This is a genomic window from Mesorhizobium sp. CNPSo 4670 (assembly GCF_057784235.1).
In genome coordinates this window covers 54151-108271 of sequence record NZ_JBWJFQ010000017.1, presented here as the reverse complement: position 1 = coordinate 108271, position 54121 = coordinate 54151, and the positions used below count along the sequence as shown (strand labels likewise).

General features: G+C 62.2%; 60 protein-coding genes and 1 tRNA gene (2 of these 61 running past the window's edge). 33 read left to right on the top strand and 28 right to left on the bottom strand.

The genetic code is table 11. The features are described 5' to 3' along the window. From AC0ZT5_RS25195 to AC0ZT5_RS25160, 8 genes are all read right to left on the bottom strand, one after another. On the bottom strand, window positions 1-827 hold the 5' portion of the coding sequence (locus AC0ZT5_RS25195; RefSeq protein WP_477288563.1) for a BMP family ABC transporter substrate-binding protein. 241 nt of this gene lie to the left of the window's left edge; only the first 827 of its 1068 coding nucleotides appear in the window; its start codon is at window positions 825-827; its stop codon lies off the left edge, out of view. Window positions 828-877: 50 nt separating this feature from the next. Beyond that, window positions 878-1798, bottom strand: a complete 921-nt coding sequence (locus AC0ZT5_RS25190; RefSeq protein WP_488498642.1) for an ABC transporter permease — start codon at window positions 1796-1798, stop codon at window positions 878-880. Next, the gene (locus AC0ZT5_RS25185; RefSeq protein ID WP_488498641.1) at window positions 1798-2928 is read right to left on the bottom strand and encodes an ABC transporter permease; all 1131 of its coding nucleotides are present in this window, start codon (window positions 2926-2928) and stop codon (window positions 1798-1800) included. The genes AC0ZT5_RS25190 and AC0ZT5_RS25185 overlap by 1 nt, the downstream gene beginning before the upstream one ends. Next, a complete protein-coding gene (locus tag AC0ZT5_RS25180) occupies window positions 2925-4502 on the bottom strand; it encodes an ABC transporter ATP-binding protein (RefSeq protein WP_488498640.1) in 1578 nt (525 codons plus the stop codon). Before AC0ZT5_RS25180 ends, AC0ZT5_RS25185 begins: the two co-directional genes overlap by 4 nt. 133 nt (window positions 4503-4635) lie before the next feature. Further along, on the bottom strand, window positions 4636-5616 hold the full coding sequence (locus AC0ZT5_RS25175) for a quinone oxidoreductase family protein (RefSeq protein WP_488498639.1): 981 nt from the start codon (window positions 5614-5616) through the stop codon (window positions 4636-4638). A 22-nt stretch (window positions 5617-5638) separates the two neighbouring features. Continuing rightward, window positions 5639-6445 carry a phosphatidylcholine synthase gene (gene pcsA / locus AC0ZT5_RS25170; protein WP_488498638.1) on the bottom strand — a complete coding sequence of 269 codons (807 nt, stop codon included), beginning with the start codon at window positions 6443-6445 and terminating at the stop codon, window positions 5639-5641. Then, entirely contained in the window at window positions 6442-7056 is a 615-nt protein-coding gene (locus tag AC0ZT5_RS25165; RefSeq protein WP_488498637.1) for a DUF1326 domain-containing protein, read from the bottom strand. Before AC0ZT5_RS25165 ends, pcsA begins: the two co-directional genes overlap by 4 nt. 14 nt (window positions 7057-7070) lie before the next feature. Continuing rightward, complete coding sequence (locus AC0ZT5_RS25160; protein WP_488498636.1) at window positions 7071-7967, bottom strand: DUF2182 domain-containing protein; 897 nt, start codon at window positions 7965-7967, stop codon at window positions 7071-7073. Window positions 7968-8081: 114 nt separating this feature from the next. Here AC0ZT5_RS25160 and AC0ZT5_RS25155 point away from each other — a divergent pair, with 114 nt between their 5' ends. Together AC0ZT5_RS25155 and hspQ are read left to right on the top strand one after the other, a co-directional pair. Next, window positions 8082-9290 (top strand): UbiH/UbiF family hydroxylase, encoded by a 1209-nt coding sequence (locus AC0ZT5_RS25155; protein ID WP_488498635.1) that lies wholly within the window; start codon window positions 8082-8084, stop codon window positions 9288-9290. Between the two features lie 178 nt (window positions 9291-9468). Further along, on the top strand, window positions 9469-9792 hold the full coding sequence (gene hspQ, locus AC0ZT5_RS25150; protein WP_167392389.1) for a heat shock protein HspQ: 324 nt from the start codon (window positions 9469-9471) through the stop codon (window positions 9790-9792). A gap of 73 nt (window positions 9793-9865) precedes the next feature. Here hspQ and AC0ZT5_RS25145 read toward each other — a convergent pair whose 3' ends face one another. Continuing rightward, window positions 9866-10495 carry an invasion associated locus B family protein gene (locus AC0ZT5_RS25145; protein ID WP_095091562.1) on the bottom strand — a complete coding sequence of 210 codons (630 nt, stop codon included), beginning with the start codon at window positions 10493-10495 and terminating at the stop codon, window positions 9866-9868. A gap of 232 nt (window positions 10496-10727) precedes the next feature. Between AC0ZT5_RS25145 and AC0ZT5_RS25140 the strand changes: the two genes are divergently transcribed. Continuing rightward, entirely contained in the window at window positions 10728-12548 is a 1821-nt protein-coding gene (locus AC0ZT5_RS25140; protein ID WP_488498634.1) for an extracellular solute-binding protein, read from the top strand. Between the two features lie 18 nt (window positions 12549-12566). Continuing rightward, window positions 12567-13247: a DsbA family oxidoreductase gene (locus AC0ZT5_RS25135; protein WP_488498633.1), complete on the top strand. Its 681-nt coding sequence runs from the start codon at window positions 12567-12569 to the stop codon at window positions 13245-13247. Between the two features lie 17 nt (window positions 13248-13264). Here the strand turns inward: AC0ZT5_RS25135 and AC0ZT5_RS25130 are convergent, their stop codons facing one another. Next, the gene (locus AC0ZT5_RS25130; protein WP_488498632.1) at window positions 13265-13714 is read right to left on the bottom strand and encodes a hypothetical protein; all 450 of its coding nucleotides are present in this window, start codon (window positions 13712-13714) and stop codon (window positions 13265-13267) included. 620 nt (window positions 13715-14334) lie between these two features. On the opposite strand from AC0ZT5_RS25130, the gene AC0ZT5_RS25125 reads away from it, so the two are divergent. Both AC0ZT5_RS25125 and mgtE read left to right on the top strand, forming a co-directional pair. Then, window positions 14335-16227 (top strand): ABC transporter ATP-binding protein/permease, encoded by a 1893-nt coding sequence (locus AC0ZT5_RS25125; RefSeq protein ID WP_488498631.1) that lies wholly within the window; start codon window positions 14335-14337, stop codon window positions 16225-16227. A gap of 270 nt (window positions 16228-16497) precedes the next feature. After that, complete coding sequence (gene mgtE, locus AC0ZT5_RS25120; RefSeq protein ID WP_477288587.1) at window positions 16498-17862, top strand: magnesium transporter; 1365 nt, start codon at window positions 16498-16500, stop codon at window positions 17860-17862. Between the two features lie 67 nt (window positions 17863-17929). Here the strand turns inward: mgtE and gor are convergent, their stop codons facing one another. From gor to rpiA, 3 genes are all read right to left on the bottom strand, one after another. Beyond that, window positions 17930-19321, bottom strand: a complete 1392-nt coding sequence (gene gor, locus AC0ZT5_RS25115; RefSeq protein ID WP_488498630.1) for a glutathione-disulfide reductase — start codon at window positions 19319-19321, stop codon at window positions 17930-17932. Window positions 19322-19437: 116 nt separating this feature from the next. Further along, window positions 19438-20046, bottom strand: a complete 609-nt coding sequence (locus tag AC0ZT5_RS25110; RefSeq protein ID WP_488498629.1) for a DUF2059 domain-containing protein — start codon at window positions 20044-20046, stop codon at window positions 19438-19440. Beyond that, window positions 20033-20764: a ribose-5-phosphate isomerase RpiA gene (gene rpiA / locus AC0ZT5_RS25105; protein WP_488498628.1), complete on the bottom strand. Its 732-nt coding sequence runs from the start codon at window positions 20762-20764 to the stop codon at window positions 20033-20035. Before rpiA ends, AC0ZT5_RS25110 begins: the two co-directional genes overlap by 14 nt. Before the next feature lie 391 nt (window positions 20765-21155). Here rpiA and AC0ZT5_RS25100 point away from each other — a divergent pair, with 391 nt between their 5' ends. The 3 genes from AC0ZT5_RS25100 to AC0ZT5_RS25090 all read left to right on the top strand — a co-directional run bounded on the left by AC0ZT5_RS25100 (window position 21156) and on the right by AC0ZT5_RS25090 (window position 23144). Beyond that, a complete protein-coding gene (locus tag AC0ZT5_RS25100) occupies window positions 21156-21839 on the top strand; it encodes a phosphoglycolate phosphatase (protein WP_478350690.1) in 684 nt (227 codons plus the stop codon). Window positions 21840-21977: 138 nt separating this feature from the next. Then, a tRNA-Val gene (locus tag AC0ZT5_RS25095) sits at window positions 21978-22052 on the top strand. A 414-nt stretch (window positions 22053-22466) separates the two neighbouring features. Next, window positions 22467-23144, top strand: a complete 678-nt coding sequence (locus AC0ZT5_RS25090; protein WP_477288606.1) for a peroxiredoxin-like family protein — start codon at window positions 22467-22469, stop codon at window positions 23142-23144. Window positions 23145-23320: 176 nt separating this feature from the next. Here the strand turns inward: AC0ZT5_RS25090 and AC0ZT5_RS25085 are convergent, their stop codons facing one another. Further along, the gene (locus AC0ZT5_RS25085) at window positions 23321-23674 is read right to left on the bottom strand and encodes a hypothetical protein (RefSeq protein WP_488498627.1); all 354 of its coding nucleotides are present in this window, start codon (window positions 23672-23674) and stop codon (window positions 23321-23323) included. Window positions 23675-24123: 449 nt separating this feature from the next. Between AC0ZT5_RS25085 and AC0ZT5_RS25080 the strand changes: the two genes are divergently transcribed. Beyond that, the gene (locus AC0ZT5_RS25080; protein ID WP_488498626.1) at window positions 24124-24357 is read left to right on the top strand and encodes a hypothetical protein; all 234 of its coding nucleotides are present in this window, start codon (window positions 24124-24126) and stop codon (window positions 24355-24357) included. Between the two features lie 87 nt (window positions 24358-24444). On the opposite strand, the gene AC0ZT5_RS25075 is transcribed toward AC0ZT5_RS25080, so the two are convergent. Beyond that, window positions 24445-24741: a hypothetical protein gene (locus AC0ZT5_RS25075; RefSeq protein WP_488498625.1), complete on the bottom strand. Its 297-nt coding sequence runs from the start codon at window positions 24739-24741 to the stop codon at window positions 24445-24447. Between AC0ZT5_RS25075 and AC0ZT5_RS25070 the strand changes: the two genes are divergently transcribed. Continuing rightward, window positions 24741-26261, top strand: a complete 1521-nt coding sequence (locus tag AC0ZT5_RS25070) for a winged helix-turn-helix domain-containing tetratricopeptide repeat protein (RefSeq protein ID WP_488498624.1) — start codon at window positions 24741-24743, stop codon at window positions 26259-26261. The genes AC0ZT5_RS25075 and AC0ZT5_RS25070 overlap by 1 nt on opposite strands. Before the next feature lie 115 nt (window positions 26262-26376). On the opposite strand, the gene AC0ZT5_RS25065 is transcribed toward AC0ZT5_RS25070, so the two are convergent. Continuing rightward, window positions 26377-26589: a hypothetical protein gene (locus tag AC0ZT5_RS25065; RefSeq protein WP_488498623.1), complete on the bottom strand. Its 213-nt coding sequence runs from the start codon at window positions 26587-26589 to the stop codon at window positions 26377-26379. A 248-nt stretch (window positions 26590-26837) separates the two neighbouring features. Here AC0ZT5_RS25065 and AC0ZT5_RS25060 point away from each other — a divergent pair, with 248 nt between their 5' ends. The 3 genes from AC0ZT5_RS25060 (at window position 26838) to AC0ZT5_RS25050 (ending at window position 28945) form a co-directional block, all read left to right on the top strand. Further along, complete coding sequence (locus AC0ZT5_RS25060; protein ID WP_488498622.1) at window positions 26838-27095, top strand: PepSY domain-containing protein; 258 nt, start codon at window positions 26838-26840, stop codon at window positions 27093-27095. Window positions 27096-27477: 382 nt separating this feature from the next. Then, the gene (locus AC0ZT5_RS25055) at window positions 27478-28218 is read left to right on the top strand and encodes a lysozyme inhibitor LprI family protein (RefSeq protein ID WP_488498621.1); all 741 of its coding nucleotides are present in this window, start codon (window positions 27478-27480) and stop codon (window positions 28216-28218) included. Between the two features lie 244 nt (window positions 28219-28462). Further along, window positions 28463-28945 (top strand): hypothetical protein, encoded by a 483-nt coding sequence (locus tag AC0ZT5_RS25050; protein WP_488498620.1) that lies wholly within the window; start codon window positions 28463-28465, stop codon window positions 28943-28945. Window positions 28946-29068: 123 nt separating this feature from the next. On the opposite strand, the gene AC0ZT5_RS25045 is transcribed toward AC0ZT5_RS25050, so the two are convergent. Then, the gene (locus AC0ZT5_RS25045) at window positions 29069-30946 is read right to left on the bottom strand and encodes a L,D-transpeptidase family protein (protein ID WP_488498619.1); all 1878 of its coding nucleotides are present in this window, start codon (window positions 30944-30946) and stop codon (window positions 29069-29071) included. Between the two features lie 212 nt (window positions 30947-31158). Beyond that, complete coding sequence (locus AC0ZT5_RS25040) at window positions 31159-31905, bottom strand: 3-oxoacyl-ACP reductase family protein (protein WP_488498618.1); 747 nt, start codon at window positions 31903-31905, stop codon at window positions 31159-31161. Between the two features lie 99 nt (window positions 31906-32004). On the opposite strand from AC0ZT5_RS25040, the gene AC0ZT5_RS25035 reads away from it, so the two are divergent. Next, a complete protein-coding gene (locus AC0ZT5_RS25035; RefSeq protein WP_488498617.1) occupies window positions 32005-32619 on the top strand; it encodes a TetR/AcrR family transcriptional regulator in 615 nt (204 codons plus the stop codon). Between the two features lie 58 nt (window positions 32620-32677). After that, window positions 32678-33073, top strand: coding sequence for a rhodanese-like domain-containing protein (locus AC0ZT5_RS25030; RefSeq protein ID WP_184874214.1), 396 nt, complete (start codon window positions 32678-32680; stop codon window positions 33071-33073). A gap of 13 nt (window positions 33074-33086) precedes the next feature. Here AC0ZT5_RS25030 and AC0ZT5_RS25025 read toward each other — a convergent pair whose 3' ends face one another. Further along, entirely contained in the window at window positions 33087-33998 is a 912-nt protein-coding gene (locus AC0ZT5_RS25025) for an alpha/beta hydrolase (RefSeq protein ID WP_488498616.1), read from the bottom strand. Window positions 33999-34045: 47 nt separating this feature from the next. On the opposite strand from AC0ZT5_RS25025, the gene AC0ZT5_RS25020 reads away from it, so the two are divergent. Further along, window positions 34046-34498 (top strand): MarR family winged helix-turn-helix transcriptional regulator, encoded by a 453-nt coding sequence (locus AC0ZT5_RS25020; RefSeq protein ID WP_488498615.1) that lies wholly within the window; start codon window positions 34046-34048, stop codon window positions 34496-34498. Between the two features lie 18 nt (window positions 34499-34516). Here AC0ZT5_RS25020 and AC0ZT5_RS25015 read toward each other — a convergent pair whose 3' ends face one another. Next, the gene (locus AC0ZT5_RS25015) at window positions 34517-35128 is read right to left on the bottom strand and encodes a pyridoxamine 5'-phosphate oxidase family protein (RefSeq protein WP_488498614.1); all 612 of its coding nucleotides are present in this window, start codon (window positions 35126-35128) and stop codon (window positions 34517-34519) included. A gap of 66 nt (window positions 35129-35194) precedes the next feature. After that, window positions 35195-35548, bottom strand: coding sequence for a gamma-butyrobetaine hydroxylase family protein (locus AC0ZT5_RS25010; protein ID WP_095091538.1), 354 nt, complete (start codon window positions 35546-35548; stop codon window positions 35195-35197). 199 nt (window positions 35549-35747) lie between these two features. Between AC0ZT5_RS25010 and moaA the strand changes: the two genes are divergently transcribed. The 13 genes from moaA to AC0ZT5_RS24945 all read left to right on the top strand — a co-directional run bounded on the left by moaA (window position 35748) and on the right by AC0ZT5_RS24945 (window position 45532). Continuing rightward, a complete protein-coding gene (gene moaA, locus AC0ZT5_RS25005; RefSeq protein ID WP_488498613.1) occupies window positions 35748-36743 on the top strand; it encodes a GTP 3',8-cyclase MoaA in 996 nt (331 codons plus the stop codon). A gap of 56 nt (window positions 36744-36799) precedes the next feature. Then, a complete protein-coding gene (locus AC0ZT5_RS25000) occupies window positions 36800-37273 on the top strand; it encodes a hypothetical protein (protein ID WP_488498612.1) in 474 nt (157 codons plus the stop codon). A 118-nt stretch (window positions 37274-37391) separates the two neighbouring features. Continuing rightward, on the top strand, window positions 37392-37751 hold the full coding sequence (locus AC0ZT5_RS24995) for a hypothetical protein (protein WP_488498611.1): 360 nt from the start codon (window positions 37392-37394) through the stop codon (window positions 37749-37751). A gap of 124 nt (window positions 37752-37875) precedes the next feature. After that, complete coding sequence (locus AC0ZT5_RS24990; RefSeq protein WP_457152140.1) at window positions 37876-38796, top strand: DMT family transporter; 921 nt, start codon at window positions 37876-37878, stop codon at window positions 38794-38796. A gap of 44 nt (window positions 38797-38840) precedes the next feature. Next, a complete protein-coding gene (gene mobA, locus AC0ZT5_RS24985; protein WP_488498610.1) occupies window positions 38841-39473 on the top strand; it encodes a molybdenum cofactor guanylyltransferase MobA in 633 nt (210 codons plus the stop codon). After that, window positions 39470-39985: a molybdopterin-guanine dinucleotide biosynthesis protein B gene (gene mobB, locus AC0ZT5_RS24980; RefSeq protein WP_488498609.1), complete on the top strand. Its 516-nt coding sequence runs from the start codon at window positions 39470-39472 to the stop codon at window positions 39983-39985. The genes mobA and mobB overlap by 4 nt, the downstream gene beginning before the upstream one ends. 150 nt (window positions 39986-40135) lie before the next feature. Then, entirely contained in the window at window positions 40136-40921 is a 786-nt protein-coding gene (locus AC0ZT5_RS24975) for an ABC transporter substrate-binding protein (RefSeq protein ID WP_184874204.1), read from the top strand. Between the two features lie 76 nt (window positions 40922-40997). Then, window positions 40998-41717 carry an ABC transporter permease gene (locus AC0ZT5_RS24970; protein ID WP_095091530.1) on the top strand — a complete coding sequence of 240 codons (720 nt, stop codon included), beginning with the start codon at window positions 40998-41000 and terminating at the stop codon, window positions 41715-41717. After that, complete coding sequence (locus AC0ZT5_RS24965; protein ID WP_477288642.1) at window positions 41714-42583, top strand: ABC transporter permease; 870 nt, start codon at window positions 41714-41716, stop codon at window positions 42581-42583. The genes AC0ZT5_RS24970 and AC0ZT5_RS24965 overlap by 4 nt, the downstream gene beginning before the upstream one ends. Before the next feature lie 212 nt (window positions 42584-42795). Beyond that, a complete protein-coding gene (locus tag AC0ZT5_RS24960) occupies window positions 42796-43665 on the top strand; it encodes an NAD(P)-dependent oxidoreductase (protein ID WP_488498608.1) in 870 nt (289 codons plus the stop codon). 5 nt (window positions 43666-43670) lie between these two features. Beyond that, the gene (locus AC0ZT5_RS24955) at window positions 43671-44375 is read left to right on the top strand and encodes a DNA alkylation repair protein (protein ID WP_488498607.1); all 705 of its coding nucleotides are present in this window, start codon (window positions 43671-43673) and stop codon (window positions 44373-44375) included. Next, window positions 44335-44916: a GNAT family N-acetyltransferase gene (locus tag AC0ZT5_RS24950; RefSeq protein WP_488498606.1), complete on the top strand. Its 582-nt coding sequence runs from the start codon at window positions 44335-44337 to the stop codon at window positions 44914-44916. The genes AC0ZT5_RS24955 and AC0ZT5_RS24950 overlap by 41 nt, the downstream gene beginning before the upstream one ends. 46 nt (window positions 44917-44962) lie before the next feature. Next, window positions 44963-45532 carry a DUF3299 domain-containing protein gene (locus tag AC0ZT5_RS24945; RefSeq protein WP_488498605.1) on the top strand — a complete coding sequence of 190 codons (570 nt, stop codon included), beginning with the start codon at window positions 44963-44965 and terminating at the stop codon, window positions 45530-45532. A gap of 14 nt (window positions 45533-45546) precedes the next feature. Here the strand turns inward: AC0ZT5_RS24945 and AC0ZT5_RS24940 are convergent, their stop codons facing one another. The 4 genes from AC0ZT5_RS24940 to AC0ZT5_RS24925 all read right to left on the bottom strand — a co-directional run bounded on the left by AC0ZT5_RS24940 (window position 45547) and on the right by AC0ZT5_RS24925 (window position 48096). After that, window positions 45547-46038: an Lrp/AsnC family transcriptional regulator gene (locus tag AC0ZT5_RS24940; protein ID WP_006205209.1), complete on the bottom strand. Its 492-nt coding sequence runs from the start codon at window positions 46036-46038 to the stop codon at window positions 45547-45549. A gap of 109 nt (window positions 46039-46147) precedes the next feature. Continuing rightward, window positions 46148-46771, bottom strand: a complete 624-nt coding sequence (locus tag AC0ZT5_RS24935; RefSeq protein ID WP_488498673.1) for a uracil-DNA glycosylase family protein — start codon at window positions 46769-46771, stop codon at window positions 46148-46150. A gap of 41 nt (window positions 46772-46812) precedes the next feature. Continuing rightward, window positions 46813-47424, bottom strand: a complete 612-nt coding sequence (locus AC0ZT5_RS24930; protein ID WP_488498604.1) for a glutathione S-transferase — start codon at window positions 47422-47424, stop codon at window positions 46813-46815. Between the two features lie 51 nt (window positions 47425-47475). Further along, window positions 47476-48096: a thermonuclease family protein gene (locus tag AC0ZT5_RS24925; RefSeq protein WP_488498603.1), complete on the bottom strand. Its 621-nt coding sequence runs from the start codon at window positions 48094-48096 to the stop codon at window positions 47476-47478. 74 nt (window positions 48097-48170) lie between these two features. Between AC0ZT5_RS24925 and AC0ZT5_RS24920 the strand changes: the two genes are divergently transcribed. Then, window positions 48171-49691, top strand: a complete 1521-nt coding sequence (locus AC0ZT5_RS24920; RefSeq protein ID WP_488498602.1) for a sensor histidine kinase — start codon at window positions 48171-48173, stop codon at window positions 49689-49691. 25 nt (window positions 49692-49716) lie between these two features. On the opposite strand, the gene AC0ZT5_RS24915 is transcribed toward AC0ZT5_RS24920, so the two are convergent. Next, on the bottom strand, window positions 49717-50715 hold the full coding sequence (locus tag AC0ZT5_RS24915; protein WP_488498672.1) for a nicotinate-nucleotide--dimethylbenzimidazole phosphoribosyltransferase: 999 nt from the start codon (window positions 50713-50715) through the stop codon (window positions 49717-49719). A 198-nt stretch (window positions 50716-50913) separates the two neighbouring features. Here AC0ZT5_RS24915 and AC0ZT5_RS24910 point away from each other — a divergent pair, with 198 nt between their 5' ends. Further along, window positions 50914-51147 carry a DUF1289 domain-containing protein gene (locus tag AC0ZT5_RS24910; RefSeq protein ID WP_477288660.1) on the top strand — a complete coding sequence of 78 codons (234 nt, stop codon included), beginning with the start codon at window positions 50914-50916 and terminating at the stop codon, window positions 51145-51147. Between the two features lie 13 nt (window positions 51148-51160). Then, the gene (locus tag AC0ZT5_RS24905; RefSeq protein ID WP_488498601.1) at window positions 51161-51865 is read left to right on the top strand and encodes a TIGR02281 family clan AA aspartic protease; all 705 of its coding nucleotides are present in this window, start codon (window positions 51161-51163) and stop codon (window positions 51863-51865) included. Between the two features lie 16 nt (window positions 51866-51881). Here AC0ZT5_RS24905 and dusA read toward each other — a convergent pair whose 3' ends face one another. Then, window positions 51882-52877, bottom strand: a complete 996-nt coding sequence (dusA, locus tag AC0ZT5_RS24900; protein ID WP_488498600.1) for a tRNA dihydrouridine(20/20a) synthase DusA — start codon at window positions 52875-52877, stop codon at window positions 51882-51884. Window positions 52878-53190: 313 nt separating this feature from the next. Then, window positions 53191-54121 carry the 3' portion of an aldehyde dehydrogenase family protein gene (locus tag AC0ZT5_RS24895; RefSeq protein ID WP_488498599.1) on the bottom strand. The gene runs 590 nt beyond the window's last position, so the window shows 931 of its 1521 coding nt (coding positions 591-1521); its start codon lies off the right edge, out of view — the gene reads right to left on this strand; the stop codon is at window positions 53191-53193.

The following is a 54121-nucleotide window of genomic DNA, read 5'->3' as shown; positions in this document are numbered from 1 at the left end:
ACATTGTCCGGCTTCCAGGTGCCGTCGAGGGCCGCCTGGACCCGGCTGATGTAGTATGGACCCCATTCGTCGGTGAGCGAGGTCAACTGCGCGTTCGGTGCGAACTTGATCATGTCCGAGGACTGGCCGAAGCCGTGCAGCTTGCGTTCCTCGGCCACCTGCAGGGCAGCCGTCGAATCGGTATGCTGGACGATGATGTCGGCGCCCTGGTCGAACAGCGCCTTGGCGGCGTCGGCTTCCTTGCCCGGGTCGAACCACGAATTCACCCAGACGATCTTGGCCTTGAAATTCGGGTTGATCGACTGTGCGCCGAGCATGAAGGAATTGATGCCCATCACCACTTCGGGGATCGGGAAGGAAACGATGTAGCCGGCGACGCCGGCCTTGGATTCCTTGGCGGCGATCTGGCCGAGCACATAGCGGCCTTCATAGAAACGCGCATTGTAGATGCCGAGATTGTCACCGGTCTTGTAGCCGGTTGCGTGCTCGAACATCACCTTCGGGAATTTCTTGGCGACCTTCACTTCCGGGTCCATGAAGCCGAAGGAGGTGCCGAAGATGATCTTGCAGCCTTCGCGCGCCAGACGCTCGAAAGCACGGTCGGCATCGGGGCCTTCGGAGACGTTTTCGAGATAGGCGGTTTCGACCTTGTCGCCGAGCGCCTTCTCCACCTCGAGACGGCCCTGGTCGTGCTGGTAGGAATAGCCGAAATCACCGATCGGGCCGGTGTAGACCCAGCAAGCCTTCAATTTGTCGGCTGCCTCTGCGGACGCCGCCAGCGAAACTGCCGCTGTCGTGGTCATCAGGGCAATAAGCAGTTTTTTCATTGTGTTACCTCTCTGTGTTAAGCCTTGGAGCTTCCCGTTTGTTTTTATTGTCAACGATCCGGAACGAATGGCTGCCCCAAGGAAGCCGGTGTGTTCATCATCGTCAGACGCTTGTTGCGCGAGATTAGAACGAGAACCACGACGGTTGCCAGATAGGGTAGCGAAGAAAGAAACTGTGACGGCACTGGAATGCCAAAAGCCTGTGCATGAAGCTGGCCGATCCACACCGCGCCGAAGATGTAGGCGCCGGCCAGCACCCGCCATGGCCGCCACGACGCGAACACCACCAGCGCCAGCGCGATCCAGCCGCGGCCGGCTGTCATGTTCTCGACCCATTGCGGCGTGTAGACAAGCGAGAGGTGGCCGCCGGCCAGACCGGCACAGGCGCCGCCGAAGATCACCGCGAGATAACGATAGCGGATGACCTGGATGCCCAGCGCATGGGCCGACGTATGGCTGTCGCCGATCGAGCGCAGCGTCAGTCCGGTCCGGGTCTTGAACAGGAACCACATGACGGCTGCTGTCAGCGCGATCGAGATGTAAAAGATCGGATCCTGTCCGAACAGCAATCTGCCAACGACAGGGATCGAGGTCAGGCCGGGGATGTCGAGGTTGGGCAGCCGTTCGCCGGGCTGGCCGACAAAGCTCGTCCCCATCATGCCGGAAAGGCCGAGGCCGAGCAGCGTCAGCGACAGGCCCGTCGCCACCTGGTTGGTGGCCAGCGACAGCGTCATGACGGCAAACAGCAGCGAGAACACCGCCCCCATGACGATCGCCGCCAGGAGGCCGATCCAGGGTGATCCGGTGAGATAGCTGGCGCCGAAGCCGCCAACGGCACCCATGATCATCATGCCTTCGACGCCGAGATTGAGCACGCCGGAGCGCTCGACCACCAGTTCGCCGATCGCGGCGATCAACAGCGGCGTTGCCGCCGTGGCGATGGTCAGAAGGATGTTTATGGTGATGTCCATCAACGGGCTTCCTTCAACTTTGGCGCGGCTTCAAGCTTCGCAGCACTTTCCGATTTGGTCAGCGCCAGGCCGATCAGGCGAATGCGGTAGTGAATGAGCGTGTCGCAGCCGAGCACGAAGAACAGCAGCATGCCCTGGAACACCCGCGCCACCTTGTCGGAGATGCCGAGCGCGCTTTGCACCGCTTCACCGCCGAGATAGGTCAGCGCCAGCACCAGGCCGGCGGCGACGATGCCAAGTGGATTGAGGCGGCCAAGGAACGCCACGATGATGGCGGTGAAGCCGTAACCGGGCGAAATGACAGGCTGCAGCTGGCCGATGGCGCCCGAGACTTCCGAGATGCCGGCAAGGCCCGCCAGGGCACCCGACAGTAGGAAGGCGAAGAACACCATGCGGTTGAGGCCGAAGCCGGCGAAGCGCCCTGCCCGCGGGCTTGAGCCCAGCACGCGGACTTCAAAACCCTTCAGCATGCGGCTCATCAGGATCCAGACCAGCACCGCGGCGACCAGCGCGAAGACAAATCCCCAGTTTGCCCGTCCGGCATCCGGCATCAGCTCCGGCAGTACGGCGGAGTCGTTGAACTGAATGGTCTGCGGGAAACCATGGCCCTGGGGGTCGCGCCATGGTCCGCGCACCAGCCAGTCGAGGAAGAGCTGGGCGACATAGACCAGCATCAGGCTGGTCAGGATCTCGTTGGTGCCGAAGCGCGTCTTGAGCAGAGCCGGGATCGCCGCATAGGCTGCACCGCCGATCATGCCGAGCAGGAGTATCAGCGGCAGCACCAGCGGGCCTTCGAACTGCGGAAACAGCACCGGAATGATCGAGCCGACAATACCGCCCAGGATGAACTGGCCTTCGGCGCCGATGTTCCAGATGTTGGCCTTGTAGCAGACCGACAGGCCGACGGCGATCAGGATGAGCGGCGCCGCCTTGATCGCCAGTTCATGCAGCTGCCAGACCTGGCTGACCGGCTCGATGAAGTAGATCCGGAAAGCGGTCAACGGGTTGACGCCCAGCAGCGCGAACATGATGGCGCCGGCGATGATCGTCAGGGCGAAAGCGAGGAAGGGCGACAGGGCCGAGAACAGCACGGAGCGCTGCGGGCGTTTGACGAGTTCGAGGCGCATCATGCCGTCTCCAGCGTATGTTCGGCGTGGCCGGGCTCGGCGCCGCCCATCAGCAAGCCGACCTTCTCGAAGGTCGCTTCGGCGATCGGCAACGGCTTGGACAGCTCGCCATTGTGCATGACCGCGATCGCATCCGATATCTCGAACAGCTCGTCGAGATCCTGGCTGATCACCAGTACCGCCGATCCGCTGCGCGACAGTTCGATCAACGCCTGGCGGATGTGAGCGGCGGCACCGGCGTCGACACCCCAGGTCGGCTGGTTGACCACCATGACGCTTGGCCGGCGGTCGAGTTCACGGCCGACGATGAATTTCTGCAAATTGCCGCCCGAAAGTGCCGCGGCCTCCGGATCCGGCGCGCTCTTGCGCACGTCCATCGCCACGATGATGCGTTGGGCGGCGGTGTAGATGGCAGCGCTCTTGACCATCCCGCCGGCGCCGACAAACGCCTTGCCGTCGGTGGCGTGTCGTGACAGCAGCAGGTTCTCGGAAAGCTTCATGCGCGGCGCGGCACCGTGGCCGAGGCGCTCTTCCGGCACGAAGGCAGCGCCCAGCAACCGACGTCCGGTGATGGTGAGGCCACCCGCGTCCTTGCCACGGATGCGCACGGAAGCGGCATCCTGCTGCAACACCTCGCCCGAGACGGATTCGAAGAATTCGCCCTGGCCGTTGCCGGCGACACCGGCAATACCGATCACCTCGCCGGCGCGGACGTTAAGGCTGATGCCCTTGAGCGGTATGGAGAACGGCGTTGCCGGCTTGCGGGTGAGGTTGCGTATCTCGAGAAGCGGCTGCGCCTTGTCGATCCCCTCGACCGGCGCACGCACCACGGCCTGCACTTCGTTGCCGACCATCATGCGGGCCAGCGACGAGGCTGTTTCCTCGCGCGGATTGCAGTGGCCGACCACCTTGCCATGCCGCAACACGGTGGCGCGGTCGCAGATGCGTTTGACCTCTTCAAGCCGGTGCGAAATGTAGAGGATGGATTTGCCTTCCGAGCGCAGGCGCTCCAGCGTCTCGAACAGCTTGTCGGCCTCCTGCGGCGTCAGCACCGAGGTCGGCTCGTCCAGGATGATGAGCTGTGGCGTTTGCAGAAGGCAGCGGATGATCTCGATGCGTTGCCGTTCGCCGACCGACAGGTCGCCAACCAGCGATTCCGGATCGAGCGGCAGGCCGTAGCTGTAGGAAAGCGCCCTCGCCTTCGCCGCGATGCTGCTGATCGGCGAACCGTCATCCAGCGACAGCGCGATGTTCTCGGCCGCGGTCAGCGCCTCGAACAGCGAGAAGTGCTGGAACACCATGCCGATGCCGAACTTTTTCGCCGCGCCAGGGCTGGAAATCCTGACCGCCTGGCCGTTCCAGAAAATCTCGCCGGAATTGGGCTCCAGCGAACCGAACAGCATCTTGACCAGCGTCGACTTGCCGGCGCCGTTTTCGCCGAGCAAAGCGTGGATTTCACCCCTAGCGATGTCGAGATCGATATGATCGCACGCCGTCAGGGTGCCGAATATCTTGGTAAGACCACGGACCTCGAGCAGGTTCGTGCCGTCCTGATTTGCACTCACAGTGCCTCCCATCTGGTTAGCCAGATATGTTCTGTGTTCCCGCAAGCATGGTAGGCGCGGCCTGCTCTCATCGGAAAGCGGCACGCGTCTTGAAAGAGCTTCAAGAATTTCAGCGGAAATTCAACGGATAGCAAGGCAGAAGGGACTAAGGGATGAGAATGGTGGTCCCTGTTGTCCTGCGGCCCTCGAGGTCGGAATGCGCCTTGCCGGCGTCCTTGAGTGCGTAACGCTGGTTGATCTTGATCTCGACGGCGCCACTGAGCACGACCTCGAACAGGGCCGCGGCGGAGGCCTCGAGGTCCTCGCGTTTCGCATTGTAGACGAACAAGGTCGGCCTTGTGGCGAACAGCGAGCCCTTCTGGGCCAGCAATGACATGCTGAACGGCGGGATCGATCCCGAGGACTGGCCGAAGCTGACGAACATGCCGAGCGGCTTGAGGCAATCGAGCGACGCTGGAAACGTGTCGTTGCCGACCGAATCGTAGACGACGTCGCATTTCCCGCCGCCGGTGATGGCCGCCACGCCGGCAACGAAATCCTGCTCCTTGTAGTTGATGACGTGATCGAAGCCGTGCGCCTTGGCGAGCTCGATCTTGTCGGCTGAGCTGGCCGTGCCGATGACGGTCGCGCCGAGATAGCTAGCCCATTGCCCGAGGATCAGCCCAACGCCGCCGGCGGCGGCATGAAACAGAATCGTGTCGCTTGCCTTCACCTTGAAGGTGCGCCGCAGCAGATACTCGGCGGTCATGCCTTTCAGCATCATCGCGGCCGCCTGTTCGTCGCTGATGCCGTCCGGCACCTTGACCACGTGGCCGGCCGCAATGACGCGTTGCTCGGCGTAGGCGCCGCCGACATTCGTCGCATACGCAATGCGGTCGCCCGGCTTCAGCCAGTCGACGTCCTGGCCGACTTCCAGCACCACGCCTGCAGCCTCGCTGCCCGGAACCAGGGGGAATCCGCCAGGCGGCGGATAAAGGCCCGTGCGGTGATAGACATCGATGAAATTGAGGCCGATCGCCGTATGCCGGATCAGGATCTGCCCTGAACCCGGACGGCCGGGATCGGTGTCCTCATAGGCCAGGACTTCCGGGCCACCATTGGCGTGGATTCGGATCGCTTTGGACATGGGCTAAACTTCCTTGGGCTGATCAGGTTTTTTTGGCACCGAGATTTGGAAAGAACTGCATGACGCCACCGATGCAGGCAAGGTAGAGCCCGGTAATTGAGATGCCGATCTTGGTGAAGGTGCTGACCTGTTCGCCCAGCACGCCGATCTGATCGTAGAAGGCAGCGAGTGCCGCCTGCGCCAGCGCCAGCGCGCCGAAAGCGCACCACAAAAGCGTCATCGCGAGATTGATGCGCCGCAGCCGCACCACCCGCACCGGGTGGATGAAATTGATCGGCACGAAAGTCAGAATGCCGGCCACCACCACCACCGCGAACGAAACCCATTGTCCCGGCTCGATGACGAACAGCGTGAACACCACCATGTTCCAGACCACGGGGAATCCCTTGAAGAAATTCTCCTTCGTCTTCATGCCGGTGTCGGCGTAGTAGATGGCACTGGAGACGACGATGATCGCCGCCGACAGGAACGACAGTCCCTCGCCCATGAAGCCGCGCTGATAAAGCGCGAAGGCCGGGATCAGGACATAGGTCACGTAGTCGATGATGTTGTCGAGCATTTCGCCCGACCAGGTCGGCAAGATCTCCTTGACCTCGAGCTTTCTGGCGATCGGCCCGTCGATGCCGTCGACAAACAAGGCCAGTCCGAGCCACCAGAACATCGCGGTCCAGCGCTCTTCGCTCGCGGCCACCAGCGACAGGAAGGCCAGGAACGAGCCCGAGGCGGTCAGCAGATGGACGGAGAACGCCCTCGCCTGCGGCCAGGTGACTTTCTTCTTCGGTCGCGGAATCCGGTCCCTGATCTTCTTGGCCGTTGTGTTCTTGCTCACGGGCCCCGCCAATCCAGCTTGCAGATTTCGGCCGACCGGCCGGCGAAATTCCAGTTTCGGCCGAAAGCCCGCATCTTGCTCTTGTCGGACCTGGCAACGATGATCTCAGGTGCGATCCAGTATTCCGAATTGCTGATCACCGTATCCTTGTCTCGGTCCTTGCCGGGGATCGGCGTTACCGCCCCGTCGATGATCTTCGGTATCTGGAAGATGCGTGTCCTGTCACGCGTCTCATAGGTGATCGGCACTTGTTCGACACCGAGGAATTTGCCGACAAGGATGGAAAGCAACGAGGTGGTCCCGCCCGCCTTGCCGGTGAAAATCTTGGCCAGCGCCTTGACCGCATAGACCGATGCGCGCTTGTCGATGAACAGGCCGGCGGTCCAGTTGCCGCGGCTCATATAGCCGGGGATTTCCATGATCAGTCCGAGATTGAGCCCCGACAGGTCGACCTCGCCGAAATGGCCGGCGTCGATGCGGAAGCCGGCCCAGGTCTGGCAATAGCCTTCGGTCGGCGGATGACTGCCGAGCGACAGCACGCAAGGGCAAAAAACCGTGCAATTGCAGGAGAGTACGAGCTCTCCTTTCATCGCCCAGCTCTGGTCTGACATCGATTTTCCCCCACTCATCGCGAGACTACTAGCAGCGCTGCTGCCCAGACAAGCAGTATCGCACCGGCCAGCCGGGTTGGAACCCTGCTCGCCGTCTGTTTTTCGATCAGGGTGAACAGCCCGATCAACGCCATCCAGAAGACGTTCATCACCCCGACGGCGAACATCACCAGCATCAACGCCCAGCAGCAGCCGAAGCACCACAGGCCTTGCGCGACGCCAAGCCGGAAGACGCGGACGGGCCTCGCGCTCCAGTTCGCAAACAGGATCGAGAAAGGGTTCCTGCATTTCTTCAGGCAGGCTTCCTTCAGGCCGGTGAATTGGTAGAGGCCCGCAATCAGCAGAGCGAGCGCGCCGGCAATACCGACGACGGGGTCGAGCATCCCGCTGGGCGAGCCGGATGCATGAATGGCCAAGGTCAGCACCGCGAACATCATCGAGGCAGCGAGCCAGACATTGAGGTAGCCGGCAACCAGCACCAGTGGATGGACGACCGGCTCGCCCTTGATGCGAGCCGTATCGGCGATCTCGCAATAGGTGCGGACCATCGGTGCGGCCGAAGGCAGCATGGTGGCGATCGCCATCAGGAACCACATCAGGATGAGTGCGCCGGCTTTGAGGCCGAGGCTTCCGTCGAGCGGCGCCGGCGACAGGCAGAGCGCGAAGAACCGCTCCAGGAAATCCGGCAGCGGCAGCCGCGGCAGGTTGCGCAGAAGCGCGTCGCCAGGGGCGCTGACGCCGGCAATCCGCCCTTCGGCGCTGCGGATTGCCATCGCGGCAAGCAACAGCCAGGCAAGCAGGATACAGGCGCCGACAACGACGTTCACCGTCACGCGGGGACTGCGGGCGATGTTCGCCATGGCGCGGCCGGCGCGGTCGAGATGGCTGAAGTCGTCTTGCTGGCCGGTCATGACATCCGAATGAGCCGAATCGCCGCGTTGATCAAGCGGCATGAATTGACCTATATGCTGGACCGATTGGCAGGGTCGTGTGGCCTGCCTCGCATTGCTAGCCGGAAGCCGATCTTGGAGCATCGAGAAACTGCGCGGATACTGGTTGCTGGCACGGGGCCGGCAGGGCTGATCGCGGCGCTCGCTTTCGCCGATGCGGGTTTCCCGGTGACACTTGTCGGGCCCGAAGCTTCTGCCCCCGATGGCCGCACGACAGCCCTGATGAACCCCGCTCTGCAGGTGCTTGCGCGGCTGGGCGTGCTCGAAGACATCAAGCCCAAGGCGGCGCCCTTGAAGGTCATGCGTATCGTCGACGCGACCCGCCGGCTGATCCGTAGCCCCGTCGTCACCTTCCGCGCCAGCGAGATCGGCGAGGACCAGTTCGGGTTGAACCTGCCCAACAGCGTTCTCAATCCGGCACTCGCCCGCACGATTGCCACGCGTGCCAGCATCGACTGGCGAAGGTCGATGGTGGCGAGCTGGCATCTCGAGGCCGAATTTGCCCGTGCCGTCCTGACCGACGGCAGCGCAGTGGACGCTTCCCTGGCGGTCGCCGCCGACGGACGGCTGTCGCCGGCGCGCCAGGCGGCCGGCATCTCGACCTCGGCTCGCTCCTACCCGCAGGCAGCTTTTGTCCTCAATTTCCGTCATAGCGGCGATCATGCCTTCACCTCGACCGAATTCCACACCGAGACCGGTCCGTTCACGCAGGTGCCGCTGCCCGGCAATCGCTCGAGCCTGGTCTGGGTGGTGAAGCCCGAGACCGCGACGGAACTCGCCGCATTGGACGATGCAACGCTTTCCCTGCGGGTCGAACGGCAGATGCAGTCGATGCTGGGCCGGGTGACGGTCGAGCCGGGCCGGCAGATCTATCCGCTTTCGGCGGTGACGCCGCTGCGTTTCGCGCGGGAGCGGGTGGCGCTTGTCGGCGAAGCCGCCCACGTGTTTCCGCCGATCGGCGCGCAAGGCCTCAATCTCGGTATCAGGGATATTGACGATCTTGTTGGTATTGCTGGTGAAAATCGCACCGACCCCGGCGCTGCCAAGGCCCTTGCAGCCTACGATTTCAAACGCCGCCCGGATATTCTGGCGCGCAGCAGTGCGGTCAATCTGCTCAACATGTCGCTGCTTTCCGACATGCTGCCGGCGCAGATGGCCCGTGTTGCCGGGCTCGGCGTGCTCGTTGGTTTCGCGCCGCTTCGCGCCTTTTTCATGCGCGAGGGGCTTCGTCCCGGCAGCGGCTTTGCGGCGCTGGCCGGCGGCCTGCGAAAGCCGGCGCGCTGATAGCGATCTTCCCAACATTCCGCCAATCCGCGTCCTCGGAAAATGTCGACATTGGCGGCATGCGGCAAAACCTTTTCGCCGCGTCCTGCGTAGCTTCAAGGCGCGACCAAAACGCGTCGGGATTGAATTGATGCCCAGTCTGCGCCAAATAAGTCTAAGGAATTCAGTGGTGAGTACGATGAAAACAGCCAAATTCGCAATCGGACAGGTGGTTCGCCACCGGCTGTTTCCCTTCAGGGGCATCATTTTCGACGTCGATCCGCAGTTCGCCAACACCGACGAATGGTACGAAGCCATCCCGGCCGACGTGCGGCCGCGCAAGGATCAACCCTTCTATCACCTGCTCGCCGAGAATTCGGAAACCGAATACATCGCCTATGTGTCCGAGCAGAACCTGCTCGAGGATCAGTCGGGCGAGCCGGTCCGGCATCCGCAGATCAAGGAGATGTTCGATAAGAGGCCGGACGGGCGCTACGAGCCGAAACGGCAGTCGAGGCATTAACCGACTAAACGACAGGCGCAAAAAAAGCGGGGCATGACCCCGCTTTTTTGTTAGGCCGACAAAAACCGGCTGATCAGTTGGCGGTCTTCGCCTTGTCCTGCTCTTCCTTGAGCTTCTTGGCGAAATCCTGGTTGTTCTTGGCGACGAAGTCCTGGAGCTTCTTCTGCCGGTCTTCGATATCGGACTGCTGCAGCGGCGGGCCGTCATAGGCGCCGCTGAAACCCTGCAGGGCGATCTTGATCGGGTTCTGCTGGTTCTGGAAATTGACCGAGGTCAGCGTGATCGCCTGACCCTTCTTGAAGGCACCGACGAGCTGGTCGGTGAGCGGAACTTCGGCCACGCAACGATCCGGGAAGCAAATGACGTAATCAAGCTTCACGGCCTTGCCGGTATCGATCTGCAGGCCAATGCCGGGAGGCACCAGACGGCCGGTCGGCACCGTCACCTGGAACACCTTGCGGTTCACCTTGCCCTTCAGCTCGATCAGGCTGACGCCGGTGATAAGCTGGCCGTTGCCGGCCGTGGTGATGTTCTGGACGTTGCAGATGTCGACGTCTTCCTGCTTGGTGCAAGCCTTGAACCAGCCTTGCGGAATCTGCTGTTGCTGCTGTGCGGAAGCAGCGGGAAGCCCTGCGCCCAGAAAGCCGACCACGCCAGCGGCCATGACCGACAGGCGGTACGCGTTGCTGTTCAGGCTCGTCATGTCGTGCACTTCCTCTCAAATGATCCCGGGACCGGCTTCTTCGTGCCGTGTGGTCCAGCTACCTGTTGCCAAAATGAGGCAACAGAATGACTTCGGGGGGCGTGTTACACTGCAAGCGATGTCGAATCCAGCCCGCCACTTGTAATTCTTGATGACGCCATTGGCCGGCACGCAGGTGCCTCATGCTAGGGTGCGCACCGAATCATCAAGCCGACCCAGTAAGGAGACGGTCATGGGCCGCGTTCTTGTTTGGCTGATCACCGCGATATCGCTTCTCGCCCTTTCGCATCAGCCGGCCGCGTCGGAGCCGAAGCACGCCATCGCCATGCAGGGCGAACCGGCCCTGCCGCCCGACTACACGCATTTCGACTACGTCAATCCGGACGCGCCGAAGGGTGGCTCGATCACCTATTGCGTCGTCGGCAGCTTCGACAATCTCAATCCCTTCATCCTCAAGAGCCTGCGCACGACGGCGCGCGGCATGATGGACCAGACCTACGGCAATCTCGTCTTCGAGCCGCTGATGCAGCGCAACTACGACGAGCCCTTCAGCCTGTACGGCTTGCTGGCCGACACCGCCGACATGGATCCCGAACGCAAGAGCATCGAGTTCCATCTCAACCCGAAGGCCAAATGGTCCGACGGCCAGCCGGTGACGCCGGAGGATGTGCTGTTCACCTACGATGTCTATACCGACAAGGGCCGTCCACCCTACAGCGCCCGCATGAGCTTGATCGCCAAGCTCGAAAAGACCGGTGACCACAGCGTACGCTTCACCTTCAACGACAAAGCCAATCGTGAGACGCCCCTGATCATCGCGCTGACGCCGATCATACCCAAGCATGCCTTCGACAAGGACACGTTCGACAAGACGACGCTGAAGCCACTGATCGGCAGTGGCCCCTATACCGTTGCGCAGGTACAGCCTGGCCAACGCATCGTTTTCAAGCGCAACCTGGACTATTGGGGCAAGGACGTCCCGGCCAAGCGCGGTTTCGACAATTACGACCAGATCACCATCGAGTATTTTCTCAACGCCAACGCCAAGCTCGAAGCGTTCAAGAAGGGCCTTTGCGCCATCGACGACGACGGCGATCCGGTCAAGCGCGAGCGCGACCTCGATTTTCCGGCTTTCCACAAGGGCGACGTGGTCGCCGAAACCTTCGACACCGGCATTCCGCCCGTGGTGACCGGTTTCCTGTTCAACATGCGGCTGCAGAAGTTCGCCAACCCGGTCGTGCGGCGAGCGCTCGGCATGCTCTACGACTTCGAATGGGCGAACAAGAACCTGTTCGGCGGCAAGTACGCGCGCGCGATGAGCTATTGGCAGAATTCGGAGCTTTCCGCGCTTGGCCATCCGGCTGACGACAGGGAAAAGGCGCTTCTGGCGCCCTACCCCGGCCGCGTGCCGGCCGATGTCATGGATGGCACGTACCGGCCACCGGTTACCGATGGTTCAGGGCAGGATCGCAAGGTGCTGAAAGCGGCCTTCGGTCTCCTGAAAAGCATCGGCTATCACGTGCAGGACGGGACAATGCTCGATCCCGATGGCAAACCCTTTGGCTTCGAGATTCTGGTTGCTTCGCAGGACGAGGAGCGCCTTGCCGGTATCTATCAGCGCACGCTGGAAAAGATCGGCATCGACGTCACCATTCGTAGCCTCGACGGCGACCAGATCCAGTCGCGCAAGCAGCGCTTCGATTTCGAGGCCCTGATCGGATCGAGCGGCTTCAACAATTCGTTGTCGCCCGGCATCGAACAGCTTGGCCGCTGGGGATCCGAAGCGGCCAAGGCCGAAGGCTCGTTCAACCTGGCCGGTGTCGCCGATCCGGCGGTCGATGCGGCGATCGACGCGATGCTGCGCGCGCGTTCAAAGGAAGACTATGTCGCGGCCGTCAGGGTTCTCGACCGGCTGCTGATCTCCGGCAACTACATGGTGCCGACGCAGTACAACACGCAGCAATGGATTGCCTACTGGAACTACCTGGAACATCCGCAAAAGACGCCCATATTTGGGTATCAACTGCCAAGCTGGTGGCGCAAGCCAAACTGAGGATTTCAGGAGATCGAGATGAGTGAGCTGAACGCCATCACCGTCGACGTGGTGTCCGACGTCGTCTGCCCATGGTGCTTCATCGGCCAGAAGCGGCTCGATAAGGCGATATCAGCTGTCGGCGACACCGAAGTGCATGTCCGCTGGCGGCCGTTCCAGCTCGATCCGACCATTCCGCCGCAAGGCAAGGATCGCCGCGACTATATGTTGGCCAAGTTCGGCAGCGACGAGCGCATTCGCGAAATTCATGCCCGCATCGAGCCGCTGGGCGAAGCCGAAGGCATTTCCTTCGCCTTCGACGCCATCAAGGTGGCGCCAAACACGCTCGATGCGCACCGCCTGATCCGCTGGGCCGGTGCCGCCGGCGAAGCCGTGCAGAACCGGCTGGTGCGCCGCCTGTTCCAGCTGAATTTCGAGGAAGGCGTCAATATCGGCGACCATGCCGTTCTGGTCGAAGCGGCGCGCGAGGCCGGCATGGACGCATCCGTGGTCGCCACGCTGTTGCCGACCGAGGCCGACGTCGAGGCGGTTCGCACCGAGATCGCCACCGCCTCGCGCATGGGCATAACAGGCGTGCCGTGCTTCCTGATCGAGGGCAAATACGCGGTCATGGGCGCACAGGACGCCGACACCCTGGCCGATGCCATCCGTCAGGTGGCTGCCGCCAAGGCGCGCGGCGAATTGGAAAAGGTCGGCTGAGACCGGCTACCCTGCCCCTATGCGACGCGAGCCGGCGTCACTTCACGGTCACCTTGGCCTTGCTGATGAAAAATCCATGGCCTTTCGTGGCCGTGCAGGTCAGTCCCTTGGTCGACGATTCGCACGAGAACGGCCCCCGCGCTCCAGCTTTTGCCGTAAGCGAGCTTGGTGACATCGCTGCAGCATGACTGCTCGCCGGGGTTCTTGATCAAAGTCGCCGGCCCCTTGGGTCCCAGGATGATGGTGACATAGCTCGGCGCGACGCGGGAGCAACTGAGTTCCGGGCCGCCGTCCTGTGGCTCATAGGTGCTGGTGCCGCCCTTCGGGGTGTAGATGCAGCTAATGTTGCCGGACGGCGTGTTGAACTCGATCTGGCCCTCGGCGCTCGCCGGAATGCTCTGCTCGGCGGCCTGCGCCAGGGGGTGCCATGCAAGGAGGAACAGGGTTGCGGCTGCGCGTACAAGCATTGGAAGCTTCCTCGTTGGAGAACCGGACATGCATGGGTGCCGACAGTGCCCGGCAAGGTTCATTCCCGAACGAAGCAATTGTCAAATTAGGTTTCTGACCTGACCCTACAGGGCCGGATGCGCAGCGCGGCGCGGCTGCCACAATGACCGTTTCCAGTCACTTTTCAGCCTCCGACAGGGTTAGACGGCAAGCCCGGCGAGGTCACGAACGGCACATTTTCCGAAGATTCGGTCAGTCCGCAGTCGGGAAATTTACCAGTCAATTAGATTTTCGAGTTCACAAACCCGTGTGAAAACCTTCCCTAAGGGAAACTTCACCGATGACCCTCCCGCATCCATCAACAATTTGAAATCAATAGCGATATTCTGTTTTTTCCGATCAATTTGACGGCGTTTCGGTCCTGCAATCTGTTGCCTCGCGGCAACGGTCCGCCGGGGTAATCCCTTTGGCCAGCTTTAAAAATTAATAGAAAATGATCAATTGGTGTTACCATCCGTAACAAAACAAAAAAGGTTTGGGCGGGATCGTGATTCGGGTCGGTAGACCAACGCAAGAGTCAGTACCGGAAAAAACACTTCGCGATGCCGCAAGGCCATCGCATCTGACGCCGGTATCGTCGATGCGTACCTTCTGGGGGCTGATGAAGGCCTACTGGTTCTCCGAGCGCTGGAAGGAAGCCTGGACGCTCACTATTGTCATCGCTCTGCTGACGGCGCTTTCCAGCAAGGCCGGCGTCTGGTTTGCCCTGGCATTGGGCGAGTTGGGCAACTCGATTGCCTTCTTCCACGATGCAGCCAACACCAGCCCGCTGCAGGCAATTCTGACCAATGCCGGCATATTGGTTCTGTTGGTCGTGCTCAAGGATGCCGGCTTCACCGGCGTGCGTGGTCTTGTCTCGGCAACCCTGCACCGAAAGTGGCGTGGCTGGCTGAATAGCCAGTTCAACAAGGCTCTGCTCGACGGCAATCATACCCACTTCCATGCTCAGCATGGTTCGGCGGCCGGCAGTATCGTCGCGCCCGACAACATCGACCAGCGCATCCAGGAATCGATCAAGGACATGACGGGCGGGGCGATCGGTCTCGCCATGGGCGTTCTGGGTGTCGCGACCTCGCTCTACTTTATCGGCGAAAATCTGATCGGATCCTCGGTTGAGGTCAAAGGACTAGAGTTCCTCGGCGGTTATGGCAGCGCAGTGCTGGCCTTCCTCGCCGTCGCCATTTACGTGCCGCTGAACACTTGGATTGCGGTCAAGCTTGGCCGATTGCTTGAGCGGCTCAATATCCGCATGCAGCAGGCCGAGGGCAGCTACCGCAGTGAACTGACAACGTTCCTGCGCCGCAGCTTCCATGTCGCGGCCTCGCATGGCGAAGATGTGCAGAAGTCGATGCACGACAAGCTCTACGTCGATATCGACAAGACTTGGGGCAAGCTCAATGTCGTCAACAGTAGCTACACGTCGTTCGAGCTGATCTACAACTTCCTCGGCGCCCGGATCGTTGCCTATGGTCCCGGTCTGGTGTCGTTCATACACAATCGCTTGGACTACAAGGGCTACATAACCGGCTCTGAAATGGTCGCCCAGCTGATCAGCCAGTGTTCGTGGTTCATCCACGTCATGCCTGCCATCGCCACGCTGCGTGCCAACAGCCAGCGCGTTACCGAACTGGCGAACGCGATCGAGAACGTCCAGCATCCGCAGGCGTTCTACAGCCAGACCGGCCGCTCCGACTTCCATTACGCCAGCCAGAACCCGGTTTTCGGCCTGACCATCCAGAAGCTCGAACTGGCGCATCAGGGCGAGGACGCCACGCCGTTCCTCAGTGCCGCCAATTTGCGCTTCCGGCGCGGCGAATGGACATTCCTGAAAGGTGAATCCGGTTCCGGCAAGACCTCGCTGATCAAGGCGATCAACGGCCTGTGGCCCTATGGTCATGGCACCATCGTCTTCCCCGAAGGGGTGAAGAGCTTCTATGCCGCCCAGGAGGTCAAGCTGCAGCAGGTGACGCTGAAACAGCTGGTCTGCCTGCCGGGCTCCGAGCACAATCATAGCGACGCGGATGTCGCGGCGGCGCTGTACAAGGCCGGCCTTGGCGACTTCATCTCGCATCTGGCCGACGCAAGCCGCGAAGGCAAAAGCTGGGACCAGGTTCTGTCGGGTGGCCAGAAGCAGAAGCTGGTGGTGGCGCGCATCGTGCTGCAGCAGCCGGGGCTGCTGTTCCTCGACGAGGCGACGGGCGCGCTCGACCCCGAGGGCAAGATTGCCTTCCACCAGGCCATCAAGGACAACTGCCCCGATGTCACCGTCATCAGCGTCATGCACGAGGCGGTGGCGCCGAGATCGCTGACCGGCGCAGAATTCTACCACAGCATCGTGGCGATCGCCGACGGCGTCGCCACCAAGAAGCCCCTGGTTCCGACCCTGCCTGTCGAACTCACCACGATTCTTGTCCAGCCAAGGCCGGTCGAGGACAAGTGGCTGCGCTTCTCGCGCCGGCTGAAGCAGAAATAGCGGCAGTTGGATCTCGTGCGGCCGCGCAATGCGGCGGCCGCCGATCACAGTCTCGCGATTGGTGCCATTCGGCGCCGTTTTTCGTCCCACCGCGATTGACTCGGCAAGGCGCGCACCTATCTTGCGCCGGCTTGCCGATAGTCAAACGCGAACCCGCAAGCAGAAAGGTCACAGCGCCATGCCTGGCGACAGTCACAGTCGAACGCAACAGCCGTCCGTCTAGACGTGACCTGAATGGTTCATGTCCTGCCGGACGGCAAGGAGTGAGCCATGAACGAATTTACCCCCGTAGCGAGCGACGAGGCCGTCGCGATCGCCCGTATCCTAGCCAACGATCACGTCGCCGACATTGTCGAGGCCCTGAACAGGGAGCCGCGAGAAAGCGCGACGGAACTGCTTTGTGAAGTGACGTTCGAGCGGCTGGTCGAGATATTCGACCAGCCTGAGCTCGACCGCGCGCCCGAACTCATGGAGGCGCTGCCGCGCGCCAAGGCGGGCAAGCTGCTCACCGCCATGTCGGAAGACCGCGCCGCCGACATCCTGCGCGAGCTGGACGAGCCGGCTCGTTCCGAGCTGCTCGGCGGGCTTGCCCCGCCGCTGCGCGCCACGCTGCTTGCCATTCTGGGTTATCCCGAAGGCAGCGCCGCATCGATCATGACGACGGAGTTCGTCAGCGTGCCGTCGGACTGGACCGTGGGCCGTACACTCGACTACATCCGCAAGGTCGAGCGGACGCGCGAAACCGTCTACGCGATCTACATCGTCGATCCGCAAACGCACCTCCTGATACGGTCGACCGGCCTGCGCCGGCTGATCACCGGGGAGCCGGAGGACTCGATCATGACGGTGGCGCCGGATCGCGCGCCGGTGACTGTCACCCCGCTGACCGATCGCGAAACCCTGGCGCAGACGATCTCGAAATACGATCTGCTCGCCGTCCCGGTCGTCGACCACGGCAAGATCCTCGGCATCGTCACCATCGACGACATCATCGACACGATGATCGAGGAGACGACCGAGGACGTGCACCGTTTCGGCGGCATGGAGGCGCTCGACGAGCCGTACATGAAGATGAGCTTCCTCGCCATGATCAAGAAGCGGGGCGGCTGGCTGTGCGCGCTGTTCATCTCAGAGATGCTGACGGCCAACGCCATGCAGAGCTACGAGGGCGAGCTGGAAAAGGCGATCGTGCTGACGTTGTTCATCCCGCTGATCATGAGTTCGGGTGGCAATTCCGGCTCGCAGGCGACCTCGCTGGTCATCCGGGCGCTGGCGCTGCGCGAGATCGGGCTGCGCGACTGGTGGCGGGTGGCGCTGCGTGAACTGCCCACCGGCCTCGTGCTCGGCGCCATGCTCGGCGTGGTCGGCATCGGCCGCATCGCGCTCTGGCAATATATGGGCTTCTACGACTATGGGCCGCATTGGCCGCTGATCGCCACGACGGTCGGCGCCGCGCTGGTCGGCATCGTCACCTTCGGCTCGCTGTCGGGGTCGATGCTGCCGTTCGCCCTGAAACGCATCGGCTTCGATCCGGCCAGCGCATCGGCCCCGTTCGTCGCCACGCTGGTCGATGTCACCGGGCTGGTGATCTATTTCTCGGTGGCGCTGGTGATCCTGCGCGGCACGCTGCTGTAGCCGTTCCCTAATCTCCAACGTGGCAAGACCCTTGCCACGGTGGAAAATTACATCCCGGCATGGGCGGTCAATGCACCCGCGCGCCGTCCTTCACGCGATAGGTCGGCTTGTACATGGTGACGAGTTCTTCCGCCGCGGTCGGATGCACCGCCATCGTGCGGTCGAAATCATCCTTGGTCAGCCCGGCCTTCAGCGGAATGCCGAGAAGCTGCGCCATCTCGCCGGCATCCGGTCCCAGGATGTGCGCGCCGAGCACTCGCTTCGAAGCGCCGTCGACCACCAGCTTCATCAGCATCTTCTCGTCGCGGCCGGACAGCGTATGCCGCATCGGCCGGAACGTGGCGCGGTAGATCTCGATGTCGGGGAAGCGTTTGACGGCATCATCCTCCGACAGGCCGACCGTGCCGATTTCGGGCTGTGAAAAGACGGCTGTGGCAATGGTGTCGTGGTCGGGCGCCGTCGGATTTCCCTTGTAAGCGGTTTCGATGAAACACATCGCCTCGTGGATCGCCACCGGCGTCAGCTGCACGCGGTTGGTGACGTCGCCGATCGCCCAGATGTTGTCGATGTTGGTGCGCGAGTATTTGTCGACGGCGATCGCACCGGTCTTGGTCATCTCCAGGCCGATGCCTTCCAGGCCCATGTTCTCGGTGTTGGGGATGCGGCCGATGGCCAGCATTACCTGATCGACCGTCAGCACTTTGCCGCCGGTGACGATTGCGTCGAGCCGGCCGTCCGGCCGCTTGCGGATCCATTCCGACACGGAATGGCAGAGGATCTCTATCCCCTTCTTTTCCATTGTCTCGTGCAGCATGCGCCGCAGGTCCATATCGAAGCGGCTGAGGATCTCCTTGCCGCGATAAACCAGCGTGGTGTCGACGCCGAGGCCGTGGAAGATGTTGGCGAACTCGACGGCGATGTATCCGCCGCCCTCGATCATGATCGCCTTGGGCAGCTGCTTGAGATCGAAAGCCTCGTTGGAGAAGATGCAGTGCTCATGGCCGGGCAGCGCCGGATGCGGCGCCGGGCGGCCGCCGGTGGCGATCAGGATCTGGTCGGCGGTGACCGTGCGATCCTCCCCCAGGAGATGCACGACATGCGGATCGACGATCATGGCGCGCGAGTGAAAGGCCTCGCCGCCGGCGCCCTCGACATTCCTCTGGTAGATCGCCTCGAGCCGGCTGATTTCGCGATCCTTGTTGGCGACCAGCGTCTGCCAGTCGAAACTCGCCTCCGGCACCGTCCAGCCATAGCCGGCGGCGTCGGCGAAATGCTCGGGAAATTGCGAGGCATAGACATAGAGCTTTTTCGGCACGCAGCCCCTGATGACGCAGGTGCCGCCATAGCGGTATTCCTCGGCGATGCCGACGCGCTTGCCGAGCGCCGCCGCCACGCGCGCTGCCCTCACCCCGCCCGAGCCGCCGCCGATGACGAAAAGATCGTAGTCGTAACCGGCCATCTGGCGGCTCCTCAAGCTTCAGAAATCCAGTGACAGGTAGGCCGCCAGGCAGCAAAAGAAAAGCCCGGACAAGCCGGGCTTCATCGATGGCCGCAAGGCCATTTGGAAACGCAAGATCAGTTCTGCGTGTCGTCTGCCGGAGCCGAACCATCGGCGGGTGCGGCGCCATCCGCAGGCGCGGCTGCGTCCGCGGGTGCTGCGGCAGGGGCTGCCGGCGCCTTGGCCTTGGCGGCCGCGGCCAGCGTCTCGCCGACCTGCTGGGCGAGATCGCGCGCGAGGCCGTTCTGCCAGATGTCGGCTGCCTTGACCAGTTCGCGGGTCACGGTTGGGCCGCTATCCAGCAGTTTCTTGCCCGAATCGGAACTGTAGAACGCGGCGATATCGGTCAGTTCTTTTTCGGAGAATACTTTTGCGTAGGCGAGTGCGGCTTCCTTCTCGAGGTCGGCGCGGCGCGAGGCCAGCGCCAGCGCCTTCTCGTTGATGGTCTTGCCGATCAGCTCCTGCATGTCCGGGTTCTTCTGGATGAGCTGCGATTCGAGCGCGGCTGCCGCCTGCGGCAGGATGTTGTCGAACGGGTCGGTCGCGTGGATCGCCGCGACCGCCGCGCGGGCGGCCTTCAGGTGCGAGTCCGTGACTTCTTGCGAAAACGCCGGCGAAGAGAGGGCGAAAACGGCCATAGCCGCCAGAACGGCGCAAAGGCTGCGAACCCGGTTATGCAACATCATGATCGGTAGAACTCCCTGGTTTTCGGGCGGCATGGACAGTTTGGATACCGTCGCCGCCGGCGATGATGGCCGCTGACGCCAGCCCGATGAAAAGACCATGCTCGACCACGCCCGGAATGGCGTGGAGAGCATTCGAAAGCGCTCTTGTATCCGGAATGCGGCCAAAAGATGCATCGAGGATAAAATGGCCGCCGTCTGTAACAAAAGCCTGGTCCCCCGTCATCCTCAATATGACCGGACCGGAAAGACCGAGCTTTTCAGCCGCCGCGCCGATCGCGATTTCGGTCGCGCGCAGGCCAAACTTATTGACTTCGATTGGCAGTGGAAAACGGCCGAGCGTGTCGACCATCTTCGACTGGTCGGCAATGACGATCATACGCTGCGAAGCGGCTGCGACGATCTTCTCGCGCAACAGCGCGCCGCCGCCGCCCTTGATCAGTGTCAGTGCCGGATCGACCTCGTCGGCGCCATCGATTGTGAGATCGAGCTGCGGCGTTTCCTCCAGCGTCGACAACGGCACGCCAAGCTCGCGGCAGAGCGACGCGGTGCGCTCCGAAGTCGGCACGCCGATGATCGTCATGCCGGTGGCGACCTTCTCGGCAAGCAGCCGCACGAACTCTTCGGCGGTGGTGCCGGTGCCGATGCCGAGCCGCATGCCGTCGCTCACATAGGCGAGCGCTGCCCGCGCGGCTTCGACCTTCAACTGTCTTGCATCCATGCCGCTTGCTGCCCCGGAAATTCGCTGCTGGGCTCCTAGCATTTTTGCCGGGCGGGTCAAAGCCTTTGGCAGCGGCGTACGCCCTGGTGACGAGCAGCACGGCTGTTCTGCGCAACGCGCGGTCAGGGGCAATGCGTCCGGCAATTGAGATAGGAATTTTTTCTTGACCTGGTGAAGGCAGCTGTGCTACATTTCTATCCATGGTGCTGATTTGCGCCAACGACCCGCCGCCATGGCGGGTTTTTTCATGTCCGGCGGCAAGCCGCGAAATACCCGGTCCGGCGGGGCTTTCTTGCCAGAACGACCCGCCCCGCTTGCCCTATCCCGCTTGCCTTGACGCGCCGCAGCCGCTATCGCCTGCCACTTGCATGAACTTGGCCCAGGACTGACCATGACTCGCCCGATCATCGTGTTCGACCTCGACGGTACGCTGGTCGATACAGCGCCGGACCTGCTCGACAGCCTGAACCACAGCCTTGCCGCCAGCCACATCGCGGCGGTCGATGAGGCCGGCTTCAGGCGCTTTGTCGGTCACGGCGGCCGCGTGATGATCGAGCGGGCCCATGCAGCCCAGCAGCGGTCGCTCGATGTCGAGGAGCACGACCGGCTGCTTAAACTCTTCCTCGACCACTACACCCTCAACATCCCCGGCAAATCGCGTCCCTATCCCGGCGTCGTCGAGGCGATCGCCCGCTTCGAGAACGCCGGCTATCTCCTGGCCATCTGCACCAACAAATACGAAGCCAACTCGCTGGCGCTGATCGAGGCGCTCGGCCTGACTAAGCATTTCGCGGCAATCGCCGGACAGGACACGTTCGCGTTCCGCAAGCCCGACCCGCGCCATCTGATCGAGACCATCAAGCTGGCCGGCGGCGATCCGCATCGCGCGCTGATGGTCGGCGATTCGCAGACCGACATCGACACCGCCAAGGCCGCCGGCATTCCTGTCGTGGCGGTCGATTTCGGTTACACCGACCGCCATGTGCGCGAATTCGAACCCTCGGCGGTGATCTCGCATTTCGACGCCCTGACGCTAGATCTGGCGCAAAGGCTGATCGCCGCCGCGGGGAACTGACCGGAAAGCAGCCGGCGTCACGTCGAAGACGGGTCCACGGGACAACAATCCGATCCTTGCCGGAACGCCTGACGCCGCCTTGACTTCCCGCACCTGGCTCCCTTATATCGCGGCTCGCTTGGCCTTCGGGCAACGAGCGGGCGATTAGCTCAGCGGGAGAGCACACCCTTCACACGGGTGGGGTCGCAGGTTCAATCCCTGCATCGCCCACCAATATCCCTAGGAAAGTCAGCAGCTTACTAACGTGTTGGCCAAATCGTCGATCTGGGCCTTTTTCGTTTCGCCACTATGTCGCCACCAATTCGACGATAGTTTTCGACACCCGCGTCGGGAACTGAGCAGCTGGCTTCGCCTCTTTCACGGCGGTATTCCGTCCCGAAGGCCCGAAATGCTCCGCTCGTTGGTACGCTCTCACCTGTAATCGATTCGTTGATTGCCAGCCGTTTGCTTCTGCGCGCCAGGAGTGAGGCTCCGCAAGGCGTAGGCTTAGGTAGCGCCTCAACGTCCGCCCATCTCTGTGCTACATTGCAATTTCAACACGCTCAGGAAGTGTGTGCCGAACACGGGCTGGAGCCGGAACTACCGCCGCGCTTTCGTTATTGGATTGAGCCGGGAGGAGGATCAAGCATGTCTGACCGCGCCGACGTAGGCCCTCTGCAACTGGGCGAACGTGCGCCCAACTTCGTACTCGACGCAATTACTCGCGAGGGCAAGATAGCTATCGACGATTTCCGCGGCGAGAAGGCAGTGCTGGTTGGGCTGTATCGAGGTCTGCATTGTCCGTTTTGCAGGCGTCATATCGCGACGGTTTCGCTGCTCACACCAGCCCTTAACGCAAAGGGCATCGAAAGCCTCACGGTGGTGAACACACCCATCGAGCGGGCGCGCCTTTATCTCCGGTACCATCCGATGGTTGGTTTGCTTGCTGCATCCGATCCGGAGCGCGTTTCACACCGCGCCTTTGGATTGCCCAATATGCAAATAGTAACTGAGGGCGAGAGCGCATTGCCGCACAAGGTCTCGATGAGCGATGTGAAGGCGATGCGGCTCAACGTGCCGGGCGAAATGCCTGAGCCGATGGATCCGTTTGCCACGCTCGAATATCTGAACAAAAAAGACAATTACGAAATCACTGAAGCGGACCAGCAAATGATGGCGACCGGCGTGGGCCAGCTCACCGGCCAGTTCCTGCTCGACCGCAACGGCGTCGTTCGCTGGACGTTCTCCGAAGTTTTCGATGGCGGCTTGGGCGCCCACCCGAACTCTGAGGCGATGATGTCGGTCGCGTCGCATATTGGTCAGTAGCGGCGCAGTTGCGGACATCGGCTGCGCGGATAGCAGGTGTTATGCAATCCGTTAGTTCGAGCCGGTCGCCCCGCTTGGGGCAGTCGCTTCGACGACGGGCTGAAGTGCGGTGGGAATTCCAGTATGAGCGGCCAACCACGCGCCAGCGCGGAAAGACAATTGCGTCGAGCCCGCGATCAGCGCTTCATCGAGTGCAGGATGGCCTGCATGTGCTCTTCCAGGTCGAGTTCACCCCGAGCCTCAGCGGTCAACAGGTACTCGGCCTTAGCCCGTCGGTCGCCTCGGCTGATCGCAGGATACGAGCAGATGGCCAGCAATGCTTCCTGTTCAATCCGGTCTGCCGTCTTGCATTCGTTGCTGCTACTGCCCGCTTGATGAACAACCCAGTGAAGCCCGACATAGGCGGCTTCATGGGCTCCGATCAGCGCCCGCAATTCGGGCGAGGCGCCTTCCCCTTCAGCAAGCGTCGGTTCAACGACCGAGGCGACGGCGGCGAACGCGAGAAGTGTACGGCGGGTGACTTCGGGCATGCCTCATATCCCTGCTGTCTGATCATGCGGACATACTATAGCACCGGCGCAACGGTTCGGAGAGATGCTCTGGGACGCGACCATACTGTCTGCTGACAAAATGTATTCACTCCCGCAGCTCGCCCTCCGGGGTTGGCTGGTTGAGGCCCTGAAAACCGAAAGTGCCGCGCGCTGGGGGCCACAAGCCACCCCTCACCCCGCCTGCCGATTAACCCGGGGGCGACAACATCGCCCGCCGGGTGCCTTCGCACTGTCAACCGCGCCCCAGCGCCAAGTGTGGCCTTAAGTCGCAATAACTGGCTTCCGAAAGCAGGGCCTCGGGCTTCATTGACGCTGCGACCAACACCATATGGTGATCCACAGCCCTCCAAACGAGAGAAGCTCGCCCTGACGCGGTCGCACTGCGGCCGTCAGCCGGCAATGGCTTATGAACCAGGAACCTGAAAACCATGCCTGAAAATAAAAGACTAACTTCGAGAGACGTCCCCCTCATTCAGCTAGGCGTCTATCAGTGCCGCTTCCCGGTGAGCGAAGACCCGTCAGTACCCGGCGGTTACCGTTTTTGTGCTGGGCCAACTTCGCCGGATCGCGTCTATTGCGATCACCACCACAGCATCGTGACCGCCGTCGACCCTCGTCGAAGCCGTTCAGGTCTCAACCCCGCTCAACGACGCGCCGCGTAAGGTAAGCGGGCGGCCTCCCCCGACCGCAAGCGCGACAAGGGGAGAGATTCAGCAGAATTTCAGAAATCTTCCGGTACGCGGCCGTTCCTAGGCTGCATTGTTCTGAAGAACGAACCGGATGAGGTCGAACATGTCGCTGAGTGAGAACACGCGCCAAGCCGCCCGGCAGGAACTCCTGGAATTTGCGTCCAGCGTCATGGTTGGGTCCCCTTGTGCGCCCATGCCTGGAACAATGTTCGAAATGCTGGAGATCATCGCCGTGGAGAGGCGGATGACTTCCAGCCAAGGTGAAGGCAGGTCAAATTCCTCTGATCCCTTGACGTCCGAGCCGATTGAGACCCCAATCAGGCTGCGTTTGGTCGAGCTGGTCAGATCGGCATTCAATGTCGCAAGAAAACGGTGGGCCCATACTGGCACTTGGCAGTTGCGAGCTTGATCTTGCCCGCGGGCTGCTTGTCCGCGATGGAAAACCTGTTGCTCTGCGCTGCAAGGCGTTTGATCTGTTAACTTACCTCAGCCGGAATGTCGGGCGTGTCGCGACCAAGTCTGAACTGATGTCAGCGGTATGGCCCGATGTCTTCGTGACCGAGGACTCACTGACGCAGGCGGTCAGGGAGTTGCGAAAGGCGCTGCAGGACGAAAGCCAAACCATTATCCGCACGGTTGCCAAACGCGGCTACGTCCTCTCTCTTCCCGATACGCCAAGACAAGAGCGCTCTGGACAGCCGAGCGTTGCGGTACTGCGCTTCAGCAATGAAGGTGCGCCGGACGACGCCCCTTTGGTCGACGGTTTCGCCGAGGACATTGTCAATGCGTTGGCTCGCTTCGGAACGGTCGTAGTGCTGGCGCGCAATTCCGGATTTGCATTTGTCTCCGATTCCGCTTCCGATTGGCGTGCCGTTGGCGACAGCCTCGGCGCAACCTATCTGGTCCGCGGCAGGGCGACGACCCGCGCAGACGGCATGCGGGTCACCGTCAGTCTCATGACCGCCTCGACGGGTGAAGTCCTCTGGAGCGATACCTTTTCTGCTTCTGGCGGCCAGATCTTCGAAATGCAGGAAGAAATCGCCAGCCGTGTGGTGAACCGGCTGGTCGCTCGGCTTGACGACGCGGGTGTCAAGCAGGCAACCCCGAAGCCTCCCGATAGCCTGGCCGCATATGAGCTTCTCCTGCGTGGACTGGCCCGGCTGCGCGGCTATGGCGATGACGACAATCAGGCCGCGCGCGATCTCTTTCAGGCTGCGGTCGACAAGGACCCGACCTATGCTTTGGCGCATTCCTACACCGCGCTCGCCGATCTCATTATCGGTGGCTATGCTGAGACATCCCCGGCGTTGCTTGCTTCATTGATCGACCGCGCGGAGTGCGCGGTGACCCTGGCGCCGGAAGAGCCACGCTGCCATCGCGTGCTTGCTCAGGCTTTGCTCTCTGCCCGTCGGTTCGAAGCGGCCGAACATCACCTTCAACGCGCGTTCGACCTCAACCCATATGACGCCGATACGATTGCGCAAATGGGGTACTTGCTCACGATGAGAGGCAGGCCGCTTGAAGCACTCGTGGCGATTGACAGTGCGATACGGATCAACCCGATCCATCCTGATTGGTACCACTATGATCGCGCCATCGCCCAATACTCAGCTGGAGATTACAAGGCCGCGCTTGTAAGCATGTCCAAGGTCCCACCGAGGACCCCCTGGCGACTGGCAAGGCTGGCGGGGTGTCACGCTCAACTCGGCGAACTGAAGGAAGCTCAGCGCATTGTGGCAGAGATCAAGCGGATAGCGCCTGACTACTCGCCGCTTGAGTTTGCGCAAACCGGAATCGCCTTCGAACATGCGAGTGATGTCGAACACCTCATTGCCGGCGTCGCCAAGGCACTCGCAGCGTATGAGGACCAGAGCTAGGGCCGCCACCCGGGCCGACGTGGACGCAAACAAGAAATCCATCGAATGCTGTGGCAACTGCTGGGCTGCCCAAGCGCGCCTGCTTTCCTCAACGTCCCAAGCCAATGCAATAGAGCTAGCAACTGCAGTCCGCCCCTTCCCCGCCAAAATTCTTCTGGGCGAAATTCAGGGCGCTGCTGTAGCTCGTGTAGCTCTGGAACTGACAGACGTCGGAGCCGTTCCGCACCTTCATCTGGTCGAGATCCCAGAACGAAACCGAGATGCGGTCGTAGGCGCAATAGACGGTGTAGCGTTCAGGCTCCAGCGCCCTGGCTTTCTGCACGGGCATGCAAAACGGCCGGGATGGAAAGCACCGACAGTGCAAGCAAGACGATGTGACGCGTGCGCATAGTGACCCCCAATGAACCGCCAACATAATATGGCCATGAATACTGAAGCGGCGCATCGTGGTTTTTTTGGCGCATGGGTTTTTCTTCCGAAAACTGCAATCGGTGAACTCAATCGCCACGCACTTCAGCTGCGGAACAAACCGGCATGGCAGCGAGTTTCTGTCCGACGAGAACTTGAGGGAAAGCCATGTCCAGATTTCTGGTGGCGACGAGCGTCGCCGTTCTTCTCGCCGGCGGGCCGGCCTTTGCCGCGGATGAGCCCCTGTTGCCGCCGCCCAACGCCAAGAAACTGTCGGAGATCCTCGCCAAGGTCGAGAAGCGCGACGGCTTTCGCTATGTCAAGGAAGTCGACTGGGACAGCGGCGCCTACGTCGTCACCTACTACACGTCTGACAAGGCCAAGGTCGAAATCACCTACGATCCCGTGACCGCCGAGCCCAAATAGGGTTCGTCGGCAAGTGTCCGTATCTGACGCGGCGCACTGGATCCCCAATTGTCGAAGTCGGCGCCGCCCCTCATCGCCCTGCTGGGCACTTCTCCCCGTATAGTGACGGGGAGAAGGGAGATGGCCGCAACGCCGGCTCCTTTTTGCAACGTCGACAATTGGCGAAACCATCGATGACAGCGCCCTCTCCCCGTCACTATGCGGGGAGAGGATGCCGGCAGGCTGGTGAGGGGCAGCGCCAGCGTCCGGAAAAGGGTGACGGGGACGAATTCGAAACCTGAAGCGATTGCCCTAGCCTCGCCCAAAATTGTCCATTCTTGAGGTATGACATGCATGCCAGGGCGTGGGCTGCGCCTTGGGCAATCGTGGCTTGGGGGCAATCATGCGATCTTCCGTTCGAACCCGTCTTCTGGCCGTGCTGGCCTTCATTCTGGCTGGCGGCATCCTTGGGGCCGCTCCGGCGCGGGCCGATGGGCCATCCTTCGACTGCGCCAAGGCAAGCCGGCCGGCGGAAAAGGCGATCTGCGCCGATCCGCAGCTGTCGGCCATCGACCTGCTGGTAGCCAAGGCGTTCAAGGGTTTCGAGCCGGCGTTCGGCGGCGACAAGCGCAAGATCGCCCGCGGGTTGAATGCCGACCGCAATGCCTGCAAGAGCGACACCGCCTGCATCGTCAGCGCGCTGAACAACGCGCTGCAAACCTATGGCGCTGCGCCGCCATGGGTGCAGGACTACAACATCGCGCTGATCGGCAAGAAGGCGCTGGAGGCCGCGGCGCGAAACCCGAAAGAGATCGATCAGCCGCTGCCCTCGGCAATCGGCCAATGCGCCTCCACCCATATCAAGACGCTGACCACGCGGCTTGGCGACGATCCGCTGGAAACGGCCAACCCGGATGGCGGCAGTGCCGCGACATTCACCAATCACGGCGGCGCCGTCTCCTATGATCGCGACCCTGGCCTGGCCGCCTCGAAGGTCGGCGACGCGGCCGTCATGTGCCTGATCTCGATTCCCAGGGACTGCCCCAAGCACGATGAGCGCGGCCGCGTCTACTACGGCATCGATCTCGCCATCAAGGCGTCGTGGGCGCTGCCGGACTCGGAGCATATGTGCGGCGGCGCGTGAATGCCGCTTCGTGTTCCGCGTGGCGCTGCCCTCACCTGCCTGCCGGCATCCTCTCCCCGTCACGACACGGGGAGAAGTGCCCGGCAGGGCGATGAGGGGCGGCGCCGACCTCCGCAATTGGTGGTCTCCGCCGTAAGTCGAGCTTGTCATTGGTCAGAAGCGACTACCCTGCACCATCTTGCCCCTCCCCTTGCGTCAGTCTCGCTTTGATGGCTGACTGCGGCCCACAGGCGCCGCATGGGGGATGGGCATGGCGACGGCGAAGCACGTGCTGAAGCGTATACTGATGATGTTGACCGGCTACCTCGTATCGGTGCTGGTCGGCTTGATCGCTGTCGTGGCGATCTACGCCGCGCTCAGTTCCCTACCCAACGCGCCCGCCTATTTCGACGTCATGGGCGTCTCGCCGATCGCCGTCCTTGTGGTTCCGCCGCTCGGCATGTTCGTCTATTTCCTGACGATTGTCGTGACCGCACTGCAGACGCTCATCTTCGCGCTGATTGCCGAACTCTTCTCGTTACGCAATTTCCTGCTGCACATGTTTTTCGGCGCCGCGGCCGCCGCCTGCGGGTTCTTCCTGATCTGGCCAAGTTCAGCGGAGGACATGGACCCCGAGCGCTGGGGCGACATCGGCATCATCGCCGCGGCCGGCCTTGTCGCCGGTTTGGTGTACTGGCTGATTGCCGGACGGGACGCGGGTTTCAGGCGCCCGCTGTTCGAGCGCTGATGCATGTCGCCCAAAACTGCGCAGCGGGTTTGGGACAGTGACACGCATAAAAACAAAGACTTAAGCCGTGTCGGCTGAATCCGTTTCAGCCGACACGCTTTAGAAGTCGAAAAAGGCCGTTGCTCAACTCGACGGCGAGCGCACCGCCTCGGTGGCATCCAATGCCTGCTTCAGCCGCGTATCGCGGTCGTAGACGTCGCCGAAATATTCGACCTTGCCGGACATATCAGGCCAGGCGGTGAAATAGGCGACATAGACCGGGATCTTGCGCGTCACGTCCTCGGTCGAGTGTCCGTGCTTCAGCTTCTCGGCGATATCGTCGACCGAGGTGCCGAGCACGGCAGCCGCCATGCCGCGCGGATCCTGCAGCCGCACGCAGCCATGGCTGAGCGCGCGCATATCCTGCTTGAAGAACGATTTCTGCGGCGTGTCGTGCATGTAGATCGCGTGCTTGTTGGGGAACAAGATCTTCAGCTCGCCCAGTGCATTGGCTTCGCTCGGCTGCTGGCGCACGCTGTAGGGAATGTTGGCGCCATAGGCGCCCCAGTCGACCGCCGACGAAGGGATGCGCTTGCCGCGCGAATCGGTGACCTCGTAGCCGGCCCGATCGAGATAGCCGGGATCGCTGCGCAGCCTGGGCAGCATCTCGTTGACGATGATCGACTGCGGCACGCCCCAATAGGGATGGAAGTCGACCTGCTTGATCTGGTTGTAGAAGAAGGCGGTCTGGTTGGTGGTCCTGCCGATGACGGCACGCGTCTTCAGCTTTTCCTCGCCATTGTCGATATAGCTCGCGGTGAAGGCCGGCTGGTTGATGAAGACACGCGGGCTGCCGAGATCGGAAGGCAGCCAGCGCAGTTCCTCCAGCGCCACCTCAACCTTCAGCAACCTGTCGGCCTTGGACGTTCCGGCCAGCGTCGCGACGGTGCGCGGTCCGATGACGCCGTCGCCCTTCATGCCGGCTTTCTTCTGCACGGCTTCGATTACCGGAACCAGTTCCGGGACATAGACTTCGCTGGTGGCCAGCCTCGCCAGGATCTCGCCATAGGCGCCACCCATCTCGTCATCGAGATTGCGGGCGATCAGGGTCAGCAGCTTCGGCAGTTCGGGACTGGTTTCGCCCGGCTTCAGCAGCAGCTTGGGGTCGACGACGATCTCGTTCTCGGCGCTGGCCTGCAGGGACTCCAGTTCGACGCGCAGCGCCTGGTATTCCGCATTCTGCGGATGCCGCGATTCGAGATAGGTGCGCACCTCCTGGGTATGCGCCAGCGTTTTCAGCACGCCTTGCAAGTCGAGCGGCTTGGCCGGGAAATCATAGTAGCCGGTCATGCGGTTGGGCTCGACCCGGCCGTTCTGGGCATCATGAGCATAGCGCAGCACGCGGGCCGACAGCGCCATCTCGAAGCGGACGAGCTCTTTCATCTGTGCATTGGCGTCGGCCGGCGAGGCGTTGGCGGCAGGCACGTTGACCGTGTAGTCGGCCGGTTCAAGGCCGTAGCTCGCTGCCTCGCCCAGCACCCGCACCGCATCCTGCGCGCGGCTGTTGACGCCCGTGCCCGTCACCCAGATGAAATCCGGATTGGCCGAGTAGTAGGCGATCAGCGCCTTGGCGATATCGGGCTCGGCATAGAGTTCGTAGTCGCTCAAGCCGGCAATCGCGTCGTGGAAGGCAGCCCCCGTGGCTGAGGGCACGAATGCGGCATCCTGCGGGGCCGCCGGCATTGGCGCCGCGGTCAGCGCCGAAAAGTCGATGCGCACCAGCCGATCGGCCTTGTAGGTGTAGTAGGACGGGCTGCTGATTTTTACGCCGCCGCCACCTGGCACTTTCGGCTTGTGCTTGGGCGGCGCGGGTGGAAACTCACCTTGCGGCTCGTGCCTGACGCCACCTCCGAAAAGCATCTCGAAGAGCCCTTGCGCGCCTGCCTGTGGCACACCGAAGGCCAGCGTTGCCGAGATCGCCACCAGCGGCATCACGGTTGCTTTGTTTCGGAGGAATTTCATGAATCACCCGCCCGGCTGTAACCGGTTCCCGTTCCGCACCGTTAAGACGATCTCGCTCACCGCATGGCGGATGTAAGGCGCGACTATACTGATTCATACTGATTTCGTTAAGCTTCCATAAATTTTGGAACGCTTGTTGCAGAACGGTTTCACAACATCGTGACGGCCGGAGCGAAGTGTCTCCGCTCCGGCCGGGGGAAATCCTGCGGGGATCAGGCGTTGGCGCCACCGTCGATGGTCAGCGCCGCGCCGGTGACGAATCGGCCTTCCGGTCCCGCGAGCCGGGCGACCATGCCGGCAATGTCTTCGGCTTTGCCAAAGCGCGGCGTTGCCATCTTCTGGCGCTGGTGTTCGGCGTGCGGGCCATCGGCCGGATTCATGTCGGTGTCGGTCGAACCGGGGTGGACGACATTGGCGGTGATACCGCGCGGGCCGAGGTCGCGCGCCAAGGCCTTGGTCAGGCCGACCAGTGCCGCCTTGCTGGCCGAATAGGCGCCAAGACTTGTGTCGGTCACCCGCTCGGCAAGATTGCTGCCGATCGAGATGATCCTGCCGCCCTCGCCCATATGCACTGCCGCCGCCTTCGAGGCGACGAACGGCGCCCTGAGATTGACCGACATGGTCTCGTCGAAATCGGCGAGCGACAGGGTGTCGATGGGTGCGGCGCGCCAGATGCCGGCGCTGTTGACAAGGATGTCGAGCCGGCCGAATGCGGTGACGGCATCATCGACGGCCTTGTCTATGGCCGCGGCGTCGCGGTTGTCGGCCTGGATGGCGATGGCGCGGCCGCCCTTGGCCTCTATCTCGGCAACAACCGAGCGGGCCTGCTCCTCGCCATGCACATAAGTCAGCGCGACACAGGCGCCATCGGCCGCAAGCCTTCGCGCAATCGCCGCACCGATGCCGCGACTGCCGCCGGTGACGAGCGCGGCCTTGCCGTTCAAGCTGTTGGATGACATTTGCTTCTCCTTTTTGTAATGATCGATACATAAATACCTGTCAGTCTTGCCCGCCCGCGTCAACTGAATTATGTATCGATCAACACAGAAAAGAGCGTCATGTCGGAACGAGGCCGCCCCCGCACCTTCGATCGAACCGCAGCCCTGCACCGCGCGATGGAGGTTTTTTGGGCTCGCGGTTACGAAGGCGCATCGATGAGTGAGCTGACCGCCGCCATGGGCATCAACTCGCCCAGCCTCTACGCCGCCTTCGGCAGCAAGGAGGCGCTGTTCCTCGAGGCGACCGATTTCTATTCGCGCACCGAGGGTGCCGACATCTGGCTGGCGCTTGAGGAAGCACCGACCGCGCGTCAGGCGATCGAACAATTTCTATGCCTCACGGCGAAAGCCTACGCGCAGACCGATCGCCCGCAGGGCTGCCTGATAACGCTCGGCGCTTTGCACCAGGACTCCAGCCGCGGCGCCATCTGCGACGATCTGCGCCGTCGTCGCGCCGAGAATCACGCCGCCCTGCGCACACGTCTCGAACGCGGCGTTGCCGAAGGCGAACTGCCGGTCGGATTCGACTGCAGCGCTGCCGCCACCTTCTACGCCACGGTCCAGCACGGCATGTCGATCCAGGCTCGCGACGGCGCCTCGCATTCGGCGCTTCTGGCAACCGTGGCCGGCGCGATGGCGGCGTGGCAGACGATGGCCGGCACCGACAGAGCGTGACAAACGCCGGCCATTGTGCTGCAAATCCAGACAGCCAGCCGGTCGGGAGGACAAGCCTGTGAAAAAAGGGTATCGCGAACTGCTGGATGAGGCGAATGCCGAGATCGAGGTGGTGTCGCCGGAGGAAGCGGCAGGGCTGCTTGACGATGAAGACACCATCTTCGTCGACCTGCGCGATCCGCGCGAGGTCGAACGCGACGGCAGGATTCCCGGCGCCAAGCATGTCACCCGCGGCATGCTGGAATTCTGGATCGACCCCGAAAGCCCCTATCACAAGCCCTTCTTCGCTTCGGGGAAGAGCTTCGTCTTCTTCTGCGCCGGCGGCTGGCGCTCGGCGCTGGCCACCAAGACGGCGCAGGACATGGGACTATCGCCGGTCAAGCACATCCTTGGCGGCTACACCGCCTGGAAGGCGGCCGGACTGCCGGTCGAGCCCGGCGGGAAGAAGAAATAGCCTCGATGGCCGTTCAGTGCAGCAGCGACGGCTCGCGATGCTCGCCGACGAAGCCGACCGCGCGTCCGACCACGCCCTTGTCCGCAAGAATGCGACGGTGGCCGAGCCCGTCGGCCCAGTAGAGCCGCACATGGCCGCCGGCGTCGGCATAGCGTGTTGCATGGTCGGCCGGAACTTCACGGTCGTCCGGTGCGTGGATGACCAGGGTCGGCACCGGCGCGTGAGCGAGCTGGCGGTCGCCGGTGAATTCGTGCAGCGGCCGGCCGGAAAGATGTTCGACACGGTCCGCCATGGCGGCCTGCGAGCGAGGTCCGACATTGAGCATGCGGCTGAAGTCGGCAAAGATCGCCGGCAGGGAACTGGGCGCTGCGATCAGCACCAGGCGTCCGGCCACCAGCGGCGGGATGTTCTTGACCGAGCCGGCGAGGGCATTGGCGGCGACAGCGCCACCGAAGGAATGGCCGACAACAGCCACGAAAGGGCCGAACCATTCGCCGGCGACCCGCACCGCATCCACGGCATTGACCATGTTCAGCCGTCGGCCCTGCGACTGGCCGTGGCCAGGCAGGTCAAGCGAAACCACCCTGTAGCCGGCCGCGCGATAGCCTTCGATCAGCGCCCGCATATATTCGGTGCGCGAACGCCAGCCATGCACGACAAGCACCGTGCCGGCCGCCGCCCTGCCCGGCTCCGGCCGGAATTCGTGCACCATGACGCAGCCGGTCGCGGTCTTCAGCCGGTGATGGCGCGCCTCTCTCATGAACCCGGCCGCACGGTCCACGGCGCGGCGCTCGCCATCGCTGAGCGCCTTCACATTCGGCGTGCGGCAGAACAGTTCGAAAGCCGCGCGTCCGGTCAGGCGCGGCGCAATACGCTCAGCCGCACCAAACACCCGCCGGATGACCTTCAGCCCGATTGATGCCATAGTGAGAATCCATCCATACGTTCAAGCATGAACATAATAGTTCAAAGATGAACAATAAACAAGAGTTACCTTGGGACAGCCCGCGTTTTCGCAACTGGGTCGCGGTGGCGCGCGCCTGCCATGTGCTTGAACGCACGCTGGCGACGAAACTGGCGCCGCTCGACCTGAAGCCGGCGCAGCTCGACGTGCTGATGAACCTGTATCGCCACCCCGGCATGTCGCAGCACGACCTTGCCCGCAAGCTGCTCGTCGGCCGCTCCAACATCACAATGCTCTTGCCGCAGCTGGAGGCGCGTGGCCTGCTGCGCCGCGAAGGCGACGAGAAGGACAAGCGGATCCTGCGGCTTGCACTGACCGAAGCCGGCGAGGCGCTGCTGATGCAGGCGCTGAAAGTGCACATGGCGCTGATCGAGAAGGCGATGAGCCAGTCGACGCCGGAACAATGCGACATGATCGGCGAGCAGATGCGCAAGATTTACGATGTGCTGAAAGACGCCTAGCCCTTTCAGCCCCGAAACCTACCACATCGTCTTCTTCGCCCGCTCCGGCCATTCCTTGTCGTAGGTCTCGCCGTCGATATTCCTAAGGCTGGTGATTTCCAGGATCTGTCCGGGCGTCGGCAGCGACTTCGGGTCGACATGCCTCGCCGGGTTCCACAGCTCGGAGCGGACGATGGCGCGGGCGCATTGGAAGTAGACCGTATCGATATCGACGACGGTGACCGAGCGCGCCGCCTTGCCGTCCACCGTGAACGATGCGCACAGCGCTGTATCCGTCGTGATATGGGCCCTGCCGTTGATGCGCAGCGTCGTGCCGGAGCCCGGCACGAGAAACAAAAGACCGACGCGCGGGTCGCGGATGATGTTTTTCAGCGAATCGGCGCGGTTGTTGCCGCGACGGTCCGGCATCATCAGCGTTTTCGGATCAACGATGCGCACGAAACCGGCGAGATCGCCGCGCGGCGAACAGTCCAGGCCCTCTGGTCCGCTGGTTGCCAGCGCGACGAACGGCGAGGCCTCGATGAAGGCTGCGTATTCCGGAATGACGTGATCGAGTTCCTTGACCAACGAAGCCTCGCCTGGAACGCCATAGAGCGCCTCGAGCTGCTCGACCGTGGTGATGACCGACATCTTCCTCGTCTCCAAACCTTTGCCGGCGCTACCCCACATCGATGACGTTTTGACGACAGCGACGGCCTAGCGGTCCCGGCTCAAGCCCTTTTCCGCAAGCTCGGCGAGATAGGCATTCCAGCGCTCGTCCTTTTCGTGGCCGAGCGTGTGCAGGTAATTCCAGGTGAAGATGCCGGTGTCGTGGAAATCATCGAAGGTGATGCGCACCGCATAATTGCCGACCGGCTCGATCTTCAGGATCGCCACATTGCGCTTGCCGGGGACCGTCACCCGTTGGTCTGGCGAATGGCCCTGCACTTCGGCCGATGGCGAAGCGACACGCAACAGCTCCGCCGGCAGTTCGAACGGCCGATGATCGGGAAAGGTGACCGACAGCAGTTTGCGATCCTTCGAGACCCGGAGTTCCCTGGGTGCGGTCATGATGTTCGATCCCGTAGCAATCCACCCTTCCCTACGCTGCTTCGCCGGAAGGGAAAAGGCCGTTGAGGTGAGCCGACATGCGATGTCGGCCAGGGAATGTTACCAAAGATCGAGAAGCGGTATCTTGAATGGCAGGCCGGATCGTATCACATAGCGGTATATAACGATGCCGCTCACGGCCACGGGAATTGCTTGAAGCATGGACATGATCGATCCTTTTGGGCGCACCATCAGCTATCTCAGGGTGTCGGTCACCGACCGCTGCGACTTCCGCTGCACCTATTGCATGGCCGAGGACATGGCCTTCCTGCCGAAGAAGGACCTGCTGTCGCTGGAAGAACTCGACCGGCTGTGCACGGTGTTCATCGAAAAAGGCGTCAGGAAACTGCGCCTCACCGGCGGCGAGCCGCTGGTTCGCAAGAACATCATGCACCTCGTGCGCCAGCTGTCGCGGCATCTCAAAAGCGGCGCGCTGGAAGAATTGACGCTGACCACCAACGGCTCGCAGCTGTCGCGCTTCGCCGCCGAGCTCGCCGATTGCGGCGTCGAGCGCATTAACGTTTCGCTCGACACGCTCGATGCCGACAAGTTCCACAAGATCACTCGCTGGGGCCATCTCGACAAGGTCATGCAAGGCATTGATGCAGCACTTGCGGCCGGGCTGAAGGTCAAGCTCAACGCGGTGGCGCTGCGCGATTTCAACGACGCCGAACTGCCCGACATGATGCGCTGGGCGCATGGCCGCGGCATGGACCTGACGGTCATCGAAACCATGCCGATGGGCGAGATCGACGGCGACCGCACCGACCAGTACCTGCCGCTGTCGCTGCTGCGCGCGTCGCTGGAACGCCAGTTCACGCTGGCCGACATCCCCTTCAAGACCGGCGGCCCGGCCCGCTACGTGCATGTCGCCGAGACCGGCGGCCGGCTCGGCTTCATCACACCGATGACGCATAATTTCTGCGAGAGCTGCAACCGCGTCCGGCTGACCTGCACCGGCACGCTCTACATGTGCCTCGGCCAGGAGGACGCCGCCGACCTACGCGCGCCCTTGCGCGCGTCCGAAGGCAATGAGCTGGTTGCCGAAGCCATCGACGAGGCGATCGGCCGCAAGCCGAAGGGCCATGATTTCATCATCGATCGCCGCACCAGCCGCCCCTCCGTTTCGCGGCACATGAGCGTCACCGGCGGCTGACCTTTTCGCGAAATTCATGCAGGATCGCCTCCGGGTCATTGGCTTCGAGGTGGGATATGCTGAGTCGTTCGTCATTTCTGGCGGCTGTCGCAACAATTGCGGCGACCAACGCCGTCGCCGCGCCATTCACTTACACAAATGAGCGCTTCGGCACCGTCTGCACCTTTCCCGACGACATCTTCACCGACCGCCAGCCCGAGCCGGACAATGGCGACGGCCAGGAATGGCTGAGTGCCGACGGCGCCAGCCTGATCTGCTCGGGCATCCTCAACATCGACGACGACACGCCGAAGGGTTTCGTGGCGGCGGAGAAGGCCAGTAGTGAACCCGGCTACAAGGTCACCTACAGCAAGGCCGGCAAGGACTGGGCCGTGCTGTCGGGCTTGAAGGATGGAAAGATCTTTTACGAGCGACGCCTGTTCGGCCGGGATGGCGTCATCCGCACGGTCTGGGTCGATTACCCGCCCGCCCTGAAGTCGAAATACGATCCGCTGGTCGGCGCCATCGCCAGCAGCCTCAAAGGACCATGAGCATTTTCGGCCACACCGCCGACAAATCTCTGTTCACGAATGTTCGCCTGATTTACCGGTGGAGTTTTCCCGCTTAGCCTCCGTCTCGTAGCGGTCTTTCGCTCTGGGGGAATACACCATGCGCAAACTTCTTCTTTCGTTCGCATTGCTTGGCCTCACGGCCTTGCCCGCTGCGGCCCAGTCGATCGGCGGCACCTATACGGTCGCCGGCACCAATTTCGACGGCTCGGCCTATGGTGGCGAAGCCACCATCACGCTGACCAGCGGGACGACCTGCGCGATCCATTGGGAGACGGGGGGCTCGTCCTCCGACGGTATCTGCATGCGCAACGACGACGCCTTCTCGGCCGGCTATGTAATGGGCAAAGACATCGGCCTTGTCGTCTACAAGGTCGAGGATGACGGGTCGCTGCACGGCCTGTGGACGATCGCCGGCAAGGAAGGCAACGGTACCGAAATTCTGACGCCGAAGAAATAAGGTCTGCCGCGTTGCGGGCGATTGATCTTCTGGGCCACGACCAAGCCCGTGGCCCAGCCCTTTGCTGTTGCTGTTTCATGCCTGGCTGCTACAGGCTTTATGCAAAGCAGAGCCGGTAGTCATCTTGCCCCTTTCTCCAAACCTTCGCGGCGCGTTGTTCATGGTGGTGGCGATGGCCGGCTTCACCCTCAACGACGCCATCACCAAATACTCGTCGCAATCGATGAACATGGCGCAAGTCATGCTGATCAGGGGAGCGTTTGCCACCCTGTTCGTCGGCTCGCTCGCCTGGCAGCGCGGTGCCCTTGTCCGGCTACGCTCGATGCTCGAGCCAATGGTGGCGCTGCGCGTCCTCGGCGAAGCCGGCGGCACGGTGACGTTCCTGATCGCGCTCGCCCATTTGCCGATCGCCAGTGTCTCGGCGGTCCTCCAGGCGTTGCCGCTGGCGGTGACGATGGGCGCGGCATTGGTCTTCAACGAGGGCGTCGGTTGGCGGCGCTGGCTGGCCATCGCCATCGGATTTGCCGGTGTGCTGGTCATCGTGCGGCCAGGTTTTGAAGGGTTCAGCGTCTACTCGCTGGTGGCGCTGGCCTGCGTTGCCTGTTGTGCGGTACGCGATCTTGCCACCAAGCGGATTCCCAAGGCCATTCCGACGCTGCTGGTGTCGACCGCCACCGCGTTTGCCATGACAATCCTGGGCGCCGCGTTGCTTTCGCCGATGGGGGGCTGGACGCCGATGACGGGAAACAGCACAGCCTTGCTGGCGCTCGCCGCGGTGCTGGTGCTCATCGGCTACCAGTTCATCATCATGGCGATGCGGGCGGGCGACATCTCCTTCATCGCGCCGTTCCGCTACACGGCCCTGATCTGGTCGATCCTGCTTGGCCTGTTCGTCTTCGCCGATATTCCCGATCTGCCGATGATCGTCGGCGCCACGATCATCATCGGCTCCGGCCTCTATGCGCTTTACCGCGAGCGAGTGGTCGGCCGGCGCAAGATCGTTGCCGAGAGCACCGGGCCAAGCATGGTCCCGGATGGAATCTAGTCGGCCCTTGTGATTTCCGACGGCTGGCGTACAGGCTCGGTGGCATGAAGCGAGATGTTGCAGGGATCATTCTGGCCGGCGGCCAATCAAGACGAATGGGCGGTGGCGACAAGAGCCTGTTGCCGCTTGGCAGCGGTCGCGTGCTTGACCAGGTCGTGTCGCGCCTTGGCCCGCAGGTCGCCCCCCTGGCGCTTAGCGCCAACGGCGACGCCACGCGCTTCTCACGCTACGAGCTGCCAGTGCTTGCCGACACTGTGACCGGTTTTGCCGGCCCGCTTGCCGGAATCCTGACCGGCCTCGAATGGGTCGCAGCCAACACGGCTTGCAAGACTGTCGTCACCGTTGCCGGCGACACGCCCTTCCTGCCGCTGGATCTTGTCGAACGACTGGCGACAGCCACCGATCAGCGTCCCGGTTCGATTGCCGTTGCTTGCTCGACCGGCAAGCGGCATCCGACCTTCGCGCTGTGGCCGACGGACTGCCGCGACGCCTTGCGGCACTTTCTGGTCGTTGAGGATATCAGGCGTGTTTCGGCCTTCATCGACCGGCATGGAGTTGTCGAGGTGGAATTCCCGGTTCCGCAATCCGCAGGCCAACCGGTCGACCCTTTCTTCAACATCAATGTGCCCGACGATCTTGTTCAGGCCGAACGTTTGTTGCGGAGCATGAAATCATGAACAGACGCGTCTTCGGCATCACCGGCTGGAAGAATTCCGGTAAGACGACATTGACCGAAAGGCTGGTCACCGAACTTGTCCGGCGCGGCTGGAAGGTGTCGACTGTGAAACACGCCCATCATGACTTCGACATCGACAAGCCGGGCGCCGACAGCTTCCGCCACCGGCAGGCCGGCGCCACCGAAGTCGCGATCGTATCCGGCAATCGTTGGGCGCTGATGCACGAACTGCGCGGTGAGAATGAGCCGACACTGGAGGCGATCCTGTGTCGGCTCGCGCCGTGCGATCTGGTGCTGGTCGAAGGCTACAAGCGCGAAGCCCACCGCAAGATCGAAACCCGACGGCTGGAAGCGAAGGACTGCACGCCGCTTTCGGCAACGGATCCGAACATCGTCGCCGTCGCCGCCGATTTTGCGGCCGAAGGCGAGCTCTTGCCAATGTTCGATCTCGACGATGTGGAATCAATAGCCGACTTCATCGAGCGGGACACTGGGCTCGTTGCTGAGAGCTAACGCAGCGGCAGAATAGCCTTGCCCATTTTTGTGGTTTTGCAGTTGCTTTTTTCTTGGAAAGAGTGGGAGTATCGCGCCAGCGGGCGGTCAAAAGCACCGCCCCACAGAGCCGTTTGGAACGACGGCCGGGACCATAAAGAGAGGACTATCATGCGTATTGCACTGCGTATCGCGCTTGCCGCATCGGCTGCGCTGCTGACGCTCGGCGTAGCCCAGGCCCAGGAAAAGACCCTGAGGATCGGCACCGAAGGCGCCTACCCACCCTTCAACAACCTCACCGCCGATGGCCAGCTCGTCGGTTTCGATATCGACATCGCCAAGGCGCTTTGTGACCAGATGAAGGTCAAGTGCACCTTCGTCGCCCAGGATTGGGACGGCATCATCCCCGCTCTCCAGGCCGGCAAGTTCGACGCCATCGTCGCCTCGATGTCGATCACGCCGGAGCGCAAGGAGAAGGTCGACTTCACCAACAAATATTACAACACGCCGTCGGCCCTGGCCGTGCCTAAAGACAGCACGCTGAAAGGCGTGACCAAGGCAGATCTCGCCGGCAAGACCATTGGTGTCGCCACCACCACCACGCATTTCAACTATGCCTCGAAGACTTACACCGACAGCACGGTCAAGGGCTATCCGAGCAGCCCCGAGGAGCAGGCAGACCTTGCCAATGGTCGTCTCGACGCCATTGAGGACGATATTGTTGTGCTTCAGCAGTGGCTGGATTCGCCTGATGGCGCATGCTGCAAGATTCTCGGCCAGCCGTCGCCGCAACCGGTCGACATCTTCGGACCAGGCGCCGGCATTGCCGTACGCAAGGGCGAGACCGATCTCGTCAACAAGTTCAATGCAGCCATCGATGCTATTCGCGCCAACGGAAAGTACAAGGAAATCAACGACAAATACTTCAAGTTCGACGTCTTCGGCGCCGAATCCTGATAGTATGACAAAGGCGGCGGGGGTCTCCCGCCGCCTTTCCGGTCTTCTGTGATCGCCGTGGAGACAAGACCAGTCAATGCCAGCCCAGAGCTTATGGACACTTCTCAGTTGGGGACCCGATGGCTGGCTTGATGATATCGCTTATGGCGCCCTGGTTACCGTCGCGCTTGCACTCGCCACGCTGCCGATCGGGCTGACAATCGGCTTTTTCATTGCATACGCCAAACAGTCCGAAGAACCCTCGCTGCGCCTCGCCGCCAACATCTACACCACGGTCTTCCGCGGCCTGCCGGAACTGGTGACGCTTTTCCTGTTTTTCTTCGGCGTGCCAATTCTGCTGCAGCATCTCATCCGATATTTCCGGCCCGACGCGACCATCGACGTCAACGGCTTCGTCGCCGGCATGATCGTGCTTTCCCTGATCTTCTCGTCCTATGCCAGCGAAGTTTTCCTGTCGGCATTCCGCGCCATACCGAAAGGCCAGTATGAGGGCGGCTATGCCATTGGCCTTTCCAACTGGTTGACCATGCGCAAGGTGATCTTGCCGCAACTCCTTCGCATCGCGTTTCCCGGACTTGAGAACTGCTGGCTTAGCCTGCTCAAGGATACGTCGCTCGTGTCGGTCGTCGGTCTCGCAGAGACGCTGCGCAATGCCGGTGTGGCCGCTCGCGTCACCAAGCACTCGTTCCTGTTTTACAGCGTGGCGGCCCTGGTCTTTCTCGGTCTGGCCATAGTGTCGTCCTTCGCCACCAGCGCCATCCTGCGCTCGCTCGGCCGGCGGGAGGCACAACGATGAGCGCTACAGCGACCATGGTCGAGCGGCCACCGCCGCGGGCGCGGGGCTGGCCGCGTCCCCGCATCGCGGGCTACGCGCTCGTCTGCCTGTGGATTGCCTTCGGCCTGGGCATTGTTGCCTATCTCGTCCTTGCCTGGAATCCGGCCTTCTTTGCCAAATATGCGCCGGCCTATCTGAGAGGGCTTGGGGTCACCCTGTCGCTGGTCGCCATAGCGATGGTGCTTGGTGCGATACTGTCGCTCCCTGTCGCCTACGGCCGTATGTCCAGCAACCGGATCCTATCCGGCCTCGCCTATTGCTATGTCTACTTTTTCCGTGGCACGCCGCTGCTGGTCCAGACTTTTCTGGTCTATTACGGCGTTGGCTCTTTCCGGCCGCAACTCAGCGAATTCGGCATCTACCTTCCCGTGTTTAGCGATGGGCTGACCGTCGCCCGATTCACGCTTTGGGATTTTTTCAAGGATGCATTCAACTGCGGCGTCTTTGCCTTTGCGCTCAACACCGCCGCCTACCAGGCCGAAATCCTGCGCGGCGCCATCGAGAGCGTGCCCAGGGGCCAATGGGAAGGTGCAGCTTCCCTTGGCCTGCACAAATTGCAGACGCTGCGCAAGATCATCCTGCCGCAGGCATTGATCGTCGCCTTGCGGCCCTATGGCAACGAACTCATCCTGATGATCAAGGCTTCGGCCATCGTCGCCATCATCACCGTCTATGACCTGATGGGCAACGCAAAGCTCGCCTTCGCCAACTCCTTCGATATTCAGGCCTATATCTGGGTCGCCGTCGTCTATCTCGTCATGGTCGAGATATTGCGTCATGGCATCGAATGGATCGAGCGCCGGATCACCATCCATCTGAAGCGCTGACCAATTCCATATTGCCTGCACCAGTCGATCAGCCCACAGGCGTCTTGACGAATTGAGCGCAGAGCCTATGCATGTCGCCCAAAAGTGGCCCCGGTTTGGGGCAACGACATGCATAGAAACAAAGTCCTAGGGCGTGTCGCTTGAATCCGTTTCAACGCGACGCGCTTTAGAACTTTCGCAGCAAATTTCGTTTCCGTCTGAAGGGTAAAATCATGGCATCTGTGGCATTTCTCGGTCTTGGCGTGATGGGTTATCCGATGGCCGGGCATCTCAGGAACAAGGGTGGCCATGACGTCACCGTCTACAACCGCACCAAGGCCAAGGCAGAGCAATGGGTTGGCCAGCATCGCGGCAGCCTCGCGCCGACACCGGCGGAGGCCGCCGAGGGCAAGGATTTCGTCTTCTCCTGCGTCGGCAATGATGACGACCTGCGTTCGGTGACGACAGGTCCCGAAGGTGCCTTCAAATCGATGAAGAAAGGCTCGGTCTTTATCGACAACACGACGGCCTCGGCCGAGGTCGCACGCGAACTGGCGGCGGCCGCGCAGGCCGGTGGCTTTTCGTTTCTCGACGCGCCGGTTTCCGGCGGCCAGGCGGGCGCCGAGAATGGCGTGCTGACCGTCATGGTCGGCGGCGAGCAGGAAGCTTTCGACAGGGCCAGGCCCGTCATCGATGCCTATGCCCGCATGGTCGGGCTGATGGGGTCGTCGGGCGCCGGCCAGCTCACCAAGATGATCAACCAGATCTGCATAGCCGGACTGGTGCAGGGGCTGTCCGAAGGCATCCATTTCGGCAAGAAGGCCGGGCTCGACATCGAGAAGGTGATCGAGGTGATCTCCAAGGGCGCTGCCGGCTCCTGGCAGATGGAGAACCGTCACAAGACGATGAATGCCGGCAAATATGATTTTGGTTTTGCCGTCGACTGGATGCGCAAGGACCTCGGCATCTGCCTCGATGAAGCCGACCGCAATGGCGCCAGACTGCCAGTGACCGCTCTCGTCGACCAGTTCTACAAGGATGTCCAGGCGATGGGCGGCAAGCGCTGGGATACGTCTTCGCTGCTGGCGCGCCTGGAAAAATAGGCGGGATGGTCGAGCTATCGCCCCAATCCAGCGCCGACGAGATCGTCGCGCATTTGCGGTCGATCGGCTCGGAGGACAATCGCCGCGGCATGCTGCGCTACGGCATCAAGATCGAACGGGCGCTCGGCATTTCGCATGGCATGCAGCGGCAGATTGCCAAAAAGATCAAGCGCAACCACGAACGCGCGTTCGAGCTTTGGCAGACCGGCATCATGGAGGCGCAGTTCATCGCTTCCGTCACCGCCGACCCGAAGCGGTTTAATGCAGCGGATGCAAGGCAATGGGCATCGAGTTTCGACTCCTGGGATATCGTCGACGGCGTCTCAGATCTCTTCGTCGACACGGACGCCTGGAAAGAACTGATCGGTGAGTTCGCGGCAGATGAACGGGAATTCGTTCGACGCACGGCTTTTGCAATGATGGCCTGGTCCGTCGTCCACCGGAAGAAAGAGCCGGAGGCGACCTTTCTCGCCTTCCTGCCGATCATCGAAGCGCATGCCACCGACGGTCGCAACTTCGTGAAGAAGGGCGTCAACTGGGCCCTTCGTTCGATCGGCAAGCGATCGATGCAAATGCACGGCGCTGCCCTTGCCGTCGCCGAAAGGCTCGCGCAATCGACCGACAAGACGGCGCGCTGGATCGGCAAGGATGCTGTGAAGGAACTATCGGATGCCAGGACGCTCGAGCGCCTCGCCGCCAGGAAAGCCTGACGGACCTGAAATCCGCTTCACGGAAGTGACGCGCTCGACGCGCGCCGATTTCGAAAACCTGTTCGAACAGCCGGGCGCCCCGAAATATTGCTGGTGCATGGCCTGGCGCTATCTGCCCAGCCGCGAGCAAGTCGAGAGCGACGAGAAAAAGCGGGCCATGATGGCGCTTGTCGATGCCGGCACGCCGGTCGGCATCCTCGCCCATCTTGACGGTAAGACCGTCGGTTGGTGCTCGGTCGCGCCACGCCAGACCTATCGCAAGCTTTCGCGCCAACAGGACGACAGCGAGACCGATATCTGGTCGATCGTTTGTTTTTACGTGCCAAGGGCCCAGCGCGGTGGCGGTTTGGCTGCCGCACTGCTCGACGCGGCCATCGACCACGCCTTCGCCAAAGGGGCCAGAACGATCGAGGCTTATCCGGTCGATCAGCCGTCGCCCAGCTACCGTTTCATGGGTTTTCGAGACATGTTTGCGGCGCGCGGCTTCCACGAGATCGGCATGGCCGGTTCTCGCCGACATGTGATGCGGCTCGAGCGTTGACGTCATTGGCCGCGGCGTCTTTACTCCGACCCAAAGGAAACGGCCAATGAGCAACCAGATCAGATCAACCATGGCGCTCGCCGCTGTACTGTTTGTGTCCCTTGCAACCGACGCCTCGGCCGAGACCGCGCATATATTCTGGAAGGATCTGCGCCCGGCGACCCAGGCCGCCGCCGAAGGCGCCGGACTGCCGATGATCGCGGCAAAAATGCCCGACCATGGCGAGACGCTGTCCCTTGACCTGCAGGACAAGACCATTCAGTTGGCCGGCTATGCACTGCCGGTCGACCGCGACGGCGATCTTGTCTATCAGTTCCTGCTGGTGCCGTGGACGGGCGCTTGCAGCCACATGCCGACGCCGCCGCCCAACCAGATCGTGCTGGTCACGCCGGCCCACCCTTACAAGATGTCGGAAACTTACCAGCCGGTCTCGGTTACCGGCGCGCTGAAGCCGGATATGGAAAAAAGCCAGCTGTTCATTCTCGATGGCGTAAGCGTCATCCAGTCCGGTTACGCCGTGCGCAAGGCCGATGTGGTGAGCGTCGACAGCGTGCCTGACACGATCACGCTGCCAGTGAACTCACCCTGGAGTTTCCTCAACAAGAAAAAGAACTGAGACGTCCCGTCGGCTCAAGCTGCGTTGGCGCCCGATTCCTTGTCCAGCACCATGTAGTCGAGCGGGATTTCGGTCGTGTACTTGATCTGCTCCATGGCGAAGGACGACGACACGTCGCGGATCTCGATCTTGGCGATCAGCCGTTTGTAAAAGGCATCGTAGGCGGCGATGTCGGGCACCACGACGCGCAAGAGATAGTCGACATCGCCGCTCATGCGGTAGAACTCGACCACTTCGGGAAATTCCTGGATGACCTCGGAAAACCGCCGCAGCCATTCATGGCTGTGCGAATTGGTGCGGATCGACACGAAAACGGTGACCCGCACATTGACCTTCTCATGGTCGAGAATGGCGACGCGCCGCTTGATGACGCCCTCTTCCTCGAGCTTCTGGATGCGCCGCCAGCAAGGTGTCGTCGACAGCCCGACTTTCTTGGCAACGTCGGCGACCGCGAGTGTCGCGTCCTCCTGCAAAAGGCGGAGAATTTTTCTATCGAGGCGGTCCATCTTTTTCTCTCCGGGGGAATAGATTAGCTATATTCCGCCTTATCAAGACCTTTCACAAGAAAGAAATTCTGCCGATTGGGCGAAAAGCGAGTGATTTCTTGCTGAAAGGTCAATCGAGACGATAGCGGATTTCCGATCTCAGGAATGGCAGCAAATCCATTTCAAACCACGGATTCTTCTTCAGCCAGCCGGTGTTGCGCCACGACGGATGCGGCAGCGGCAGCACTTTCCGACTGCCGGGCGCGTTCCAGATGGCACGCCAGTCCATCACCGTTTCCGTCAGCGAGGGCCGGCGGGTGGCACCCATGTGCCAGAACTGCGCGTAGATGCCGATGGTCAGCACCAGGTCGATCCGGGGCATCAGGGCCATCAACGGCGCGCGCCATGCCGGCGCGCATTCGCGCCTTGGCGGCAAGTCTCCACCCTTTGCATCCTGGCCGGGAAAGCAAAAGCCCATCGGCACGATGGCGAACTTCTCGATGTCGTAGAATTCCTCGCTCGTCACCCCGAGCCAGTTGCGCAGGCGGTCGCCGGAGGCGTCGGTGAACGGCATGCCTGTGATATGCACCTTGGTTCCCGGCGCCTGGCTGGCGATCAGGATGCGTGCGCTGGACGATGGTCGCAACACCGGTCGCGGTTCGTGAGGCAATGGCTTGCCGATCGGATTTTCGACGCAGATGCGGCAAGCGCGAACCGTCTCGGCGAGGCTTTCGAGCGCATCCTCGTTGACCATGATCTCGTCCGAAAACCGGTTTCCACTTTCCGGGATCATGGTCAGGCGGCGGCGCTCGGCCGGCTGGAAACTGCCTGATGCCAGCGCAGCACATTGGCGCATCCGTCCGGCACCTTGATGCGTGCCGGCTTCATGAAGTCGACGGCGATCAGGCCGGTGATGTCGGCTATCGAATAGCTGTCACCGGCGATGAACTCCCTGCTGCCCAGTTCATCGTCCAGCAGCCTGAGGAATTCTACGGCCCTGGGCTTGTTGGCCTCGCCCCATTCGGGAATCTGCGGAATTTCCCATTCCTTCATGGCTGGATGGATGTGACGGAAGGCCTGTGCGACGCAACTGAGCAGGTTGAATTCCATCCGTCTCTGCCACATCTCGACTTGCGCCTTGCCGAGCGCGCCACGCCCGAACAGGGCTGGTTCGGGCTGCAACTCCTCGAAATAGCGGCAGATGGCGACGGATTCGGAGAGGATGATGCCGTCGTCGAGTTCAAGAACCGGCAGACGTTGCAAAGGGTTGCGCGAACTGACCGCTTGCTGCTTATGCTCCAGTGCGCCCATGTCGACGGACACCAGCGGAACCGCGATCCCCTTCTCGGCCAGGAAAACGCGGACCCGCCTCGGATTGGGTGCGCGGCCACCGTCGAACAACTTCATTCCCATCCTCCCGGTTTCCCAACAACTATAGAGTTCAGCCCCTTACGGGCTTTACCAGAACCGAAAAATCTCGCGCACGGCATCGCCGATCGACGCCAGCGTGCCATGCTTTCTCTCGACGACTTCGCCGTTATGGCTGTCGCGCCAGTCCTGCGGTCGGTCGAAGGTACCCGCCCAGATGCCGACCCTTGCCGTACGGGCCATGGTCTCCTCGTTTTCGAAGCCGCCAAACGCAACCGCCCAGCCCGCCTCCACCTGCGCACGGTTGAGGTCCTTGCCGCCGGCGGTGCAGTCGCCAAGCAACCGGCCGTAGCGGTCCCGCTGCCAGCCGGTACAGGAGACGGGCTTGCCGGCGATCAGCCGCACCAGCGCCTGGCGCGCAAGCGTGCCGCAGGGATAGTCGGCGCCATTCCTGCGGCAGGTCTGCGTATACTCCGGCGCATCGATGCCGCGCATGCGGATGCGCTCGGCGCCAAGCGTGATCGAATCGCCATCGTTGACGATTGCAACACCCTCCGCCTTGCGTGTCTCCACCCGGTCGAGGCGGGCCGCCAGGAGGATCAGCAACCCGAGAATGATGACGGTAAGCCCGTAATCCATAAGACGGCGCCACATGCTTGGGTGTGGCGCAGCGTATCGCCGGCGCGGCCTCGTGCCCCACGAACGGCTCATATGGCAAACGGTTGGTTAATCATTCGAACGTAGCTTAACACTTGGAAACCGCTGCTCGCATAAATTGAAGTTTCATGCCCTTGCAACGCTCGAACACAGCGGACAAGTTCATTGTGGACCGCCGGAAACCTCATCGCAACAGCGATGTCGCGCGCGCGGTGCGCAAGACGCGCGACCGTCTTTCGCAGCAGGCCGGCAATCCCGATTTTGATCGCGAACTCCTGAAGCTCCACGCCCGCGCGATGACAAGCGGCGCCATAGCCATCCCGCTGCTCGTCCTGGCGATCGCGGCAGCCGGCCGGTTTTTCGGCGTCGGCAATGAGATCGGCCTTTGGGCCCTGTTCACGCTCGCCTGCTACACCATCGTCACCTTCTTGGCGCGGCGCATTGAGCGCACTGAAGCTTCCGAGCTCAACCCCTTGCAAACACAAAGAGAATTGCTGATCGGCCACTTCCTTTGCGGGCTCGGCTGGGGGTGGTTCGTCTGGCTTGGCTGCAGCACTTGCCTGCCCGACCAGTTCCAGGTCGTCAAAGCGGTGGTGCTGCTGGTCGCCATGGCGGCCACCGCTGTCATGACCTCCTCCCTGGGAGGCGCCTTGCTAGCGACCTTTGCGGTTCCGGTGGCGCTCTATGCCTATGCCGGCGTCAAGCTGTGGATGCCGGTCGGGGCGATCATGGCGGGGCTGCTGGTCGTGTCGTTGCCCTTCTTCGCCTATGTCGCCCGTCACCTCAACCGCGCGTCCCTGATGCTGTTGTCGTTCCGCTCCGAAAAGGATGCGCTGGTCGCCGAACTGGAGACGGCGAAATCGATGTCCGACGAAGCGCGGCGGCGGGCGGAAGACGCCAATCTGGCGAAGTCGCGGTTCCTCGCTTCGATGAGCCACGAACTGCGCACGCCGCTCAACGCCATTCTTGGCTTTTCCGAGGTGATGTCGAACGAGGTGCTCGGACCGATGAGCAACCCGACCTATCGCGACTACGCCCATGACGTGCACGAGTCCGGCCAGCACCTGCTCGACCTGATCAACGAGATCCTCGACCTGTCGCGCATCGAGGCCGGCCGCTACCAACTCAACGAGGAGCCGGTGATGCTGCTCAACATCGTCGAGGATTGCTGTCACATGATGGAATTGAGGGCGCGCAACAAGGACATCCGCATTGTCCAGGATTTCGAGCATGAGTTGCTGCGCCTGTTCGCCGACGAGCGGGCGGTGCGGCAGATCACGCTCAACCTTCTGTCGAATGCCATCAAGTTCACCGCCACCGGCGGTGAAATCCGCGTTCGCGTCGGCTGGACGGCGGGTGGCGGACAGTACATTTCGGTCAAGGACAATGGTCCCGGCATCCCCGAAGACGAAATCCCGGTGGTGCTCTCGGCCTTCGGCCAGGGCTCGATCGCGATCAAGAGCGCCGAGCAGGGCACCGGGCTCGGCCTGCCGATCGTGCAAGGCCTGCTCGCCATGCATGGCGGCGAGTTCGAATTTCATTCCAAGCTGCGCGAAGGCACCGAGGCGATCGCCATCTTCCCGCTGAGCCGGGTGATGGAAGAACTGCCGGCGCTGCCGACCGCGGCTGTGGCGGCGCGGCGGCGATAGCAGACTTCGCTCGTGTGTGTGGCGTCTAACCCCGAACGGCCGCCGCCATGCCTGAACTGGTCAGCGCCGCTGCCTTGACCAGGCCTGCCGCAAGAGCGGCCCCTGCCCCCTCACCATGGCCGATGCCCAGATCGAGCAACGGGCGAAGACCGAGGCGCTCGGCGGCCCTGGCATGCGCGGGGTCTGGCGACAGGCTGGCTAGAAGGCAGTGGTCGAGTGCCGTGGGGTTGGCGGCATGCAGCACCGCGGCAGCGGCCGTTGCCGCAAATCCGTCGAGCAGCACCGGTATCTTCTGCATCCGTGCGGCGAGGATGGCGCCGGCGATCGCCGCGAACTCCCGACCACCGACCCGGCGCAGCGCCTCCAACGGGTCGCCGAGATGGCCGCCGTGAAAGGCAAGTGCCGCATCGACCACTTCAGCCTTGCGCACCTGCATCGCCGCACCGGCTCCGGATCCCGGGCCGACCCAGTCGGCGCCCTTGCCTCCGAACAGCGCCGCAAACAGGGCCGCAGCGACAGTGGAGTTGCCGACGCCGAGATCGCCGAGGCAAAGCAGGTCGGTGCCGCCGGCGATCGCTTCCATGCCGAAGGCCATGGTGGCGGCGCAACCGCGCTCGTCCAATGCGGCATCCTCGGTGATGTCGGCGGTCGGGATGTGCAGGGCAAGATCGAAAACCTTCAGCCCGAGATCATTGGCAATGCAGATCTGGTTGATCGCGGCGCCACCGGCAGCACAAAGCTCGACCGCGTTAGCGGTCGCCGCCACCTGCCGTGGCGAAATGCCATGCCTGATAACACCATGGTTGCCGGCGAAGATCGCCATCAAAGGCCTTGTCACGGCGGGCGGAGCCCGCCCGCTCCAGGACGCGAGCCAGGCGGCGATGTCCTCGATGCGGCCAAGCGAATTGCTGGGCTTGTCGGCCTTGGCAAACAGCTTGCGCACACGGGTGCCGGATGCCGTGTCGGCCGCCGGCAAGTTGGCCAACAGGTTGCGAAAATCGTCGAAAGGCAGCGCGCTGGTCATGTCGTCGGCATTCATTCCCTGAGTTGGTGAGCGGCATAGCCGCCTTGCGCGGTTGGCACAACCTCCTGGATCATGCTCACGCTTTTGCCGCAAAGGTGGCCGCGAAGGGCGCTATTGCGAGGGCTTGCATTGGCTTTGCGGTTGCACCATGTGGAGATGGAACAAGGGATTCCGGATGGAAGCCCTCAAGAGAAAGACATGACGGTCATCGAATCCCCTTGCATCCTGGTCTGTTCAATCGACATGAAAACCGGCTTCTGTTTCGGTTGTGGCCGGACGCGCGAAGAAATCGGCGCCTGGATCGCAATGACGCCCGAAACGCGCCGCTCCGTCATGGCTGAATTGCCTGCCCGGCTGGAAACGGTCGAGCGTCGGCCGCGGCGGGAAACGCGCCGCGCTCGCATGACGCGCGAACGCGACCTGCTTTCATGAGGCGACCACACAGATGAACCGGCTGTTCTGGATACTGATTGCCGCAATCGGGGTGGGAGCAGTCCTGCTTATGCTCAACGATTCCGGCGGCAGCACGCTCGGCGTCGAGAACTACGATTTTGGCCGCCTGATCTGGCTTGGCGCCTTCGGCGCGCTGATCGGCGCCGGCCTGCTTCGCTCAGGCAGGCCCCTGGGTGCCATGGCCCGCAACCTCGGCGCCTGGGCGGCCATCGCGCTCGCGCTGATCGCCGGCTACCAGTATCGCTACGAACTGCAGGATGTCGCCAGTCGGGTCACCGCAGGCCTTGTTCCCGGCAGCCCGCTGGCTCTGGGCGTCGAGGACGGCCACGCGACGGTGACACTCGACAAGGCGGACAATGGCCATTTCGAAGCCCGCATCCTGGTCAACGGCAATCCAGTGCGGGCCGTGGTCGATACCGGCGCGACCAGCACCGTGTTGACGTCCGAGGACGCCCAGGCATCCGGTTTCAATCCAGCGGCGCTCAACTACACCATACCGGTCGCAACCGCCAACGGCATGGCGCGCGCCGCGGCCGTCAAGACCGATCAACTGGCGATCGGCGGCATCGTGCGCAAGGACATGCCGGTGATGATTGCAGCACCCGGCATGCTCAGCCAGAGCCTGCTTGGCATGAACTTCATCGGCTCGTTGTCGGGCTTCGATGTGCGCGGCGACCGCATGATCCTCAGGGATTGACCCCGACCCGAATGCGTCAGGCCGCTTCGGCCGCCGCTCCACCGAACTCGACGGCTGCGAAGGCCGTCTTCAGCACATCCGGTCCGGCACCGGGCCGGGTCGCATCGGTGGACAGGATCTGGCGGTAGCGGCGCGCGCCGGGCAAGCCATGGAACAGTCCGACCATATGGCGGGTGACATGGCCAAGCCGCCCGCCCTGTTCGATATGGTGGGCCGCGTACTCTGCCATGGCATCGATCAGCGCGGCGAAATCGAACGCGCCGGACTTGACGCCGTAGAAGGCGGCGTCGACGCCGGCCAGAATACCGGGCGTGTGGTAGGCGGCGCGGCCAAGCATGGCGCCGTCGACATGGTCGAGATGCGCCCGCGCCTCCTCGATCGACTGGATGCCGCCATTGATGCCAATGAATTCGTTTCGTTCTCTGGCCTTCAGCCGATAGACGCGGCCGTAGTCGAGCGGCGGGATGTCACGGTTTTCCTTGGGGCTCAGCCCTTCCAGCCACGCCTTGCGCGCATGCACCCACAGCGCGTCGGCGCCAGCTACGAAAACACCGTCCGCCAATGTATCGAGCGCCGGCTCGGGGTCCTGCTCGTCGACGCCGATACGGCATTTGACGGTGACGGGAATCGCCACCGCCGCTTTCATCGCGGCGACGCAGTCGGCGACAAGGTCAGGCACTTTCATCAGGCAGGCGCCGAAGGCGCCCGATTGAACGCGGTCGGATGGGCAGCCGACATTGAGGTTGATCTCGTCATAGCCAAAGACTTCGCCGATGCGCGCCGCCTCGGCAAGTTTTCCGGGATCTGAGCCACCGACCTGCAAGGCGACGGGATGCTCCGCCGCATCGAAGCCAAGCAGCCGCTCGCGCGCGCCATGGATAACCGCGTCGGCCACCACCATCTCGGTGTAAAGCAGCGCACGGCTGGTCAGCTGGCGATGGAAGAACCGGCAATGCCGATCCGTCCAATCCATCATGGGCGCAATGGCAATTCTTCTCTCTATCTTATTCATTTTATTATCTTTTTTCAGTCTCAGTCCGTCCAATACCCCGTTGGAACGACTGAGTAATTTGGAACGAAACGCGCAGCCGAACGTGACCGAATTTGCGACTATGCCGACGCAAACTGAAGGCCGTTTAGCATATCACGCCGCTCACTGCACACGTGGTGCACACGAAAGCCGGTTGACCCTTGCCTTGAGCGGCATCAATTGGTGGGAGGTTTTTTCGACACCAGAGGAGCCGATCCCATGAACGCGCGCGCTGCGCCTATGGTCCGGCTGCGAGACGATGGCGCATCCCAGCGCCATCGCCCAAAGCCAATTATCAGAAAAACCCCTGCGCTTTGGTCGAGTAGCTGACCAATAGGTTCTTTGTCTGCTGATAGTGGTCGAGCATCATCTTGTGGTTTTCCCGCCCGAAACCGGACGCTTTGTAGCCGCCGAAGGCGGCATGGGCGGGATAGGCGTGATAGCAGTTGGTCCACACCCGTCCCGCCTGGATGCCGCGCCCTACGCGGTAGGCGTCGTTGCCGTTGCGCGACCAGACGCCGGCGCCGAGACCGTAGATGGTGTCATTGCCGATGCGGATCGCATCCTCGACGGTCTTGAACGTCGTGACCGACAGGACAGGACCAAAAATCTCCTCCTGGAAGATCCGCATGCTGTTGTCGCCGGTGAACACGGTCGGCTTCAGGAAGTAGCCCTTGTCCAGGTCGCCACCGAGATGGGCGCGCTCGCCGCCAGTCAGGCATTTGGCGCCCTCCTGCTTGCCGATCTCGATATAGTCGAGGATCTTGGTCAACTGATCCTCGGAGGCTTGCGCACCCATCTGCGTCGCGGCATCGAGCGGATCCCCGACCTTGATCTTTGCAACGCGGGCCACCGCGCGCTCCATGAATTTGTCGAAGATCGATTCCTGGACGAGCGCCCGCGAAGGGCAGGTGCAGACCTCACCTTTGTTGAAAGCAAAAAGCGCGAAGCCTTCAAGCGCCTTGTCGAGGAATTCGTCGTCGGCATCCATCACGTCGGCCATGAAGATGTTTGGCGACTTGCCGCCCAATTCCATGGTCTGCGGAATCAGGTGCTCGGCCGCATACCCCATGATCTGCCTTCCAGTCGTCGTCTCGCCGGTGAACGACACTTTTGAAATGCGCGGATTGGCGGCGATCGCCCGCCCGACCGACGCACCCGGACCGGTGATGACGTTGAGCACGCCGGGCGGCAGGATGTCCGCGGTAAGATTGGCGAGGATCAAG

Coding starts and splice junctions, on each gene's coding strand:
- hspQ (WP_167392389.1), top strand. CDS start 9,469: ATGAAAACAGCCAAATTCGCAATCGGACAGGTGGTTCGCCACCGGCTG.
- AC0ZT5_RS25065 (WP_488498623.1), bottom strand. CDS start 26,589: ATGCCCGTGCAGAAAGCCAGGGCGCTGGAGCCTGAACGCTACACCGTC.
- AC0ZT5_RS24940 (WP_006205209.1), bottom strand. CDS start 46,038: ATGGACCGCCTCGATAGAAAAATTCTCCGCCTTTTGCAGGAGGACGCG.
- AC0ZT5_RS25145 (WP_095091562.1), bottom strand. CDS start 10,495: ATGACGAGCCTGAACAGCAACGCGTACCGCCTGTCGGTCATGGCCGCT.
- AC0ZT5_RS25185 (WP_488498641.1), bottom strand. CDS start 2,928: ATGATGCGCCTCGAACTCGTCAAACGCCCGCAGCGCTCCGTGCTGTTC.
- AC0ZT5_RS24930 (WP_488498604.1), bottom strand. CDS start 47,424: ATGAAGTTGTTCGACGGTGGCCGCGCACCCAATCCGAGGCGGGTCCGC.
- AC0ZT5_RS25020 (WP_488498615.1), top strand. CDS start 34,046: ATGAACAATAAACAAGAGTTACCTTGGGACAGCCCGCGTTTTCGCAAC.
- AC0ZT5_RS25135 (WP_488498633.1), top strand. CDS start 12,567: ATGAGTGAGCTGAACGCCATCACCGTCGACGTGGTGTCCGACGTCGTC.
- AC0ZT5_RS25060 (WP_488498622.1), top strand. CDS start 26,838: ATGTCCAGATTTCTGGTGGCGACGAGCGTCGCCGTTCTTCTCGCCGGC.
- AC0ZT5_RS25055 (WP_488498621.1), top strand. CDS start 27,478: ATGCGATCTTCCGTTCGAACCCGTCTTCTGGCCGTGCTGGCCTTCATT.
- moaA (WP_488498613.1), top strand. CDS start 35,748: ATGGACATGATCGATCCTTTTGGGCGCACCATCAGCTATCTCAGGGTG.
- mobB (WP_488498609.1), top strand. CDS start 39,470: ATGAACAGACGCGTCTTCGGCATCACCGGCTGGAAGAATTCCGGTAAG.
- AC0ZT5_RS24995 (WP_488498611.1), top strand. CDS start 37,392: ATGCGCAAACTTCTTCTTTCGTTCGCATTGCTTGGCCTCACGGCCTTG.
- AC0ZT5_RS24935 (WP_488498673.1), bottom strand. CDS start 46,771: ATGGTCAACGAGGATGCGCTCGAAAGCCTCGCCGAGACGGTTCGCGCT.
- AC0ZT5_RS25190 (WP_488498642.1), bottom strand. CDS start 1,798: ATGGACATCACCATAAACATCCTTCTGACCATCGCCACGGCGGCAACG.
- dusA (WP_488498600.1), bottom strand. CDS start 52,877: ATGAATAAGATAGAGAGAAGAATTGCCATTGCGCCCATGATGGATTGG.
- AC0ZT5_RS25100 (WP_478350690.1), top strand. CDS start 21,156: ATGACTCGCCCGATCATCGTGTTCGACCTCGACGGTACGCTGGTCGAT.
- AC0ZT5_RS25010 (WP_095091538.1), bottom strand. CDS start 35,548: ATGACCGCACCCAGGGAACTCCGGGTCTCGAAGGATCGCAAACTGCTG.
- AC0ZT5_RS25025 (WP_488498616.1), bottom strand. CDS start 33,998: ATGGCATCAATCGGGCTGAAGGTCATCCGGCGGGTGTTTGGTGCGGCT.
- AC0ZT5_RS25035 (WP_488498617.1), top strand. CDS start 32,005: ATGTCGGAACGAGGCCGCCCCCGCACCTTCGATCGAACCGCAGCCCTG.
- mobA (WP_488498610.1), top strand. CDS start 38,841: ATGAAGCGAGATGTTGCAGGGATCATTCTGGCCGGCGGCCAATCAAGA.
- AC0ZT5_RS24955 (WP_488498607.1), top strand. CDS start 43,671: ATGGTCGAGCTATCGCCCCAATCCAGCGCCGACGAGATCGTCGCGCAT.
- AC0ZT5_RS24945 (WP_488498605.1), top strand. CDS start 44,963: ATGAGCAACCAGATCAGATCAACCATGGCGCTCGCCGCTGTACTGTTT.
- AC0ZT5_RS25080 (WP_488498626.1), top strand. CDS start 24,124: ATGCCTGAAAATAAAAGACTAACTTCGAGAGACGTCCCCCTCATTCAG.
- AC0ZT5_RS25140 (WP_488498634.1), top strand. CDS start 10,728: ATGGGCCGCGTTCTTGTTTGGCTGATCACCGCGATATCGCTTCTCGCC.
- AC0ZT5_RS25110 (WP_488498629.1), bottom strand. CDS start 20,046: ATGATGTTGCATAACCGGGTTCGCAGCCTTTGCGCCGTTCTGGCGGCT.
- AC0ZT5_RS24905 (WP_488498601.1), top strand. CDS start 51,161: ATGAACCGGCTGTTCTGGATACTGATTGCCGCAATCGGGGTGGGAGCA.
- gor (WP_488498630.1), bottom strand. CDS start 19,321: ATGGCCGGTTACGACTACGATCTTTTCGTCATCGGCGGCGGCTCGGGC.
- AC0ZT5_RS24920 (WP_488498602.1), top strand. CDS start 48,171: ATGCCCTTGCAACGCTCGAACACAGCGGACAAGTTCATTGTGGACCGC.
- AC0ZT5_RS25015 (WP_488498614.1), bottom strand. CDS start 35,128: ATGTCGGTCATCACCACGGTCGAGCAGCTCGAGGCGCTCTATGGCGTT.
- mgtE (WP_477288587.1), top strand. CDS start 16,498: ATGAACGAATTTACCCCCGTAGCGAGCGACGAGGCCGTCGCGATCGCC.
- AC0ZT5_RS25130 (WP_488498632.1), bottom strand. CDS start 13,714: ATGCTTGTACGCGCAGCCGCAACCCTGTTCCTCCTTGCATGGCACCCC.
- AC0ZT5_RS24975 (WP_184874204.1), top strand. CDS start 40,136: ATGCGTATTGCACTGCGTATCGCGCTTGCCGCATCGGCTGCGCTGCTG.
- AC0ZT5_RS25085 (WP_488498627.1), bottom strand. CDS start 23,674: ATGCCCGAAGTCACCCGCCGTACACTTCTCGCGTTCGCCGCCGTCGCC.
- AC0ZT5_RS25180 (WP_488498640.1), bottom strand. CDS start 4,502: ATGGGAGGCACTGTGAGTGCAAATCAGGACGGCACGAACCTGCTCGAG.
- AC0ZT5_RS25090 (WP_477288606.1), top strand. CDS start 22,467: ATGTCTGACCGCGCCGACGTAGGCCCTCTGCAACTGGGCGAACGTGCG.
- AC0ZT5_RS25175 (WP_488498639.1), bottom strand. CDS start 5,616: ATGTCCAAAGCGATCCGAATCCACGCCAATGGTGGCCCGGAAGTCCTG.
- AC0ZT5_RS24970 (WP_095091530.1), top strand. CDS start 40,998: ATGCCAGCCCAGAGCTTATGGACACTTCTCAGTTGGGGACCCGATGGC.
- AC0ZT5_RS24915 (WP_488498672.1), bottom strand. CDS start 50,715: ATGACCAGCGCGCTGCCTTTCGACGATTTTCGCAACCTGTTGGCCAAC.
- AC0ZT5_RS24960 (WP_488498608.1), top strand. CDS start 42,796: ATGGCATCTGTGGCATTTCTCGGTCTTGGCGTGATGGGTTATCCGATG.
- AC0ZT5_RS25070 (WP_488498624.1), top strand. CDS start 24,741: ATGTCGCAAGAAAACGGTGGGCCCATACTGGCACTTGGCAGTTGCGAG.
- AC0ZT5_RS25050 (WP_488498620.1), top strand. CDS start 28,463: ATGGGCATGGCGACGGCGAAGCACGTGCTGAAGCGTATACTGATGATG.
- rpiA (WP_488498628.1), bottom strand. CDS start 20,764: ATGGATGCAAGACAGTTGAAGGTCGAAGCCGCGCGGGCAGCGCTCGCC.
- AC0ZT5_RS25000 (WP_488498612.1), top strand. CDS start 36,800: ATGCTGAGTCGTTCGTCATTTCTGGCGGCTGTCGCAACAATTGCGGCG.
- AC0ZT5_RS25165 (WP_488498637.1), bottom strand. CDS start 7,056: ATGTCAGACCAGAGCTGGGCGATGAAAGGAGAGCTCGTACTCTCCTGC.
- AC0ZT5_RS24925 (WP_488498603.1), bottom strand. CDS start 48,096: ATGAGCCGTTCGTGGGGCACGAGGCCGCGCCGGCGATACGCTGCGCCA.
- AC0ZT5_RS25040 (WP_488498618.1), bottom strand. CDS start 31,905: ATGTCATCCAACAGCTTGAACGGCAAGGCCGCGCTCGTCACCGGCGGC.
- AC0ZT5_RS24965 (WP_477288642.1), top strand. CDS start 41,714: ATGAGCGCTACAGCGACCATGGTCGAGCGGCCACCGCCGCGGGCGCGG.
- AC0ZT5_RS25045 (WP_488498619.1), bottom strand. CDS start 30,946: ATGAAATTCCTCCGAAACAAAGCAACCGTGATGCCGCTGGTGGCGATC.
- AC0ZT5_RS24950 (WP_488498606.1), top strand. CDS start 44,335: ATGCCAGGACGCTCGAGCGCCTCGCCGCCAGGAAAGCCTGACGGACCT.
- AC0ZT5_RS24910 (WP_477288660.1), top strand. CDS start 50,914: ATGACGGTCATCGAATCCCCTTGCATCCTGGTCTGTTCAATCGACATG.
- AC0ZT5_RS25125 (WP_488498631.1), top strand. CDS start 14,335: ATGCGTACCTTCTGGGGGCTGATGAAGGCCTACTGGTTCTCCGAGCGC.
- AC0ZT5_RS25160 (WP_488498636.1), bottom strand. CDS start 7,967: ATGACCGGCCAGCAAGACGACTTCAGCCATCTCGACCGCGCCGGCCGC.